We start from the raw sequence: 57,671 nt of genomic DNA, 5'->3' as shown, positions 1-57,671 counted from the left end.
AGCGCCTCGATGCGCTTGCCCGAATCGATCAAGTCTTCATTCCAGCTATTGGCGCCATCGACGATGGTCGGCTTGATCAGCACCACCAGCTCGCGTTTCTGGATCACTTGCCCCGTGTTGCGGAACAGCGCGCCCAGCAAGGGAATATCGCCCGCGCCCGGCACTTGCGAGCGGTCCGAGGTCGTCGATTGGCGCATCAGGCCACCGATGGCGACGATGCGGCCATCCTGGCTGCGCACCATGCTGTCCATTTCCGAAGTACTGGAGGCGGCCAGCGGCAATTTCAGCGAACCGGCGCTGCCCAGGTCGACTTCCTTGTTGACGGTGCTGACCTGGCTGACGGACGGGTGCACGTGCAGGATGATATTGCCATCGGCATCGATCTGCGGCGTCACGTCCAGCACCACGCCCGAAAAGAACGGCTGCAAGGTGACATTGGGGCTGGTGGTGGCGCCGCTGGCGGTGGTATTGGTGGTGGTCGACACGCCCGTCACATAAAACTCGTCCGTGCCGATCTTCAGTACGGCTTTCTGGTTGTTCATGGTGGCGATACGCGGGCTCGACAGCACGTGCACGGAGCCTTGCGATTCCAGGAAGGAAATCATGGCGGCGAAATTGGCCGTCTGGAACGCCAGGCCGAACATCGAGCCGGCCGAAGTCGCCGCCGAGCTCAGGCCAAAACCGCTGCTGGCCGTCAAGCCGCTGCCATTGGCCATATTCGGCGGCTGGCCGCCATTGAAGGGCAACGGCGCCAGATTGGCGCCCGGCTGGATGAAGCCGGTCGAAATGCGGTTGGTGTGGCCGCTCTTGATCGAGGCAAACGAAGCCCAGTTGATACCGGTCTGGGTATTGTCGTTCAGCTCCACTTCCAGGATCTTGGCTTCCAGGATCACCTGGCGGTCCACCGACAATTGCGTCGCCTTCAGGTATAAATCGACGTTGCGCAGCTCGTCGGGCATCGCGCGGATCACGATCACGCCCGATTGCGGGCTCAGCACCACCTGGCGGCCGCCTTCCGTGCTGCCGACGATGGCTTCCAGCGCCGTTTTCAGCTCGGGCCAGAAATCGGCCGTCGAAGAAGTCGTCAGGTTGCTGCTGTCCTGCCCCGGTCCCTGGCCTGGCGCACCGTTTTGCTGACCCTGCCCATTATTCGGCAACGGGTTCAGTCCATTGCCACCATTGCTGCCCGACACCGTGGCGCCCACCGACGCCACCGACGTGGACGACACGCGCAGGTTGGAACTGCCCTTGCGCGACCCGGTCAGGTAATTGACGTGGAACAAGCGCGTCTGCATGCTCAAGGGCTTGATGAAGATTTGCGTGCCCTCGACCTTGTAGTCGTAGCCATACAGTTCGCGCACGGCGTCGAGCGCCTGGAACAGGGTCACGTCCTTCAGGTTGGCGGAAATCGTGCCGCCGATATCGGGATGGACCAGCATGTTGTAGCGCGTGCCGGCCACGATGGAGGTAAAGAACTGGCGGGCCGGCACATTGTTGAAGGCCACGTTGAAGCGTTCATCGAGCGCCTCGCGCGCCTTCGGCAATTGCTGGGCCAGGGCAGCGGCGGGCGGCAGCAGCGCTGCGTCGACGGCGTCCGACTGGGCGGCAGGAGAGGTTGTCGCCGCCGCGCCTTTCACGGCGTCGGTGATGGCGTTATACGTATCGCGCTTGACGGGGGCCACGTTACAGGCCGCCAGGCCCATGCTGACGCTGATAAGTGCTGCCAGCTTGCTGATCTTGAACATGCTTGCCTTGTATGTAATATGCATCGCCACTTCTTCTACTCCTGCTTGCGGCCCATGCTTGCGCCGGGCTTGTTTTCAATCTTGGGGGCCGGATAGAGCTTGAAGGTTTCCAGCGATTTTCCACGCCGCAATACCACCGCCGTGTCCTGGATCTCCACCACCACGGCGCTGCCCACTTTCGATCCCTGGCGCACGACCTGGCCATCGATCACGGCCACCCGGCGACCGCCCGGTTTGTTCGATATCAACACCGATTGCAATTGCGGCCGGGCCGGCTTGGGCGGGGCGGCCTCGCTGGCGGCCGGCGTCCACAGGGCTGCCGGCGGACGCGTGGGATCGTCGATCGCCTGCGCGTGCGCAGCCGGCGCGCAGCACCAGGCCAGGCCCACGCACAATACGGAGCGCAACATCATAAAGCCATCCATTTCTCATCCATGCTCAGGGTGTACAGCGTCAGGCTCAAGGTGGCGGCCGGATAACTGCTGGCGTCCAGATGCGCCCGGCCCCAGAACACCTGGGTCGGCATGGTTTGCAGCGCCTGCATGTAGTTAACCATTTCGCCATAACTGCCCTGCACCACCACTTCCACGCCATGCCGATGCAAGACACCTGTCGGGGCCGTCGTCTTGTCAGCAGAAGCCTTGGCGTCAGGGGTTGGCGGCACCGCTCCCACCGTATCGCCAGGCAAGGTTGTCAGCGACACCAGGCGCAGCTGCGCATGCTGACGCAGCAGGCTTTCCAGCAGCGCCACCATGCGTTCAGGCGCCACCAGGCCATGCTGCATCTGCCGCAGGCCAGCGCTGAGGTTGGTATTTTCTTTCAGCAAGCTTTCCAGCCGAACCCGCGCCGCCTGGTCCGGGTCCACGCTGTGGGCTGTCACGGTGAGGGCAATTTCCTGGTCTACCGTGCCGAGCATGGTGTGCGTTTGCGCGATGCTGGCCCCCAGCCTGGCGTAGCTGGCCAGCAAGGGGGTCAGCAGCCAGAAATAAAACAGGAAGATCAGCACGGCCGCGGCGGCCATGAAGACCATGGAGCGCTCGCGCAGGCTGAGGGCGTCGAAGCTGGCCGCCCATTTTTTCAGTGTTGCCAGCATCAGCGCTGCCCTCCCGCTTGCGGCGCAGGCGCCGATGCAGCAGCCTCGGCGGCGGCCCGCGTCGATTGCAGGCTGAACACCACATACGGTGCTGCCTTGACGGCTTTGCCATCGGCAGCCGGCGCATTCACTGCTACCTCATCGGGCGGCCCGATATCGAGGCTGGCAAAGGTCTTGCCCTTGAATACGTCTTGCTGGCCCAGGCGGCTGATATAGGCGGGCAACAGCGAAGCATGCAGGGCGCGCCCTTCCAGGCCGATGTCATTGCCGGCGCCGGCGATATGCAGGCCAGTCAGCCACACGCCGTCCACCCTGGCCTGCGCCAGTGCGCGGAAGTAGCTGGCATAGCCCTGGATATTGCCCAGCTCGCCACGTCCCAGTATGCCCGTCGCATCCTGCAGCAATTTCTGCTGCGCCTCGGCGGCAGCCAGTTGCTGCGCCACCACCGGATCCTTATGGCGCGGCGGAAAGTCGCGCAACGCCTTGTCGCGGCGTGCTTCGCGCTGCGCCAGGTCGGCCTTGACGGCGCTTTCCTGCTGCTCCAGTCCGGCTACCTTGCGCTGTCCATACACGCTCAGCACCAGCAAGCCGACGAATAGCAAGCCCAGGCACTGGCTGGCTGCGCGCGCCGAGATCTGGTGTTTTTGCCGTTCGAATCTGGGGTTGAACAGATTGATTTGCTGGCTCATGCACCCTTCCCTTCGGCATGGCCGCCACTGCGGTTTTCCTCGCGCAGGGCCGTGCCCAGCGCCAGGAAGTAGCGTGCCTGTATCAGCGGATGACGCAGTTCGGCCACCTCGCTGAAATCAAAGATAGTGTCCAGGTCCAGCCGTTCCACCGGCATGTACAGATTGTCGGCCAGATAGCCGTGCAAGCCGTCGGCGCCGGCCGCCATCAGCATCAGGCGCGACAGGGAAATGAAATGGAACTGGCGGTCGAAGTGGTCGAACGAGCGCTGCAATTCCAGGGTGACGCGGTCGTAATACTGGCTGGCCTGGTCCGATTGCAGCTGCGCCAGTTTCACGTCGATGCGGCGCGCCTGGTACAGCTCGCCATTAAAACTCATCGTCAGCAAGCCGCCATCGCCGTCAAAGAACAGCATGGCCAGGCCGCGCCCCGGCGTTTCCAGCAAGGTGGCAATGTTACGCTGGGCCATTTCAGGGATATCGATCACGGACAAGGGGAGCTTGCATTCGCCATACAGCGCCTGGCGGCGCGATACGGCGGCGTTGCGCGCCGCTACGGCAAACACGCTGCTGCCGCGCTGGCTGGCGTTGGCATCGCCGGGAATATCGAACACATCGATGGTAGCGTCGGCCAGCGGAAAGTCCAGCATGTCCTTCAGCCGCCAGCCGACGGCCGTTTTCAGCTCTTCACGCGGCACGGCCGGCGCTTCCACCGACAGCAGCTGGTACTCGCCCGCCGCCAGCACGGTCGTGCAGCGGTAGGACGCAGCCTGTAATTCCTTGGCCAATTTATCGAGCACATCAACGGAGGCCGGATGCGCGGACGGCTGGAATCCCGCGCGCCTGACCAGCGGTTTGCCTTCAGCCTGGCGCACGACCACGGCGGCGCTCACGCCTTCGCTACCAAATGCCGTCGCCAGCCATCCTTCTTGTTTCTTTACTCTAGCGAATAAACCCATGCGACCTGTCCAGTGTAAGTGCTTGCGCAATCTTGCTGCGCAGATAATGCATCACGCCAATTTTAATTCATGAAACCAATTTTGTTGTATAAAAACAATAAATTAGCCTGCTTTTTCCTCTTTTTTTGAGCCAGCTCTTAATCTGACAGCACCGCCTGCACACGGCGCTGGATGTAATCCACGTTATTGCCCGGATTCGGACAGCCGCCCGCTCCCGGCTGGTTGCAAGCCGTCGCCATGATTTGCCAGCTACGCAAGGCGCCGGGACTGGTGGTCAGCCGGCATTGCACGCTGACAGTAAAGGTAGACAAGGAACTGCCAGCTGGCAAGGCAAACGCGGTATCCGGGAAACAGCTGCCATCCGTGCGCACGCGCAATTGCTGGTACAAGCCCCATTCCAGGCCAGTGCGGGCCGCCTGCGTCACGCGCGCGCCCTGCACATCCATGGCCGAGCCGGTTTGCTGGAAGGTGCTGAGATTGACCATGGCAACGGCCAGGCCGGCCAGCACCACCAGCAGGAAGATGGCCGTGACCAGGCTGAAACCGCGCTGGCGGATAGCGGAAAAATGCTTCATGGTGCTCATGGTGTATTGGCCACCTGGACTTGCTGCACCAGGCTCACCGTGCCCGTATTGCTGTTGGCCACGCCCAGCTTGAGCGTGACGCCGACCAGGCCGCGCTGCACATTGGCCAGCTGCGTATAGCTGAAGGTGCAATCGGCGCCCTGCCCCGCCAGCAAGGCGCGCACGGGCGCCGCCGCCAGCGGCGCCGCGCTGGCGTCAAGCGGTTGCGCAGCCTGGATGGCGTAGCCGGAATAACGTGTCAGGGTCCCCGTCACGGGATTGCAGACATACGTGACGGGCGTGGACACCACCTGGAACCGGTGCGATGGCGATGGCATCGGTGGTTGTTGCGTAACAAAGGGATTGCTGGCAAGCGTGATGCTGTTGCCAGACACGCCAGTCACCGTAGCGCGGTTGCAGCCCGCCGCGCAGTTGTACGCATTCGCCGGTTCATAGCCCGGTCCCAGGTTGTAGACGACGATCGCATCGCCCACCTGGATTTGCTGGCGCGCGCCCAGCGCATCGGCAGGCGCCGCGCCCACCAGGGTAAAGCGGTTCGGATTGGGGTAAGCGACGGTCGGGTCAAAGCCCAGCACATCGCCCTGGCCGGGCGCATCGTCATCGCTCAGGTAACGGCCACCGGAGCGCGTCAGCAGCAATTCCAGGTAGCGCCCGTCGGGCGACACGCGCACGCTGTTGGGCAAGGCCAGGCGCAGGTCGCGCGCAATGCGGCGCGTGGCAATGTCGGCCGTGTCGGCCAGGCTGGCGCGCGCCGTGGCGTCCACATACCCTTGCACGGGGACGCGGATAAACACGGCGACCATGCCGCCGATAATGCCGGCGATGACGATCACGATCACCAGTTCCACCAGAGTGAAGCCGCGCGCGCGGCGCAGGAAAATTGGCGTGCTCATGGGATGCTGTTCGGTGCGTAGCGCGTGCGGTAGCCATCGAGCACGACTTGCTGCTTGCCCTGGAAGGCGACGGCAACCTGTATCCACAAGGACTCGCTGGCAGCAACGCCATTCAAGGCGGCCTGCTGTATCGTGACGGTGACGCTATAGCCGGCAGGGAAAGCATTGCCGGCCGCATCCGTGGTGTAGGGATTGGCTTGCTGATAATCACTGACCTGCATATACGGCCGCGCGCCTGGCGCTGCCGGTCCCGTGGTGCAGTCGGCCGTGCTCTTGGCCGTCGCGGCGGCCGGATCATCCACGGCGCAAAAGGTAAACCGCGCGCCCTCGATTTCTTCGAGCATGCCTTCGGCCAGCGCCAGCGCCTGCTTGCGCAATTGCGGATCGGCGCTATTGCGCGTCGTCAAGCTCATCACGCCCAGGATGGCGGCGGCGGCCACGCCGACGATGACGATGAACACCACCAGTTCGATCAGGGTGACGCCGCGCTGGCGCCGAACAGAACATAACTCAGAGGTAGACATACCCGGTCTCCCCTTCGATCTGGATGGTGCGCGTGTTGCCGTCGCCCTGGATGGTCACGGCCAGGCGGGCGGGAAAGGTAGAAGCGGCAGGAAACACGTCGCCCAAGGCATACGGTTTGCCCAGCGCATCGAAATAAAAGCCACTGGTATTGGCAGGCGCAATGGCCATGCTGACGCTGGCAGGTTTTCCTTCACACAGCCAGTTGCTTTGCTGATTGCAGGCGGCCAGGGTTTCCTTGTTGCCGCTATTGCCGCCCGCTGGCGGCAGCACCCGGTTGGCAGCCGTACAGCCCGCATCGAAACACAGGGCCACGCTGGCGCCATCGAGGCGCACGAACACGGGCCGGTTTTGCGCCACGGCCAGCTTTTGTCCGTAACGCACGATATTCATGGCTTGATCGGTGAAACTGCGCGCGTCATACGCTTCGCGCTGGAAGAAACGCGCGCCGGCAAACGCGGCCAGTATGCCGGCCAGCACCAGTACCGCCACCAGTTCGATCAAGGTAAAGCCGCGCACCCTGGCATGCCGCTGGCCAGGGCGCCCGGAGTGCTTCGTCAGGATCAAAGGTGCTTGCAATGGCTGGCCCGTAAAAAAGCCCAACTGGCCGACGCCTGCGGTTGGGCTGGTGTGATGCGCTGCCGCCACGCCAGCGCCCGGCATGTTGCCAGGCGCGGCGCAGGCGGCGCCAGGATTAACGGCAGTTAGCCTGGGTAGCCGCGCTCAGGTCGATCACCGGCGGGGTTGGCGCCGTCGCCGGAGCCACCGCAGCGACAGCCTGCGTGTATTTCACGATACAGTTGGCATGGCCGGCGTCCGGGGTCACCGTCACCACGCCATTTGCCACCGCGACAGTATAGTCACTCAAACCACCGGCAGCGGCAACGATGCCAGCGTTGCTGCCCGCTGGATAACCGGCTACGCCGGTGACGGCAACGCCTTCCATCGGCACGGTGACCGTATCGGCCGGCGAACCGGCCACCAGCCACTGGGCATGGAACAGGGCCGAGCCTGCTTTCAGGGAGCCGCCAGCAGCCTGCATCTTGGCGGCGCGTGCGTCACCGGACACATCGATAAACTTGGGAATGGCTGTTGCTGCCAAAATACCCAGGATGACGATCACCACGACCAGTTCAATCAGGGTAAAACCTGCCTGGGCGCCACTTTTAAAACTGCGTACCGACTTGTTCATGCTTGGTCTCCAAAATCAAAAAATACAACAGAAAAACTTTAATTTCTTGCCGCATCGGTGGCTGGCAGCGCCACGGCATCCGGTCCACCCGCCGCTACAATGTCGGGCATGCTGGCCAGTTGGCCGGCGTCAGCGTCAATATTGGGCAAGAGTACCTTAAATTTCATTACATCAACTCTCGCTGGTGAAAAAATATTACCGGTTCTCAACAAAAAAACAAGTTTCTGATCACTTCTATCAAAAAACCAATTTCCACTCGGCAACTTCCCCACATCGGGCGCCACCAGTTCGCCCAGGTCATTCGGCGGCCTGTCTTCCAGCCAGTCCAGCGGATTTTGCCGCTGCAGCTCCGGCAACACCGCTTGCTTGCCGTGCAAATAAAGCTGCAGCGCCTGCACCCGCAAACTGGTGCGCAATACCCCCAGCATCTGCGCCACCGCCGCCCGCTGCGCCTGCTCCTGGTAGTAGGCAAGCCGGCTCAGCAAGACAGTCGCCAGCAAGCCCAGCACGATGACCGCCACGGCCAGCTCGAACAGGGTAAAACCACGCTGGCGGGCTCTGCTGATCATCAATGCAGGGCCGCGCGGCCCAGGTCCCAGATCGGCAGGAAAATACCCAGCGCCAACACCAGCACCATGACGCCCAGGAACACGATCAAGATCGGCTCGATCTGCGACGACAGGGTTTTCAATTCATAATCGACTTCGCGTTCATACATTTCCGCGATCTCATCCATCAAGTCGTCCAGCGAGCCGGATTCTTCGCCCACGGCAATCATTTGCAGCACCACCGGCGTAAACACATTGGCCGCCACCGAAGTGCGCAAAATGCTCTCGCCGCGCTCGACGCCGTCGCGCATTTGTTCCACCCGCGAACTGAGGTAGGTATTGTCAACGGTTTGCGCCACCACCGTCAACGCTTGCACAATTGGCACGCCACTGCTGCTTGACAAGGCAAAACTACGTGCAAAGCGGGCCATGGTGCCCTTCAGGATGATCTTGCCGGCAATCGGTAAACGCAGCTTGCTGCGGTCCCATTGATAGCGTCCGTCAGCCGTACCCAGCCATGCGCGCCAGCCAAAATAGCCGCCCACGCCCAGCAGCGCCAGCATCGGCCAGTAGTCGACGGTAAAGCGCGACGTGCCAATCAGAATGCGGGTCATCAACGGTAATTCCGTGTGGAAACTGGCAAACACTTTCTCGAACTGGGGAATCACGAACATATTGACGACGACCATGGCGCCGATCATGGCAAACACCACGAAGCTGGGATAACGCGTGGCCGATTTCACGCGCGCGCGCATGTCGCGGTCAAATTCCAGGTGGTCGAACAGGCGCAAGAAAACTTCGTCGAGGCGGCCCGTCATCTCGCCCACGCGCACCATGGACAGGTAAAACGGTGTAAAGATGGCCGGATGGCGCGCCATCGCCGCCGACAGTTCGCGGCCCGCGTCCAGCGATTCGCGGATATCCTTGATCACGCGGCCGAACGCGGGGCTGATGGCGGACTCCTGCAAGCCGGCCAGGCCGCGCATGATGGGCACGCCCGCTTTCAGCAAGGTGTACAGCTGGCGGCTGAATAGCTGCACGTCCATCGGCGTGACTTTTTTTTCAAGCAGCCTGGCCCACCAGCCCATCTGGCTGGCGCCCGCACCCGTGACGGTCTGCGTGGTGACGCTGATTTCCACCGGCGTGATGCCGCCGGCCATCAACTGGTCGGCCACGGCATTGCTGTCGGCCCCTTCCATCACGCCCGTCAGCAATTGCCCGCTGCTGTTGCGCGCCTTGTACGCGAAAAACGCCACGTCAATCCTCGGTCTGGTTGCTGATACGCATGGCTTCGCTGATCGTCGTGCGGCCGGCAACCACCAGTTGCACGGCATGGCGGCGCAAGGTAGCACCCGCCATCTGCGCCGACGCCACCTTCATGAAGTGGGATGGATCGGCATGGTTGGCCGCGTCCGCCACGGCGCGCGTGATTTCCAGCAATTCATACACGCCCGTGCGGCCCCGGTACCCCATGCCATTGCAATGCGAACAGCCTTTACCGTGGAAATACTGGTTGCGCTCGACCAGCTCGCCCAGCTCCATGCGCAGCCATTCATATTCATTGGCGGTGGGCGCATACGGCGTGCTGCAGCTTTCGCAAATCACGCGCACCAGGCGCTGCGCCAGCACCGCTTGCAGCGAACTGCCCACCATGTAGCGGGGCACGCCCATGTCCATCAGGCGCAGCGGCGTGCTGATGGCGTCGTTGGTATGCAGGGTCGACAGCACCAGGTGACCGGTCATGGCCGCGCGCAAACCGATTTGCGCCGTTTCCTGGTCGCGCATCTCGCCCACCAGCACGATGTCGGGGTCTTGCCGCAAGGCCGAGCGCAGCACGCGGGCGAAGTTCAGCTCGATCTTGTCATTGACTTGCACCTGGTTAATGCCCGGCAAGCGGTACTCGACCGGGTCTTCCACCGTGATCAGCTTTTTTTCCACCGAGTTCAGTTCGGACAAGGCGCAATACAGGGTGGTGGTCTTGCCGCTCCCGGTCGGCCCCGTCACCAGCACCAGGCCATTGGGCCGGTGCACGATGGCGCGAAATTGCTCGACCAGCGCGGGCGGCATGCCGATCGCGTCCAGGCGCAGGGAGGTGCCGCCCTGGTTCAGCAGCCGCATCACCACCGATTCGCCATATTGCGTGGGCATGGTGGAAATACGCACGTCGATGCGCTGGTTTTTCACGCGGATGGCGAAACGGCCATCCTGCGGCATGCGCTTTTCGGAAATATCGAGGTCCGACATCAGTTTCAAACGCAGCGCCAGCGAACTGGCAATCTTGCTGTCCGCTTCCGTCTGCAGATGCAGCACGCCGTCGATGCGGAAACGGATTTGCAGCCGGCCTTCCTGCGGTTCGATATGGATGTCGGACGCGCGCACCTGCGTGGCGTCTTCGAACACCGATTGCAGCAGCTTGACGATGGGCGCTTCTTCCAGCCCCGGATTGGCGGCCAGCGCGCCGAAATCGACCGAGACATCGCCCAGGTCCTGTTCCAGCTCGCGTGTCAGGGTGGAAATATCTTCCGTGCGGCGGTAGATGCGGTCGATCGCCTGCAGCACTTCCGTTTCATTGACCACCGCCAGCTCGATATGGCGCTTGACCAGGCGCGCGATCTCGTCGTAGGCGAACAGGTCGGTCGGATCGGACATACCGACCAGCAAGCCTTCGCGCCGGTCTTCCAGCACCAGCGCGCGAAAACGGCGGGCCTGGGTTTCCGGCAGCAAACGCACCAGCTCGGGATTGATGTTGAAGAATTTCAGATTGATGTAGGGAATGTCCAGCTGGCGCGCCAGGGCGCCCGAAATCTGTTCTTCCGTGACATAGCCATGCTCGACAAACACCCGCCCCAGCTTGCGTCCCGAACGCTTCTGCTCCGTCAACGCCAGGCCCAATTGTTCTTCCGTCAGCAATTTCTGCTGCACCAAAATCTCACCGAGACGGACTTTCTCAGGCCTTGCCATGCTTACTCCTCAACAGGTTCGACGGACATCGTGCGCCAGCGGCGCGCAGCGGTATTTTATTCCAGAACGTGTTGTTTCTTAAAGAAAATACATTCCAAAGCTTGATTTCCGCATATCCAGCTACAGTATCAGGAAACACTTGCCCGATGCCAGTGGCCGTGGCAATAATGGCATTCACTTAACACACTGCCCTTCCCCCCATGAGCGACTACGCCATCCGCTACCACCATGTGCACAAACAACTGGCAGGCATGGCGGTGCTGCGCGGCGTCGACCTGGCCATACGCCCCGGCGAACTGTTCGGCCTGGTGGGCGTGAATGGCGCCGGCAAGACCACCTTGCTCAAATGCCTGTTCGACTTTTGCACGCCGGATGCGGGCAGCATCGCCATCTTCGGGCAGCCCCATCACGTGAGCTCGGCGCGCCAGCCGCTGTCTTTCCTGCCCGAACGTTTCCAGACGCCCTATTACCTGACGGGCCGCGACTTCCTGCGCTACCTGCTGGGCCTGCACCGCGTGCCGTATGACGACACTGCCGTGCGCCATGGCATGGCGGCGCTGGACCTGGCGCCCGAAGCGCTGGGCCGGCCCGCGCGCGACTATTCAAAAGGCATGATGCAAAAGCTGGGCCTGCTTGCCTGTTTGCTGTCGGGCAAGCGGCAGCTGGTGCTCGATGAACCGATGAGCGACCTGGACCCGAAGGCGCGCGCGCTGTTCAAGCAGGCGCTGCTGAAGCTGCGCACGCAAGGCCGGGGCGCCTTGCTGACCTCGCATGCGCTGGCCGATGTGGATGAACTGTGCGACCGCATGGCCATCCTGCACGAGGGGCGCATCGTGTTTACGGGAACGCCGCTGGAATGCCGCCAGCGCCACGGCGATGGCCCGCAAACCAGCCTGGAACAAGCGTTCTTGAACTGCATTGCCACCGAAAATATTGCTGCGCAACATCCTGAATAGCCATAGGGAAATCAAGCTTAATGATGAGGCAAGCATCAGCCCAGGCACGACCGTGGCGAAGGGCAACTTTATTTCAGTTCCTGCCTGTTTTTGCCTGCACACACGATTGCTTTTAGGCCATCATGCTGTTTAAAATTGCAAAAGCACAACACGACATCAAGGGCGATATCTTCATGAGCAAACACCCTATTCCTGTGCTGGCCCCGGTCGCTCTTGCCTGTTGCGCCCTGCTCGCTGGCTGTGCGGCGCAGCAAACACCCTTGTCGCCGGGCCATATCAACGAAGCGCCCCGCCCTGCCGGCGCGATTCCCGAGACGGTACAGCAAAGCGCTGTGCTGGCCCCGCCCGTGGCCGCGCCCAAGGTCGAGACCTACAGCGTGACGGTGCACAGGGTGCCAGTGCAATCGCTGCTGTTTGCACTGGCGCGCGACGCCGGCATGAATATCGATATCCACCCGAACATCGAAGGACTGGTCACGCTCAATGCCCTGAACCAGACCTTGCCGCAATTGCTCACGCGCATCGCACGCCAGGTGGACATGCGTTATGAAATCGACGGCAAGAACCTGACCGTGCTGCCGGACGAACCGGTCTGGCGCAATTACAAGATCGATTACGTCAACATGGCGCGCAGCACTAACAGCAGCGTCAATATCGCCACGCAGATTTCCACCGCGGGCGGCGGCGCCAGCACCAGTACCAGCAACGCCAGCGGCGGCAATAACCCTGGCAATACCGGCAGCCCGGTGGTGGGCGGCAATGGCAACAATAACTCGACCACCCTGGTGGTGAACCGCTCGGAAAACAATTTCTGGTACAGCCTGGAGCGCAATATCCGCGACCTCCTGCGCGACAGCACGCTCAACGACCCGCTGGCCGACCCGCTGGCCCTGCTGAACCAGCAACTGGCCAGCGTGCCGGTCCAGCCGCAAAGCAACAATCCCAACGCCACGCCATCGGGCAGCAATCCGCCATCGGACAGCCTGAATCCGCCTGCCGGCCAGGCCACGCGAAGCCAGCCGGGCGGCGGCGTGCCGCTGGACGCGAATGGCTTGCCGCTGTTAAAACTGGCCAACAAGGGCAAGCCTTCTTCGGTGGTGGTCAATGTGGAAGGCGGCCTGATCGCCGTGCGGGCCACCGGGCGCCAGCATGAAAAAGTGGCGGAATTCATCGATATCGTGCAGCACAGCGTCAAGCGGCAAGTATTGATCGAGGCCACCATCATCGAAGTTCGCCTCAGCAACGAATACCAGCAAGGCATCAACTGGTCGCGTCTGACGGGCAGCCTGCGCATCAACCAGGGGCAAGTGGGCACGGCCAGCCTGCCATCCGGCGTGGTGCCCAACTCCACGCCCGGCATCTTTTTGCTCAATTACGCCAAGGACAGTTTTGCCACCACCATCCAGCTGCTCGAATCGTTCGGCAAGGTCAAAGTGCTGTCCAGCCCGAAAATCAGCGTGATGAACAACCAGACGGCGATGCTGAAAGTGGTCGACAACAACGTCTTCTTCACCATCAAGGTCACGCCGGCCGTGATCAGCTCCAGCGGCACCATCACCACGCCGGCCACCTATGAATCGAAACTGGAAACGGTGCCGGTCGGTTTTGTCATGAGCGTGACGCCGCAGATTTCCGACAGCGACGAAGTCACGCTCAATGTGCGCCCCACCATCACCCGCATCGTCGGCTACGTGCAAGACCCGAACCCGGCGCTGGCCACGGCCAGCGTGGTCAGCCGCGTGCCCGTGATCCAGGCGCGGGAGCTGGAATCGATCATGAAGGTGGCCAGCGGACAAATTGCCGTGATGGGCGGCCTGATGCAGGATTCCGTCGACAATGCCAAGGATGGCGTGCCCGGCCTGTCCAGCCTGCCGTTGGTGGGCAACCTGTTTACCTACCGCAATGAAGCGAGCAGCAAGACGGAGCTGGTGATCTTCATGCGCCCCGTGGTGGTCAAGGACGCCAGCATCGAAGGCGATTACCGCGACTACCGCTACCTGCTGCCTGGCCAGGTGCCGCTCAATAGCCAGCCTTACTCGGATGGACCGCCGCAGGCGCGCCTGCAGGGAGACCCGCCATGAGCTTGCTGATGCAGGCGCTCAAGAAAGCCGAGCGCGCCAAACAGAACAGCCTGCACGAAGACGAGCTGGAAAAGCCGTCCGAAGCCTACGACCAGGTGCTGGAACTGGCGCCAGCCGATGACACGCCGATCCCGAGCGCACGGCAGGCGCAGCCGCCGCCATCCTTCGACACGGCCGATACGCTGAGCCTGGAGCCGATGGCCTCCAGCGCGCCGCCGCAGCCACAGCAGCCACCACCGCAGGCGAGTACAGAAGCACGCGCAGAACCACGCATGGAGACGCCGCCGCCCGCCAAGCCGCGGGCCACTCCCTCCAGCCGCGCTACTGCGCCACCGCGCAGCGCCGTCAGCATCGATCCGGCTACCGCGCGCCTGGCCGTGCTGCTGGGCATCTTATTGCTGGTGGTGGCCGTGATGGGCTATTGGTACTGGCGCGCCAGCAGCAGCCCCGGCGCGGGCGCCAACCTGCCTGGCGTGCCCATGCCGCTCACCGATGCGCCCGGCGCCGGCAGTAGCGGCCCGGCCGCCCCCATCGTGGTGCTGGCGCCATCGGCGCCGGAACAGGAAGCGGCGCCAGCGCCGGTGATCCACCACGAGGAACGCCCCGTCCTGCACGCCGAGGCAGCGGCGTCTGCGCCTGCGCCTGCGCCGCCGCGCGTAGTCCCGCCCGACACCAGCAATATCAAGGTGGTGCGCACCGATACGGCCCCGCGCATCAATCCCGGCCTGCAGCAAGCCTACCAGTTACTCAACGATGGCCAGTTGGCCGGTGCCCGCCAGCAATATGAAGCCGTGCTGCGCCAGGAGACCAGCAACCGCGACGCGCTGCTGGGCCTGGCGTCGGTCGCCTTGCGCGAACAGCAAGGTGCGCAGGCGGCCGCGCTCTACGTGCGCTTGCTGGAACTCAATCCCGACGATGGCGTGGCCCTCGCTGGCCTGATCGGCTTGCGCCAGGGCGACGTGGTGCAAAGCGAGTCGAAGCTGAAAGCCATCCTGGCCCGCTCGCCCGACAGCGGCCCCGTGCTGTTTGCGCTGGGCAATGTCTACGCCAAGCAGCGCCGCTGGCCCGAAGCGCAGCAGCAATTTTTCCGCGCCTACAGCGCCGTGCCCGGCAATCCAGACTATGCCTTCAACCTGGCCGTGGGCCTGGACCAGCTGAACCAGCCGAAAATGGCCGCCAGCTATTACGCGCGCGCGCTGGCCCTGGCGCAAACAGCGCCAGCCGCATTCGACCAGGCAGTGGCGCAGGCGCGCCTGCGCGAACTCGGTGTGCCTGTCAACCCTGCAACAGACGGCATCGTCATTACCAGACAGGAATAAACGTTTCATGGCAGAACAGGCAAAACTTCCGCTGGGCAAGTTGCTGATCCAGAAAGGCGTGATCAGCGAAGACCAGTTGCGCATCGTGCTGATCGAGCAGAAGCGCAGCGGCGAGCCGCTGGGCAAGCTCCTGATCAGCCTGGGATTTGTCACGGAAGCCACCGTGCGCGAGGCGCTCAGCGAAAACCTCAGGCAGCAAAGCGCGGACTTGTCGAACCTGGTGGTCGATGCCATCGCCCTGAAACTGATCCCCAAGGACGTCGCCAAGCGCTACCGTGTGTTTCCCATCGTGTATGAGCGGCAAACGGATAATCTGATCCTGGCGATGGCCGATACCAGCAATATCGTGGCGCTCGACCAGATCAGCGCCATGCTGGTGAAAGGCATCACGATTTCCACCTTGCTGGTCAATGAATCCGATATCACGCGGGCGATCGACCAGTACTATGGTTTTGAATTGTCGATCGATGGCATCCTGCATGAAATCGAAACGGGCGAAGTCAATTACCAGAGCATGGCTTCGCCGTCGGACGAATACAGCCAGCCCATGGTGCGCCTGATCGATGCGCTGCTGGCTGACGCCGTGCAGAATGGCGCATCCGATATCCATTTCGAGCCGGAACAGTCGTTCCTGCGCATCCGCTACCGCATCGACGGCATCCTGCGGCAAATCCGCAGCCTGCACAAATCATACTGGCCCGCCATGGCGGTGCGCCTGAAAGTGATATCGAACATGAATATCGCCGAAGCGCGCGCGCCGCAGGATGGCCGCATCACGATCAAGTTTTCCGGGCGGCAAATCGATTTTCGTGCTTCCGCGCAACCGACCGTGCACGGCGAAAATTTTGTCCTGCGCGTGCTGGACCGGCAAACGGGCATCGTGCCGCTGGATGCCCTGGGCCTGGCCGAGACGGAACTCAATCTGCTGAAACTGATGATCGCGCGGCCCGATGGCGTGATCCTCGTCACGGGCCCGACCGGCAGCGGCAAGACCACCACCCTGTATTCCATCATCAACCATATCAATACGGAAAGCGTCAACATCATGACCCTGGAAGATCCGGTTGAGTATCCGATGAACATGATACGGCAGACTTCCGTCAACGAATCGGTCAAGCTGGGTTTTGCCGACGGCATCCGCTCGATGATGCGGCAAGACCCGGACGTGATACTGGTGGGCGAAATCCGCGACCGCGAAACGGCTGAAATGGCCTTTGCCGCCGCCATGACGGGCCACCAGGTGTATTCCACCCTGCATACGAATTCCGCCATCGGTTCGCTGTCGCGCCTGCTCGATATCGGCATCTTGCCCGACATCATGGCCGGCAACATCATCGGCATCGTGGCCCAGCGCCTGGTGCGCAAATTGTGTCCGCATTGCAAGGAAACCCAGCTGGCCGACAGCGTCGAACGGCGCTTGCTGGGACTGCATCCCGACGATGAAGCCGTGCAGATCTGCCGGGCGGTCGGCTGCGAGCGCTGCGCCCACCAGGGCTACAAGGGACGGCTGGCCATCATGGAACTGCTGAAAATGACGCCCGAACTCGATGAAATGACGGCCCGCCGGGCCAGCACCCGTGAACTGAAGAATGCGGCCCAGGCAGCCGGTTTCCACACACTGGTCGATGACGGCTTGCGCCGCGTGCGCGAAGGGGTAACCACCCTGGACGAAGTGGCGCGCGTGGTCGACCTGACGGACAGGCTGAGCTGATGCCGCAATATGTCTACCGCGCCATGGACGCTGGCGGCGCCCTGATTCCAGGCAGCATGGAAGCAGCCAATGTGCCCGACCTGGAGGCGCGGCTGCACCGCATGCAGCTGGACTTGATCGACTGCAAGATCACGGGCCAGTACCTGGCGGTGTTCGGCAAGCGTGTGATCCACCGCCGCGACCTGATCAATTTCTGTTTCCACATGGAACAGTTGACGGGCGCGGGCGTGCCGATCCTCGACGGCTTGAACGATTTGCGGGTCAGCACCGACCACCCGCGCCTGCGCGAAGTGGTCACCGACCTGATCGAAAGCATCGAAGGCGGCTTGCCCTTGTCCGGCGCGCTGGCCCAGCATGGCGACATTTTTGATGCCACGTTTACCAGTTTGATACTGGCGGGTGAACAAAGCGGCAAGATTGCCGAAGTATTCAAGAACCTGTCGGAAAGTTTGAAGTGGCAGGATGAACTGGCCTCGCAAACGCGCAAGATCGTGATGTACCCGATCATCGTGGCCATCGTGGTCTGTGCCGTGACGTTTTTCCTGATGATCTACCTGGTGCCGCAACTGACCTCGTTTATTCGCAACATGGGCGGCGAATTGCCGCTGCACACGCGCGTGCTGATTGCCGTCTCGAACGTCTTTATCGATTACTGGTATCTGCTGCTGGCCCTGCCCATCGTGCTGCTGCTGGGCGCGCGCGCCTGGATCAAGCGCAGCAGCGCGGCCCGCTACGCGTTCGACGGCCTCAAACTGCGGGTGTGGCTGATCGGTCCCGTGCTGCATAAAATCATCCTGGCCCGCTTCGCCACCTTTTTTGCGCTGATGTATGCGTCCGGCATCACCATCCTCGAATGCATCCGCCTGTCAGAAGGCATCGCCGGCAACCAGGTGGTGGCGGCAGGCCTGCGCCGCGCCGCCCAGCTGATCAGCGAAGGCCAGGGCGTGACTCTTGCCTTCCAGCATACGGGTATCTTTCCGCCGCTGGTGATCCGCATGCTGAAAGTGGGCGAAGCGACCGGCTCGCTGGACACGGCCTTGCGCAATGTCAGTTATTTCTACAACCGCGAAGTGAAGGAATTGATCGAGAAAGTGCAAGCGATGATAGAGCCGGCCATGACGGTGATCCTGGGCCTGCTGCTGGGCTGGATCATGCTGTCGGTGCTGGGGCCCATTTACGACACGATCAGCACGATCAAGACGTGAAGGCCGACACGATCATGTCCCGCAAACAACTCTTTTATCTCACCAGCGACACCCTGGTCGCCTACGACTGGCGCCACGGCGCACTGGGCCCTGGCCACGCCTTTCCGGCCAGTGCCGCCGGGCTGGAGGCTTTCGCGGCCTGGCTGGAAGTGCCGAACGAGCAAAGGTTGCGCGTGCCCGCCTACCTGCTGACGGACTTGATCGAGGAAGACTTCCAGCGCCAGCTGCTGCCCCACGTGCGCGGCAAGGCGGGCCGCGCACTGCTGGAGCGGCGCCTGGGCCAGCTGTATCGCGATACGCCCTACCGTGGCAGCACCCTGCTGGGCCGGGAAGAGACGGGCCGCCGCGATGACCAGCTGCTGTTCTTTGCGCTGACCAACCCTGCGCTGCTGCAGCCGTGGACGGAAGTGCTGGACCAGATGCGCGTCCCGGTGGCCGGCATCTATTCGACCAGCCTGCTGAGCATTGCGCTGGTGAAACAACTGGCGCTGCCGCATGAACACTTGCTGCTGGTAACGCAGCAATCGGGCGGCTTGCGGCAAAGTTACTACGAGCAGGGACAGCTGCGTTTTTCACGCCAGACGCCGGCGATTGCGCTCGACGGCGTGGCCGTCAATATCGCGCTGGAAACAGAAAAGACGCGGCAATTCCTCACCAGCACGCGCATGCTGGCGCGCGGCGATGTCCTGCATACCGTGATTTTGGCGCCGGCCGGGCAAATCAGCAAGCTCGAACAGCTGTGCGACAACGGCATCGAAGTGGCGTATCACTTTATCGACATACAGATCGCCAGCGCGCGCGCGGATTTGAAAACGGCGCCCGTGCTGGCAGATGCATTGCTGCTCAGCTTGCTGGGCAAGCGGCCGCCGGCCAGCCATTATCCGCCCGGATTGCTGGCCCGCCACCGCCATGTGCAGCGCAGCCGTACCGCGCTGTATGGCGCCAGCATCGCGCTGGGCACGCTGGCCGTCATATGGAGCGCAGGCTATCTGCTGGGCGGCCTGCAGGATGGCGCCGAGACCACGCGGCTGCGGCAGGAAGCGGCCTCGTACCAGGAACGCTACCGCCAGGTCATGTCCGACATGCCGCCCGCGCCGGCCAGGACCCAGACCATGAAAACGGCCGTCACCGTGGAACGCATGATCAGCAGCCAGGCGCCGGAGCCGGGCCGGCTGCTGGCGATGCTCAGCGCGGCGCTCGATGGCGCGCCGCAAGTGCGGCTGAACCAGCTGCACTGGAATGCGGGGCCGCCACCCGTGCGCGCAACATCGGGGGCACAAGCGGGGGCACAAGCGGCGCCGCAAGGACAGCCAGTGCCGGCCTTGGCGAGTACACTGGCCGGCATCCCGGCGCCGCCCCCGCAAGCCTTGCGGCTGGAAGCGGACGTCGAGATGCCGCGCAACGATTACCGCAGCGCCTTGGCCGCCATCACGGCCTTTGCACAAGACCTGGCGCGCCAGCCGCGCCTGCGCGTGGAAATCGAGGAAGCGCCGCTGGACTTGCGGCCCGGCGTGTCCCTCAGCGGCAAGAGCGCGGCGCCGGCGCCCGATGGCCATGCCCGTTTCACCGTCTTGCTGGTGTGGCAGCCATGAGCGGCCCCGTCAAATCGCCGCACTTGCCCGGCATGCAGAAAGCCGCAGCCGCGGCACGCCCCGCGCCGTGGTGGCTGGCCGAACTGCACCGGCTAAGGCCCGCCCTGCTGTGCGCCGCCCTGACGGTGGCGGCCAGCGTGCTGCTGCTCGGCTTGAGCTACCGCTACGCCGACGACCAGGGCGATGAACGGGAACTGGCACGCCAGGCCCGCGCCACGGCGGCCAACCGGTTTAATCAGGTGGAAACGGAAAAGCACGATATCCGCGCCTATGAACCGGCGTTCCTGGCCTTGCGCCAGCGGGGCCTGGTCGGCGAAGAAAACCGCCTGGCCTGGATCGACGCCATCCGCCACAGCCAGGAACAGCGCAAGCTGCTGCCGATCAGCTATGACATCAGCGCCCGGCAAGTGCTGAAAGTGCCGCCAGCGCTGGCCATGGGGGCGCTGCAGTTGCGGGGCACGCCGATGCGGCTGCAGATGGAGCTGCTGCATGAAATGGATGTGCTGAACCTGCTGGACGACTTGCACCAGTCCGGCTCTTTTGCCGTGCAGGATTGCAACATCAAGCGTAATACGTCAGCCGCCACCTTGAGCGCCGAGTGCGGCTTGCTGTGGCTGACTTTGGGCAATACCGGCACGGAGCGCCCATGAAGCATTTACTCTTCCTTTTGCTCGTCACCGTATCGGCGCAGGCCCAGCCTCCGCAGCTGGGACGGCTGTTTTCCTCGCCCGAGCAGCGGGCCCAGCTTGACGCCCAGCGCTATGGTGCGCCGCGCGCCGACAAGGCAACGCCATCGCCGCCGCCCGAACCGCCGCCACCGGTGGAACTCAATGGCGTGGTACAGCGCAGCAGCGGCCACTCCACCATCTGGCTGAACCAGACGCCGCACAACGACACCAAGGGGACGCTGCGCCTGTCGAACGGCCAGCCACTGCGGCTGAAACCGGGCCAGCGCTACGATCCGGCCAGCGGCGCCATCCGGGAAGTGACCGAGGCGCAGCCATGATGGCAAGCAAGCAAGCGGGCTTCAGCCTGATCGAAATCGCCATCGTGCTGGTGATCGTGGGCTTGATGATAGGCGGCCTGGTCACGCCATTGACGGTGCAGTTGGAACAGCGCAAGGTAGCGGAAACGCAAAAATCGCTGGAAGACGCGCGCGAAGCGTTGACGGGCTTTGCCGTGCGCTATGGCTACCTGCCCTGCCCGGCGATTTCCGCCATGAACGGCCTGGAAGACCGCAGCGGCGCCCGCTGCACGGAAGAAAAACGGGCCGGCTTCCTGCCATGGGCGACATTGGGACTGCGCAAGAGCGACAGCTGGAACAATCTGTTCCGCTACAGCGTCACGCCCGCCTTCAGCGACAGCGAACAGCAATTTGGCCTGGCGACGCCGCGCGACATCAGCATCGCCACGCGCGATGGCGGACCGTTGACGCAAGCGACCGCCTTGAACGACATTCCGGCCGTGATCATGTCCCATGGCAAGAATGGCTTTGGCGCCACCAGCGCGCAGGGCCAGCGCCAGCTGGCGCAAGCCGATGCGGGCAATCTCGACGAGCGCAACAATGCCAGCAGCGAGACCCTGTTTATCAGCCGCGCCGCCAGCACGGGCTTGCAGGCGGGCGGCAGCTTCGACGACATGATCGTCTGGCTGTCGCCGAATATCCTGTTCAACCGCATGGTCACCGCGCAAAGGCTGCCGCGCTGATGCTGTCACCATCCCTCATCATCGCCCGCTATACCCTGCTCGAAGCGCTGCGCAGCCGGCTGCTGTGGCTATTCATGCTGGCCGCCTGCGCCGCGCTGGGCCTGTCCGGCTTTTTGCAGCAACTGGCCTTAACCGAAAGCCGCGCCGTGCAGGCGGCACTGCTGGCCGCCGTGCTGCGCCTGGCTAGCATGTTCCTGCTGGCAACGTTTGTAATCACCAGCATGGCCCGCGAAGCGGCCGACAAGGGCACCGAATTGCTGCTGGCCCTGCCCATGCCGCGCGCCAGCTATCTGCTGGGCAAGCTGGGCGGCTATGCGGCGCTGGCGACCGTACCGGCGCTGCTGTTTGGTGGCCTGACAACCCTGTTTGCGCCACTGGCACAGAGTGCGTTGTGGGCCATTTCCCTGCTGGGCGAACTGTGGATCGTCGCCGCCTTCAGCCTGCTATGTGCAGCCAGCCTGCAGCATGCCTTGCCGGCGCTGGCGGCCAGCAGCGGTTTTTATGTGCTGGCGCGCAGCGTGGGCAGCTTGCAGCTACTGGCGCACAGTCCCGGCGCCGGGCCATCGTGGCCGCGTGAAGCCATGGCCAGCGCCATCGATGGCCTGGCTTTGCTGCTGCCCCGCCTGGACAACTTCACGCGCACGGACTGGCTGCTGTACGCCACCGGCGACTGGCATGCGCTGGGGACGGTGGCCGCGCAAACGGCCATTTACGTGACCTTGCTGGCTGCCTGCGCGCTATGCGACTTTTACCGCAGGAACATCTGATGGCCAACAGTCTGCGTCCTGTGTCGAGCGTGCCCCATTTTGCGTGGCTGCTATTGGCTTGCGCCCTGCTGCTGCAACTGGCCTGGCGCTGGAGCCAGAACAACGAGGCAGTCCGGGCGCAGCCGCTGCCGGCTCCGCCGCCCTTGGCCGCCGTACGCCTGGCCAGCCTGGGCGACCCGCTGGCCATGGCCAGGGGCTGGCTGCTGTATCTGCAAGCGTTTGAAGACCAGCCCGGTGTCAGCCTGCCCTGGCGCAGCCTCGATTACGATCACCTGGCCGGCTGGCTGGAAACGGGCTTGAACCTCGATCCGCGCAGCCAGTATGCGCTGGTGGCGGCCAGCGAAGTCTACGCGGGCGTGTCCGACCCGCTGCGCACGCGGCGCATGCTCGATTTTGTCGCCCGCAGTTTTGCCGAGGATCCCGCGCATCGCTGGCCCGCCATGGCGCAAGCCACATTGAGCGCCAAACACCAGCTGCACGACTTGCCGCTGGCCCTGGCCTATGCGCGCCAGTTGCGCCTGCAAACGGCCGGTGTGCACGTGCCGCCGTGGGTGCGCGAAATGGAAGCCTTTATCCTGGAAGACATGGATCAGCTCGATAGCGCGCAAATCGTGCTCGGCGGCCTGATCCAGGATGGCCAGATCACCGATCCGCATGAACTGGCCTTCTTGGCGCGCCGCCTCGATACGCTGGCAAGGAAGAAGGACCTGTTAAAAAATGTACAATAAACCATCACCGGCAGCCTGTTCGAAAGGAAATACCATGACTTACCGTCGCCAGCAAGGTTTCACTTTGGTTGAAATCGCCATCGTCCTGGTCATCATCGGCTTGCTGCTGGGCGGCGTGCTCAAAGGCCAGGGCTTGATCGACAGCGCCAAGGTCAAGAACATCATCCAGCAATCGAATTCGCTGACGGCTGCCGTGAACGCCTACCAGGACAAATTCCGCGCCCTGCCTGGCGATGACATCCAGGCCACCCTGCACGTGCCGAACGCAGCCGGCAATGGCAATGGCGATGGCCAGATCGGCGACGGCCAGCCGCGCGAATTCACGCTGGCGCCGCAGCACCTGGCGCTGGGCGGCTTCATTACCGGCTCGTTCAACGGCACCAGCCAGTTCATGACCAGCGCCCAGGGCGGCGCCGTCTACCTGTACAACGACGAAGTGGGCGGCCGCGCCGGCAACGGCATACGCTTCGACAACCTGCCCGAAGGCTACGCCGAGCAAATCGATAGCAAGCTCGACGACGGCATCGCCACCACCGGCTCCGTGCGCGCTACCCAGCCTTATGGCAATACGGGGGCGATTATTCCGCGGACGGCCGTGTTTTTCTGATGCGCGCCGCTGCATGGATATCCGGCATGGACGATTGTCCCTGTTAGATATCCATGAAAATTTCTGACTTCCATAAGCGGCGCGCTGCTGTGTTGGCTGCGGCTCGCAGTACCAGCACTGCGTCGCAACAGTCGCCTTGCATCGCATCCCCTTCTGCTCTTCATAAATTCACAATAATTTCCTGATGATTATTTAGCTCAAACTGACCCCGGCTTCGCGCCAGTGATAGGCGCATGCATAGGCATGCGCCTATCGATGTTCCTCTGTTTCGGCTGAAGGCAGGTTTGCCAGGCTGGTGCCAGTTTCAATGCACGTACTCGGCAATTTCCAGCGTTCGTACGTTTTTGTTATTCTTGACGACCAGGTAAAGTACCCCATCGAGGTTAAGGAACTCATCAGGTTCCAGTGCCTCCCGCTCTTCGGCCTTAAAATCCTCGGATGAGTAGCTTTTCAGTCGCGCATCGTCATAGCTGACGGTGACTGGCGTCGATGCGACGGGCGTTTCCGGCATGACCGGGATTTCCACGTTATCGTGCTCTGGCGCGGGCGTGCGCGTCATTTCGCCCCATAAGCCTGCTGCGGCAAGCATGGTGTGGCCTTTGACGTCATGATTTTCCTGGGCCCACTTAAAGAACAGTGCAAATACATGCGGCGCATCTGCGGCGGCGGCAAGTTCCTGGAAGGCCGGAATAAGTAATTCGGTCCAATTGCCGAGCGTTACTTCAGGCACAATCTCTTGCACCTCGGCTGTCAAGTTACTCTTGATCACAGCATTGCGATCATTCTGCATCCTCTGGATGGTCGATTGGATATCAGCGACGTGACGGATAAGGTTGAGCGAAAAGCGTTTGAGTGCTTCCGATTGCTGGACTGCCTCCGGATGTGCGGCCACGATATCGGCGGCCACCCGCATCATGAGCCCTTGACCACCCTCGGCGCCGCGCAGGGCATCGATGATAGACCAGGCGGTCGGGTCGGGAAAGGCTGCATACAGCGACTTCAGGGGGGCGCTGGACTCGACCATGCTGTCTACGGTCAATTTTGCATCGGCAGACGGTGTGACAAATAGGTTGTCGAGCTGCGTGATGAGCCCGGCAGACAGCGGCAGGGCCGCCCGATTGAAATTTTGCCGGGCCTGGTCCCCGCGCGACGTGAAGGTCACCGGGACGATGCCGCGCGCCTGCGCCCAGGCAAGCAACAATTCGCCCTCGTTGATTCCACTTGCCGCCGCCAATGCACGCAGTCGCGGGTCGTGGCGTGCCAGCAGGTATTGCGTCGGGATCCCCGTGCCCTCCCCGCCGACGCCCGCGCAGGCGCCTACTTGCGCGCTCCCCATCAAACCGTACGACATATATTGGATATTCTCTTCTTTGCAGTACTCCCGGACCTTGTCATCCCGAAAGTAGGGACTGAAACGATTTTGCACGTACCTGATCGGCGCCCCAGCCTCGACCGCAAGCGGGACCAGCATCTGGAGCTCGGGCAGTGACACGTTACTGACTCCTAATGCTTTAGCACGGCCTGCGACAATATGTGAGGCGAACAGCTTAATTGTTTCGTGCAGTGTCGCCTCGTCGGTATCGACGTCATGCAGCATCAACACATCCGGCAGCTCGCCACCCAATGCCGTTTTTGCTTTGGCGAGCTTGGTGCCAACTTTGCTCGCCTCCAATTCTTTGGCACGCCCCTGAAGATACATGGGCACCTCGCCCTGCGGCAATCCGCTGATTTCTATCGCAAGCTTGGCATCGTGGGCCGGTTGGGTCTTAAAAATGATGGTCAGCTCGCTGCGCGGAATCGCCAGTTCGTCGACGGCGGCCCACAGGCTTTCCAGCGTTCCATAGGTGGATGCAGTGTCAAATACCCGATATCCTGCTTCAAGCGCCTGCCTGAAGACAGCTTTCTGTTCGTCCGCATCGACAAAAGAGACGGCAATGTCTGTACCGAACGGCTGTATCGCGACCCGATGTATGGCTGCCTTTAAGGCGGCTCTGTCTGCATAGCGATGCGGCTCAAGATCTGTGAGCCAGCGCTGAAAAATACCCTTTTCGGCGGGGGAAAAATTCCAGTCGGACTCCACGATATCCATACCGGACTCGTACCGCGCGCCTTCATTTTCCGCATCCACCCGGATTTCGCGTTGCACCACCGGCGTTGAGGTCGCGAGCGGCGCCATGGCGGTGCTGCTGGTTGCAGCCATTCCACGCGGTTCGTTCGCCTCCGCCAGACCTAAAACAGTAATACGCTGGGTGACTGCGCCTGCTACGCGTTCCGCTGCCACTGGGTTCCCGGCAATATGACCGGCCTCATGGGGCAAAGGCCTTTCTTGCCCCGCCCCCAGATGAATCTCCTTGCCTTGGGTATAAGCATGCGCCTGCAACGGCGCCGGCTCATCCGAGTTATGGTGCACCTTTACATGATCCATGCTCATGCCAGAGAGCGAGTCCAGCCCTGATTTCAATGGATTGGGCAGGCCGGCAGGGTTTGTTTTTTCTTCGTGTTGCGCCACCATCCGCGGACTGTTATGAATGGCTTCGCTTAGCGCCCGCTGCTGCAACACACCCGGGCTGTTATTCATCATCTCGGCCAGTTGTCGTTGCGCCACCGCCTCGGGCCGATTATCCGCAAACCGCCAATCCTGCCTTGCCGTCCTGCCGGTTTTCGTTTGAACGGCATCAGGCGTATTTTTTGACTGGAGTGGTGCTTGCATGAGGTGGCATCCGTCGAAGAGTGTCGTTGTTGATACGGCCACATCATCATAACCACATTTTTCTGAGGTAGCCTGATTTTTTCTGATACCCCACCAAAGCGGCTTCTTTCGCCACCGCATCCGGCGCCGCATCTCATATACGATGCATCAGATTGACGCTGCGTCACTAGCTGAAAGTGCGAATGCCACGCTTTTTTTGCACGGCAGAAACTATGCTTGTCATGTCTATCCATTTCGACTAGCATCGTTTCATTCCTCGCATCTTTCTGGGAGCTCGCCGCTTGCACGATTTGCCCTCGATACGCGCAAGAATCTCGCGGCTGGTGCTGGCCTGGGCCGTACCGACGGCGGTGGTGTTCGTGCTGCTGGCCATCCAAAGCTACAAACGCGAACATGATCACGTCGTCAGTGAAACGGCGCAGGCGGCGCGCGCCGTCAGCGCCACGGTCGAACGCGACATCGACGGCGCCCGCATGGCGGCCTACATGCTGGCAAACTCGCCCGCCCTGCGCGATCACGATATCGCCGCCCTGCGCAGCCAGGCGGCCGGCCTGCTGCGCCCCGGCTTTGCCGTCAGCGCCTTCATTTTGTCCGACACGGCGGGCCATCAGTTATTTGACACCTCCCTGCCCCCGCAGGCCACGCCGCCCGACCTGGCGCCCAAGGCCGCCGCCAGCATGCAGCGCACGGTCGACCGGAACCAGCCTCGCCTGACCAACCTGCCTGCAGGGGCAGCGGAACCGCCGCAGATGGCCTGGAGCACGCCGCTGCCACGGGACAAGGGCGCGCCGCTGGTCCTCACGGCGCTCTATCCGGCCAATTATCTGCCGGGCGTGATGCGCGAACTGGGCATGCCGTCCTACCTGAGCGCGGCCATCCTCAATGCCGACGGCATCAACGTGGCGCGCACGCGCGATCCGCAACGCTATGTGGGGCAGCGCAGCATGCCGCAACTGCTGGAACAGCTGCTGCACGCGCGCGACGGCATGGTGCGCCACGCATCGATGGAGGGCCTGGATGTCTACACGGGCTTTCACCGTGCCCGCGATGACGCCTGGACGGCGGCCGTGACCATGCGCACGGCCACCGTCAGCGAGGCCCTGCTGCGCTCAGTGCTGACGGGTTCCGCGATCCTGGCGCTGCTGCTGGGCGCGGCCTTCGCGCTGGCCTGGAAGATGGGCGGCCGCCTGGCCTACACGCTGCAAACCCTGACAGGCCAGATACAGGCGCTGGCGCAAGGCCAGCCACTGGCGCCCGGCCGCCATACCAACCGCGAATCGGCCGACATGGCGCAGGCGCTGGCCACCCTGGAAAGCGATTTGCAGCGCCACCGCACGCAGCTCGAAAGCCTGGTGGCCGAGCGCACCCTGGCGCTGGAGCAGTCCACGCGCCTGCTGGCTACCGTGTATGCGACGGCGCCGATCGGTCTCATTTTCGTCGATCGCGACCTGCGCATCGTGATGATCAACGACTACCTGGCGGCCCTCAATGCCACGCCCGTGGCCAGCCATATCGGCCGCCCGCTGGCGGAAATGATCTTCAACGATGACGTGCGCACGGAAGTCGAACGGGGCTTGCGCCATGTTTTGGAGACCGGGAAAGCCATCGTCAATATCGAAATGAAAGGCTATACGGGGGAAAACCACGACGAAGCCCGGCACTGGATCGTGTCCTACCACCCGATTTTCGGGCCGGAACAGCAATTATTGGGCGTCTCCGGCCTGTTACTGGACATTACGGAGCGCCGCCGCACGGAAGCGGAATTTCGCCACTCGCGGCACCTGTTCGGCACTATCATAGAAAATATTCCAGCGATGGTGTTCGTCAAGCGCGCCGACAAGCTGAGCTTTGAGATGGTCAACCGCCATGCCGAGCTGACCTTGGGCCGTTCGCGTGAACAATTGCTGGGCAAGACCGACCATGACTTCTTTCCGCCGCAGCAGGCCGCCGCCTTCATCAATGCGGACCGCAAGCTGCTGGCCACGGGACAAATGGTGGAAATCGAACAGGAAGCGATCAATACCGCCGATGGCACGACACGCTACTTCACCACGCGCAAGGTGGTCTTGCGCGACGACGCCGGCCGCGCCAGCCATGTGCTGGGCGTGTCCATCGATATCAGCGAACGCAAGCGGGCCACGGAAGTGCTGCACGCCACCACCTTGCGGCTGGAGCAGAGCGAACGCTTCATCCGCACCGTCACCGACAACCTGCCGGGCATGGTGTCCTACTGGGGCAGCGACCTGCGCTGCCGCTTCGCCAACCAGTTCTACACCGAGTGCTTCGGCCGCAGCAGCGCCGAACTCGATGGCATCCACATCAGTGACCTGCTGGGGCCCGAACTGTTCAAGGTCTACACGCCCCAGGTGGAAGGCGTGCTGGCCGGCCGGCCGCAAAGCTTCGAGCGCGACCTGCTCGACCCACAAGGCCAGGTGCGCCATACCTGGACCAATTACATTCCCGATTTCGACAGCGATGGCAGCGGCAGCGTGCGCGGCTTCTTCGTGCTCGGCTCGGATGTCTCTGAACTCAAGCGCACGCAATTGCGCTTGCACGAACTGAACGAACAGATGGTGCGCGCACGCGACAAGGCCGAGGCGGCCAGCATCGCCAAAAGCGATTTCGTGGCCAATATGAGCCATGAAATCCGCACGCCGATGAACGCCATCATCGGCCTGGCGCGCCTGCTGGAAGAGTCGCCGCTGGAGCGGCGCGAGCGCAGCTACGTCAGCAAGATCCAGATGGCCACGCAGTCGCTGCTGGGCATCGTCAACGACGTGCTCGACTTCTCGAAGATCGAAGCGGGACAGCTGGTGCTGGAACAGCGCCGCTTCCAGCTCGAACGCATGCTGGCCAGCATCGGCGTGCTGCTGGCCAGCAGCGCCTGGGCGCGCGGCGTGGAGCCGGTGTTCGTGCTGGACCCGCATGTACCGGATGAACTGATCGGCGACGCGCTGCGCGTGGAACAGATTCTCATCAACCTGGTCGGCAATGCCGTCAAGTTCACCAGCGATGGCGAAGTGGTGCTGGCCATCCGCCCCCTGTTCGAGGACGCCGACAGCGTGACCCTGGAGTTTTCCGTGCGCGACACCGGCATCGGCATCGCAGCGGCCGAACAGGAGCATATCTTCGACGCCTTTTCGCAGGGCGACAGCAGCACCAGCCGCAAATATGGCGGCACCGGGCTGGGCCTGGCCATCTGCCGGCGCATGGTGGAACTGATGGGCGGCAGCCTCAGCGTCAAGAGCACCTTGGGGCAAGGCTCCGACTTCCGTTTCGTGTGCCGCTTCGGCCGGACCGGGCCAACGCCCGCACGCAGCACGGCGCCGCCGCTGTCCGTGCTGATCATCGACGACAACGCCAGCGTACGCAGCATGCTCGAACAGTTGTGCGCGGCGCAGGGCTGGCAGTACCGCAGCGCCGATGGGGCCCTGGCCGGGATGGCGCTGCTACGCAGCCATGCCAGCCTGGATGACGGCAAACCACCGGCCGAGCTGGTGCTGCTCGACGCGGCCATGCCGGACATGGATGGCATTTCCATGCTGACCGAAGTACGCGCCGACGCCATGCTCAAGGTGCCGCCGGTGATCATGCTGGTGGCCGACCAGGCCAGCGAAAACCTGGAACGCATCGCCAGCAGCCTGGCACTGGCCGGCATCGTGTCCAAACCGGCCACGCCGGCGCGCCTGCTGGCCGCCATCGATGCGGTGCGCCAGGGCCGCAACGCGCCACCCGTACTGCCCGTCTCCACACCGTTGTCCGGCCTGCTGGCGGGCATGCGCGTGCTGCTGGTGGAAGACAATGAAATCAACCAGGAAGTAGCGCAATACATCCTGCTCCATTCCGGCGCAAGGGTCGCCGTGGCCGCCAATGGCCAGCTGGCCGTCGACCTGCTGGCCGCTGCGCCGCACGACTTTGACGTGGTGCTGATGGATTTGCAAATGCCCGTGCTGAATGGCTATGAAGCCACGCAAGCCATCCGCGCCCTCGGCTTGACCGGCCTGCCCATCGTCGCCATGACCGCCAACGCCATGGATGACGACCGCCTGCGCGCCATCTCCAGCGGCATGAATGCCCACGTGGCCAAGCCGATTGACGTCGATGAACTGATCCAGACCCTGACGCGGCTGGTGCCCATGCTGGACGCCGCCGCTAGCCCGCCCCCGGCGTCCAGTGAACACGCCGCGGTGGAAGTGCCGGCCGGCGTGCCCGGCATCGACCTGGATGCGGCCCTGCACCGCTTCGGCGGCGATTATGGCGCCTTCCTGGCGCTGCTCAAGCGTTTTGAAAACTCCCAGGGTGACGCCGTCGAAGAAACGCGCCAGCTGCTGGCGCAAGGCCAGGTGGAACAGGCAGGGCAACTGCTGCACCGCCTGTGCGGGGTGGCCGCCAACCTTGGCGCCAGCACCGTGGCGGACCTGAGCGCCCGGGCCGGCAAAACGCTGAAGGCGGGCCAGCGCCAGGCGGCGGACGCGCTGCTGGAACAGCTGGAGCGCGCGATGGGCGTGGTGATCGAAGGGACGCGCACCCTGCCGCTACCGCTCAGCCAGGTGGCGCCCGCCAGCAGCCCGGTCGACCTGCAGGCGGGCCTGGCCGAACTGCTGGACCTGATCCTGAACAACAACCTGAAAGCGTTGGCGCAATTCCATCTGCTACGTCCGGCACTGGAGCAGGCGGACCGGGAAACGGCGCTGGCATTGGACTATGCGATCGGCACATTGCATTTTTCGGAAGCAGAAAAACTCGTGCGCGACCAGATGAAACGAGAGGAAAACACGTGAGCTGGACCAATCTTGCCATGAACGGGCGCATTCTGATCGTCGATGACGCCATGGAAAACATCCAGATCCTGCACCAGCTGCTGCGCGAAGAGCATGAAGTGCTGTTTGCCCTGAGCGGGGAGAAGGCGCTGGAAATCGCCAGCAAGCAGTTGCCGGACCTGATATTGCTGGACGCCGTCATGCCCGGCATGGATGGCTACGCCGTCTGCAAGGCCCTGCGCGAATCGGATGCGCTGCAGGCCATCCCCATCATCTTTGTGACGGCCCTGAACCTGCCCGAAGATGAAACGCGGGCGCTCGAAGCGGGCGCCGTGGACTTCATCACCAAGCCCTTCAATGCGGCCGTGGTGCGCGCCCGCGTGCGTACCCAGCTGACCATCAAGCGCCAGGCCGACGCCATGCGCGAACTGTCGCTGACCGATACGCTCACGGGCCTGGCCAACCGGCGCAGCTTCAACGACGCCATGGAAAGCGAATGGCGCCGCTGCTCCCGCGACAGCGTGGCGATGGCCATCATCATGGCCGACATCGACCATTTCAAGGACTACAACGATACCTACGGCCACCAGGCCGGCGACCTGTGCCTGCAGCAGGTGAGCGCCGCCATGCGCCGCTGCGCCACGCGCCCGCCCGACCTGCTGGCCCGCTACGGCGGCGAGGAATTCATCGTGCTGCTGCCGCAGGAAACGCGCGAAGGCGCCGAAGTGGTGGCCCAGCGCATCCTCGAAGAAGTGCGCGCCCTGCATATTCCGCACGCCAAATCCAGCGTGGGGCCGCACGTCACCGTCAGCCTGGGCATGGCCAGCATCCTGCCCGCCGAAGGCATGGACGCCAGCCTGCTGATACGCGCCGCCGACGCGCTGCTGTACCGCGCCAAGCACTCGGGACGCGACCGCTATTGCGCCTCGGAAGTCGATTAGAAATCCGTCGAGCGCGACAACGCTTCCCAGCGCGCCATTTCCTCTTCCACGAACGCATGCTTGGCCCGCACGCGCTGCAAGGCGTCACTGCCCAGCTGCAGCCGCAGCGGCGGTTGCGGCAAGTTCGCCAGGCGCAGCACGGCGCCCGCCAGCTTGCGCGGATCGCCCGGCTGCGACGGTGCGCGCACGGCCTCCCTCACCACCTCGCGCACCACACCGGCAGTGCCTGCATAATCGGCTATTTCGCTGGCCGCCTGTTGCAGTGAAGCGCCAAACGTCGTGCGGAAGTAGCCAGGCTCGATCACCGTGACCTGGATGCCCAGCGGCGCCAGTTCCGCATGCAGCGACTCGCTCAGGCCTTCGACGGCGAACTTGGTGGCGCCATACACGCCAAAACCCATGCCCACCGAATAGCCGCCCAGCGACGATACATTGATCAGATGGCCGCTGCGCTGGCGGCGCAGTTGCGGCAACACGGCGCGGCTCACATTGAGCAGCCCCAGCACATTGGTGTCGAACACGGCCCGCGCCTCGGCGCCGCTGACTTCCTCGACCGCGCCGGCGATGCCGTAGCCGGCATTATTGACCAGCACATCGATACGCCCGAAATGGGCCACGGCGTGCGCTGCCGCCGCCTGCGCCGCCGCTTCATCGGTGACGTCGAGCGCCAGCGCCAGCAAACCGGGCTGCTCGCCAAAACGCTGCCTCACATCGCCCGCCACGCGCGCCGTCGCCACCACCCTGTCACCCGCTGCCAGCGCGGCCGCCACGATCTCGGCACCCAGGCCGCGCGAAGCGCCCGTCACCATCCATACCTTGCTGTCACTGCCCTTGTCCTGTGCCTGCATCTTGTTCTCCAGTCTGGCCAAGCCGTGACACGGCCTGCAACCTGATGCCACGATACGCGTGTGATTACGAAAGAAAAATGCGGATAAGGTATATTCGGTATGAACCAGCAGTTCATAAAGGAGTATCGTGGATAAAGACAAGCTGGACGGCGTCGCCGTCTTCCTGGCCGTGGCGGAACTGGCCAGTTTTACGGCTGCCGGCGCGCGGCTGGACATTTCCGCCAGCGCCGTCAGCAAGGCTATCCGCCTGCTGGAACAGCGCCATGGCGTACCCCTGTTTCGCCGCAGCACGCGCAAGGTGGCGCTGACAGAGGCCGGTGCGGCCCTGTTTGCCCGGCTGGCGCCAGCCGTGGGCGAGATCGACCTGGCCTTCGAGGAATTGAATGGTTTTCGCAACACGGTCTCCGGCACCTTGCGCCTGAGCATGACCCGCTCCGCCTGCCGGCTGCTGATCGAGCCGATACTGTTTCAATTCTGCCGCGAGCATCCGCAATTGCAGCTCGACATCACCTTCGATGAAGGCACGGTGGACCTGATCGCCGGGCGCTACGACGCCGGCATACGCCTTGGTGAAGCGCTGGCGCAAGACATGGTGGCAGTACGGCTGACGCCGCCGCTGGAATGGACCCTGGTCGCCAGTCCCGCCTATTTTCAACGCATGGGCAAACCGGCCACCCCGCGCGAACTGATGACGCATACCGCCATCACCTACCGTTTCGTGCGTTCAGGCATGCTGCACCACTGGGAATTTACCGAAGACGGGCGCAACTACACTGTCGACATGCCCGGCCAGCTGATCGTCAACGACCGCTCCAAGCTGCTTGACTTCACCCGCATGGGCCTGGGAATGGCTTATGTGGGCGTTTTTGAGGCGCAGGAGGATGTGCAAACGGGCCGGCTGGAACAGGTTTTACAAAACTACGTACCGCCCAGCGATGGCCTGTATCTGTATTTTCCCGCACGCACGCAGGGGCAAGCCAAGCTGCGGGCCTTGATTGATGCGTTAAGAAAGCAGCATCTGCTTCAGGGATAACAGCGCATCAAAAATTCCGCCACGCACACCGGTTTGCTGTCGCCTTCGCGCTCCATGGTCACGGCCCAGTTCACTTGTGCGCCTTCCGGCAGGTCGTCCACGGAAAGGATATCGAGGCGCACGCGCAAACGGCTGTTGACGGGCACGGGCGCCGGGAAGCGCACCTTGTTCAAACCGTAGTTGATCGCCATGCGGATGCCGGACATGGCCAGCGCCCCTTGCAGCAGGGCCGGCAGCAAGGACAGGGTCAAAAACCCGTGCGCCACCGTGGCCCCATACGGCGATTCGCGCGCGCAGCGCTCGGCGTCCACGTGTATCCATTGATGGTCGTCGGTGGCGTCGGCAAAGGTGTCGATGCGCTGCTGGGTGATGGTCAGCCAGTCGGAAACAGCCACGTGCTGGCCGGCCAGTTGCTGGAAGCCGGCAATTCCCTCGATATTGACGGCATCACGCATGGACTGCCTCCCCGCTTGGCCGGCGGCCGAACATGCCCATGCCTTCCACCGTGGTGACCAGTTCACCATGCTGGTTGCTCACCTTCCAGACGGAAACAACGATGCCCCGGTCCGGCTTGGAGTTCGATGGCCGCACTTCCTTGACGTAGTAGCTGAGGCTGAGCGTGTCGCCGGCGCGCACCGGCAGCAGCCAGCGTATGCTGTCCAGGCCTGGCGAACCCATGCTGGACGAGTGCTTGAGCAGATTGTCCACCACCAGGCGCATCATCAAGCTGCACGTATGCCAGCCGCTGGCGATCACACCCTTGAAGATGGTTTTCTCGGCTGCCGCATGGTCGACGTGAAACGGTTGCGGATCGAAATCGGTGGCGAAGGCAATGATTTCCGCTTCCGTCACGTGACGCTGGCCCAGCGCGATTTCCATGCCTTGCGTAAAGTCTTCGAAATACCAGTGCTTGGGCGTGGTCTGAGTCAATGCAGTCATACAGTCTCCGTCGGCAAAAAGCCCGGCTGGGCGATAAAACGCTCGATATGATGATCGTGATCGCCCAGGGTCAGGGCAATCATGGTCAAGCGTTTGAAATGGTGGGCGGCAGGCAATTCGTCCGTCACGCCCATGCCGCCATGCAATTGCACGGCTTGCTGGCCGACAAACGTCGCTGCCTGGTTCACGCGGGCCTTGGCGGCGGACACAATCCGGCGGCGCTCAGCCACATCCTCACTATCGACCTTGGCGGCGGCCAGCATGGCCATCGAGCGCGCCTGCTCCAGGTGAATGAACATATCGGCCATGCGGTGCTGCAAGGCCTGGAACTTGCCGATCGGCGCACCGAACTGCTGGCGCGTCTTCAGGTAGTCCAGGGTAGCGGCAAAGATCGCCTCCATGGCGCCCACGGCTTCCGCGCACAGCAGGGTAGCGCCATAATCGCACGCCGCATCGAGGATCTCCCAGCCCTGCCCCGCCTGGCCGATCAAGGCGTCCGCGCCCAGCACCACTTGCACGAAGTTGACAGTGGCGGCGCGCTGGCCATCGATGGTGCGGCAGTCGCTCATGCTGACGCCTGGCGCATCTACCGGCACCAGGAACAAGGAGATGCCGTCCGTTGCGCGCTGATCGCCGCCGTTGCGGGCTGAAACAATCAGGAAATCGGCTTGCGCGCCATGGATCACCACGGTTTTCGTGCCATCGAGCACAAAACCATTGCCGCTGCTTATAGCCGTGGTGGCGATATCGAACATGTCATGGCGCGCCTGGCGCTCGCCCAGCGCGCACGCCAGTTTCAGACTACCGCTTGCCACCTGTTCCAGCACAGCATGGTGACCACCCGCCAAGGTCAGAAATTTCGCACCGAAAACGGTGGCAAAATACGGTTCGACCAGCAAGCCGCGTCCCAGCTCCTGCATTACCAGCAGCATGTCCACGGCCGTGCCATCGAAGCCGCCCGCGCTGGCCGGCAGCGGCAAGGCTGTCATGCCCAGTTCGGCCAGACCGGTCCAGGCCGCGTCCGACACGCCGGCCTCGGAATGGATGATGCTGCGGCGCTTTTCAAACGCATAATCCTTGTCGACCCAGCGCCTTAGCGCATCGGCGAACTGCTGCTGTTCCTGATTAACATTGAAGTCCATTGCGTCTCCCTATCGCCTTACAGGCCCAGGATCATCTGCGTGATGATATTTTTTTGAATTTCGTTGGAACCGCCATAGATCGAGGTCTTGCGGTAATTGAAGTAATAGGCGGCCAGCGGCGCGGCCAGGTCGTCGCCAAAGCTGCTGTGCCCGGTAGCGCCTTCCAGGAAAGCCGTATCGAACGGCAATGCTTGCGGCCCCAGCGCTTCCACCATCAATTCCGTCAGTTGCTGCTGGATTTCCGAACCGCGCACCTTCAGCATCGACGCCTGCGGTCCCGGCCCCTTGCCCTCTTCGCTGATCACGCGCAAGACCGTCATTTCCAGCGCCATCAATTCAATTTCCAGCTGCGCCACCTTGGCCGCAAACGCAGGGTCGCGCAGCAGCAGCTGGCCCCGCTTGAATTGCTGCATGGCCAGTTGCTTGAGAAAATTCAACTCGCGCTTGGAACGGCCCACGGCGGCGATGCCCGTGCGCTCATGGCCCAGCAAGTACTTGGCGTAAGTCCAGCCCTTGTTTTCCTGGCCTACCAGGTTAGCCACCGGCACGCGCACGTTGTCAAAGAACACTTCATTTACTTCATGTTCTTCATCGAGCATGATGATGGGCCGCACGGTAATGCCCGGCGTTTTCATGTCGATCAGCAAGAAGCTGATGCCTTCCTGCTTGCGCACCGTGCTATCGGTGCGCACCAGGCAAAAGATCATGTCGGCATGCTGGCCCAGGGTGGTCCAGGTTTTCTGGCCATTGACGATGTAATGGTCGCCATCGCGCTCGGCCGTGGTTTTCAGCGACGCCAGGTCGGAGCCGGCGCCCGGTTCCGAATAGCCCTGGCACCACCAGTCGTCGCAATTCAGGATGCGTGGCAAATACCAGGCTTTCTGTTCGGCATTGGCAAACGCCATGATGACGGGCGCCACCATATTGATGCCGAACGGCAGGATAGGCGGCGCACCGGCGCGCGCGCATTCATCTTCCCAGAGATGGCGCTGTACCGAGGTCCAGCCCGTGCCGCCATACTCGACCGGCCAGGCGGGCGCGGCCCAGCCCTGTCTGGCGACGATCTTGTGCCAGCGCACATAATCATCCTTGCCCAGCCGCAAATGCTGGCGCACCTTGCGCTGCAGCTCGGGCGGCAAATGCGTGTCCAGAAAAGCGCGCGCCGCTTCGCGAAACGCGATCTCCTCGGCCGTGAAGTGCAGATCCATACTCGTCTCCTTGTTTTTATGCGTCGTTGCCCTAGTTTGCGCAAGCAGAGTAAGCGCACAAAAAAGCACGATCGTTCTCAATGATTGTACAACAGAATACAGGCGGCGCCAGTGATCCAGACATTAAAAGACTGCTGCAGAACTGGAGCAATGTGACAAAGTGAGAGTTTTTTAACTGGGCAATTCGTTATGCTCTGGAGCGGCTCTAGCCCGATGAGCCGGCTCCAGCCAATAGACACCTGACTGAAACGAAATAGAGAACACCAGAATGACCTTGCGCCCACACTCTCTGCTCCTCGCCGCTCTCGCCTGCATGACAGCCCCCAGCCACGCCGATGATGGGCGGACCCAGGTCACGCTTTCGGTCTACCACGGCGGCCAACCTGTTGCCGGGCTGATATTTCCCATCGGTGCCAAGGTCAACTTGTCGGCCACGGCCAATCACATCGACAGCAGCGAGAATGCAATCCGCTTCGCAGGCAATGTACAAGGCAGATTCACGCCACCGGCCGGGCAAGCCATCGTTCTGTTTGGAGAAGAAGTCGTGCTGAGCCGGGAGGCCATCGGTGCTGAGCGTGCCAAGGCCGTAAGCGATATCGAAGCCATGGCCGGTCCCGATCAACTCTACCGTGGACGTTCGGAAACCGGCGACCTCAGCAAGGAGGAATGGATACAGCAGACCGCCATCGACGTTGCCAACATGAAGCGGCTGGCGGAAATCATCGATATCTACGGCTGGCCCGGCCTGCGCTTTGCCGGCGCCGCTTCCCAGACCGCCTTCCTGGTCTTGCAACACGCGGATTCGGCCAGTCAGCGCAAATATGTGGCGCAATTGCATGAGGCAGTCCAGCGCCATGATGCGCTGGGCAGCGATCTTGCATTGCTCGAAGACCGCCTGCTTGTCGCCGACGGCAAACCCCAGCGCTATGGCAGCCAACTGAGCACGAATCCGCTGCGGTTTGATCCTATCGAGGATGAAGCCCATGTAGACGAGCGCAGGCGCAGCATCGGCCTGGAGCCATTGGCCGATTATGCCAAGCGCTTCGGCTTGACTTATACGCCCAAGGAAGTCAGCGATAGCGGCGCTGCACGCTAAGCGCTGCCTGCCGGTCAAGGCGCCAGCTTTAGCCATGCAAATGCAGCAGTGGCCAGTCATGAAAAAATTTCAAGGGATATGATGAAAGTTGCTTTACTGTTGCCGCTCGCGGCCTTGCTGGTGGCAGGCGCAGCCCACTCAGCGACACCGAACAATGCCACTTTGTTCTTCTGCGCAAGGGCCGCGTTGTTCGCCGAGATTTTTACCGAAGGGAGAGATGCGAATAAATCCCTACAGGACAGTGTTACCGCTGCAGTCGCTGTTCTGGATTCGGGCCTCAAGGAGAAAGTGGATGATGCAACGTTCAAATTGTTGCTCCCATGGGCTGCCCTCGCCGATAATCTTCCTGGCTATAAACCCTACACCAAAGGTATTTACGTTGCCATGTCCTGCAATGCAGCCCTTGACGATGCCGTACATGTTCCGTTTAAAAAACCCGAGGTCGCGTCCCAAGTCCGGGATTTTCTCGATACCTGTGAAGCGAAAGGCTCTCGCGAGGCCGTTGGCCAGTGTATCAAGAGCGGATTTATGTCTCTACCGCTGAAAAAACTGAGTAAGTAAAAATAGGAAATTGGGACCCTGGAGCGAAATTTCTCGCTTGGGAAAACGCAAGATGCAAAGGTATCGAATGAAATTACTGAAGTTGTCCATGGCCATGATTTGCGCCAGCGCTTTTTCTGCTTGCACAATAACGCAAACTGGGCCGGCAGCCGCAACAGCAACAGACCATTCATGTTCAGCACGTCCTGACGGCGCTTGCTATGCCGGGCCTGGCGGTGCCATGTACGCGGGACCAGGTGGTCCCATGTATGCCGGTCCTGGTGGCGCCATGTACGCGGGGCCAGGCGGCCCACTGTATGCAGGTCCGGGTGGCCCAAGAGATGCCGGACCCGGTGGCGCCTGTTATGCCGGACCCGGCGGGGCTTGTAATTCTACCGACGGGGCAGGCAAACAATGCCCGGTCATTTGCATGAAATAGTGCCGGCAGCACCAGGACGAACCGCAGACCTCAGAAACAAATGAGTCAATAACCGTGGGGCGCGTCGGAATCATTTTCAAGGAAAAGCATCAGCTCAATACATTAGCTGCAGACTGGGCTACAGAACCGCTGGGGGCGCTTGTGACTGTCGAGGAGAGCTATCGCCTGCCAACGGACCATAGCTCCCTCGCTGATTTGACGCAGCATGTAGCTACAAAAGCATGCGGCGGCGACTTTCTGCCTGTGCCAAATATCAGGAACACGTGGCGAAAGACAATTGATGTAGGTGGCAGTAAGTGTGTCGTGATTGCAGTTCAAACCCAGCTATAACTACAGCTGCTTGGGAGTGTCCGCTACCAGCCAACACTATTACCCATACAAATGCAACAACACCTGCACCGCAATAATCTTGACGATGGTCATGCTGGGGAAGATCATGGCGTAGCCGAGGTTGGGCCGGTCGGACTTGGCCAGGCGATTGGCGAACACCAGTACGGCGGGGTTGCCGGTGGCGCCGGCGGCGATGCCCAGCAATTCCGGGAATGGCAGGCGCAGGAAGATTTTGCCCAGCAGGACCACCAGCGCCACCACCACCAGCACGGTGATGGCGCCCAGCACCAGCATCGGCAAGCCATCGGCACCGACTTGTCGCACGAATGGCAGGCCGGAAGCCATGCCGACGGAGGCCAGGAAGATGGTCAAGCCATAGTTGCGCATCACCAGATTGGCCGACAGCGGCAAGCGCCAGCTGACCTTGCCGATGCGGCCCAGCCGGCCCAGAATCAGCGCCATCACCAGCGGTCCGCCGGCCAGGCCCAGGCTGAACGAGCCTATCCATGGCAAAGGGATCGGAATCAGGCCCAGCAAGACACCCAGCACCATGCCCATGCCCAAGGAAACATAGCTGAACTCGGCCGTGGCCGTGATGGAGTTGCCGAACAGCTTGCGCACGTCGGCCGCGTGTTGCGATGGCGCAATCGCCATCACGCGGTCGCCAAATTCCAGGGTCAGGTAGGGCTGCGGCAGGATCATGGCGTCACCGCGGCGGATGAAGGCGATGTGCAGGGGGAAATCTTTGGACAGGTTCAGCTCGCCCAGCGGCACGCCGATGATTTCTGCATCGGACACAAATACTTCCAGGCCATCGAAATCGCTGCGGTCCTTCATCAGGCGGCCAGGGTCCGAATGGCCCAGCGCCGTCCGCGCCGCGTCCACATCGGCTACCGTGCCCGTGACCATCAGCGCGTCGCCCAGCGCCAGCACCACGCCAGGCGCGGGCAAGCGGTTTTGATGTCCCTGGCGCACGGCAATCACTTGCACGCCCGCCAACGGACCTTCGGCCAGGGCCGATAAATCGGCGCCGGCCAGCGCGGCCGTATCGATGGTGATTTCCGAGACGACGATCGGCGCCGGCGGCGGCGTCAGCACGGGTTTTAATATGCGCCCCGCCAGATACAGGCCCAGCATGGGGCCGACTACGCCAAACGGATAGGCCACCGCATAACCGACGGCCGCGTCGCCATTGCCGTGCGAGGCTTCCAGCGCGGCCTGCAAGGCGGCCGTGCTGGTCATGGCGCCGGCAAACACGCCGCTGGCCATGCGCAGCGAGATATCGATCCATTGCCCGCCCCAGATCGACACGGCCAGACCGCCCATCACGGCAAGCAACGCGATCAGGTTATGCTTCTGCCCTGCCCCGCGCAAGCCGGCAAAAAATTGCGTGCCGTACTGTACGCCTATGCCATATAGAAACAGCAACAAGCCGATCGAGCCAACCAGCGGCGGCGGCACGGAACCGGGAGCGAAGGCGCCCAGCGCCAGCCCGGCGAACAACACGCCGCCCACACCCAGCGAAAAACCGAAGACGCTGACTCTTCCCAGCGCATACCCGGCGCCGATCACAAGAAACAGAGCCAGGATCGGGGTCGATTCCAGCGTATGGCGCAGCAGGTCTATCATCGCAAAATCTTTATAAAAAGAGAGATGGCAGTCTAGCATGTGACCAGGCAAGGACATGCCAGATGCACAAGCAAGCGTGCGCTACTCCATGGTGCAAAAAAAGATAAAAAAAAGCCCGCTACGGGAGCGGGCTGAATCTATTTCCTGTGAGGAAGTAGAGGAGACAGGAGAATGATGCCGCTTTGCAGCATATAAATCCAATTGCATGTTGTTATGATAGAAATATGATTTGATAATATCTTGCGTCTGCAGCAATATTGCCATCCATCTCTTTTATGCTGCCCTCGACTTTCCTCGACACAGCAGGCAAAAAAAAGCCCGCTGCGGGAGCGGGCTGAATCTATTCCTTGGAGGAGATAGAGGAGACAGTTCAATAATGACGCATTGCAGCATGAGCATCCAATGATATGTTGTGATGATAGAAATGCGCTTCATTGATATCGCTGATATCTGGCGGGGCGGCCCATGCGCGTCCATAACCAGGCCAGCAGCATGACCAGCAGGCAGGCCAGCATCAAAGGCCCGCACATCAGGCCGGGCAACTGCCCGCTTTGGCTTCCCCGGTAATCGATACCGCTGAGCAGCTGCCCCAGCACCAGGCAGTTGACGCCGAGCGCAATCTTGACGGCGCCCGTCATCAGGCCATACGCCAGGCCCGCATCGGCCTTGACGCTATCGGCGACCAGGTCGCCAAAGGCAGCCCACAATACCGTGCCGCAGCCGCCACTGAAGACGCCAAAACCCAGGGCGCAAGCCATGATCACCAGCCAATCGTGTGTTCCCAGCCAGAATCCCGTTATCGAAACCAGCAAGCCCACGGTGGCCAGCAGCAAACAATCGACCCGGCTCCTGCCCGGCTGCAGCAGCAGATAACGCCATAGAAACTGCGACAGGATCGCTCCCAGCGAGGCCATCATGGCGATCGAGGTTCCCCACCCTGGCGACTTGAGCACGTAGGCGATGTAATACGGTTCCAATTTGAGAAACATGGCGCAGCCGCCCGCAATCAGCACCAGCATGGCCACCACTATCCATACGCATGGCGGCAAGCCGCGCAGCGATTGCCGCAAGCCTGGCCGCAGTGCCGGCGTGGATGGCAGTTCCGGCAAGGGGCCGGCCTTGCGCATCGCCCGCAGCAAGGCAAGCGCCGAGAGGATGGCGGCCAGCGACAAGCCCAGCACCAGCAGCAGAAAACGTGCCGGCTGGCCCGTGGCGATGCGGGACGTCAGCAGTGGCGCGATGGCGCTGGCGATCAGGAGCGAGGCCGTGCCACTGAAGAAGATGCGCAGGGAACTGACCCTGGAACGGCTGTCGGCATCCTTTGTAGCCAGGCTGAGCAAGGCATTCTGCGGCAAATCATAGAGTGCGTAGGCGACGCGGAAGGCGATGCCCATCAGCAAGGCGTAGGGAGCGCGCCAGGCCGGCGGCACGTAGGTGCAGAGAAACAACAGCACCAGCGTCAAGGCGCCGAGCACGGCGCCCAGGCATTGCAGGCGGCAAGCCTGCAGCACGTGGGACAGGCGCTGGCGCAGCAACAGGCCTAGCCCCAGATCGGCGGCCGTACCCGAAAAATAGCCAACCGCCAGGATCAGCCCCATGTAGCGTACGGGAATCTGGCCCACTTCCGTGAGAAAGTAGGCAAACAGGATTTCACTGGCGTACCAGAATAAACTTTTGCCGAAATGCGCGCCCGCATAGGCATAGGTCAGGCTCCGCGATTGCGGCGTTCCCAGCAAGTGGAGAGATGGCGTGTGCAAGGCGGCCGCCCTTATCGCTTGTAAAAAAGGGAGCGGCCCGGTTACAGGCCACTCCCCTTGCGTTTCACCAATATCTCATCGGCGTAGCAGTTTATGGATCGAGCGGATCTTTAGGATCCATGCGCGCCGAGGCCGCAGCAGGCCGGAACACCAGTTCCGTCGGCGAGATGCGCGCGCCGATGGTGGCCGGCTGATAACCGAGCTCCTGCAGATTGCGCCGGTCGAACTCCGGGCTGCCGATGTAGCGGCTTTGATCCACGTCAGTAATCACCAGGCCGTCACGCCCCAAAGGTGCGCCCAGCGCGATCAGCCTGCGCGTGGCGTTGCGCAGATTGGTCGTCGTGTGGCGCGCGTAAGGCTCGATGATGATGCGGTCGGCAGGCACGCCGTAACGCTCCATCAGGGCCTTGCGCATTTCCACGGCTTCCACGAAACGGCTGCCCTTCGGATGCACGGATGCGCCGCTCATCATCACAAACGCCACGTCGCCTTGCGCAAAACGCTGGGCCGCCAGGCGCACGCGCAGCTTGCCGCGGGCACTCAAGGGCGTGGCCAGGTTTTCCGGCCCCATGCCCGGCACCACGATGGCCGTGTAGCGGTATTGGCGCCAATCCAGCGTCCTGGCGCGGGCAAGTGCGTCGGCATTGAACGTCGCTTCCAGTGGCTCGAACGCCACCGCTTCGCTACGGTCATTGACGTCGAGCAAAGCCAGGGCGATCGCCAGGCTATGGTCCAGCGCCAATGCAGGCTCTTCCTCGCTAGCCTCGCCCAGCAGCACGGCATCGGCCACGCTATCGTTGAACAGCTTGCTGCCCACGGCTTCCAGCGGACCGTCGATCTTCGGATAACGGGGTGCGGCGCCCTGCCCATACACGGCGATGATGCTGTTCACGCCACGCAGCTCGCGCGTCAGCTGGGCCGCCACGCCATCGTCGGCCAGCGACACCTGGCGCCAGGCGGTCGCCGGACGCTGAGCCGCCAGGCTCGCCACAGCCGTGATCTCGGCATCGCTCCAGCTGGCGGCGCGCAAAACACACGCCGTTTCATGCTGGCAAGCATCGAAGCGCGCCCGGCGCTGGCCCAGCACCTCTTTCAGGGCTGGCGCAGCCTGGGCGGTGTTGGCGCCCAGGTCCAGCATGGCGGGAAACAGCTGATTGCCCAGCAGCGCCCAATGCGCATCGCGCACCGGGGCTGCCTGTACAGCTTGCGCCATCGCCAGCAAGGATGTTGCCAGTGAAACGGCCAATACGATTGCACGCTTCATCCCATCACCACGCTTTGCTCAGGACGATGCGGCCGCTGCGGCCAAATACGGGACGGCCGTAAATCGCTTGCTGTGTGCCCTGGCCCGACAGGGTGTCGGTACGGGTATTGCCTTCGGTCAAACCTTTGGCATTCGTCAGATTGTCGCCGACAATTTGCAATGTCCAGTCTCCTTGTGTCACCGTCACGCCAGCGCCAAACGAATGGTAGGCGGGCAATTCGGTTGCGTTGAAAAAGTCGACATAACGCTTACCGGTGTAAGCGTAGCTGCCATAGACGTCAACTTGCTTGTCGCCTACATTGAAATTATAGCTGGGGCGGATATTGCCGAACACCTTCGGTTCGCGAATGATCTGGTTACCGACCACTTGCGATGGATCGGCGCCCACGCTGCTGACGAAGTTCTTGTATTGCGGATCCTGCACCGTCAGCGAGCCGTTCAGGTAAAAACGGTCCGTCATGAACAGCGCGCCATCGAACTCGGCGCCCTTGACGATGGCCTGGCCAAAGAATGGCACGGTCTGGTCATTACGGCCCGTGACGGGGTTAAACGCCGTGAACGAGGCGTTGAGCGGATTGAACTTGGTGTAGAAGCCCGTCACGTACAGGTAGGAGCGGCCCGACTTGGCTTTCACGCCCACTTCATACTGGTCGGCCTTGGTGGTCAGCACCAGCGGATCGACGCTGGCGGCCACTTGCAGCGAGGGCGGCACTTCCAGGTGGGAAATACGCGCATAACCGCCGAACTGCTCCGAGAAATCGTAGTTGGCGCCGGCGGTCCAGTTCTTGGTGGTGGTGTTGTAGGTGTGATCCTGGCGTGCCCCCGTAAAGGCGCGGGTGGTGTCGTCGGCCAGGGTGGTCGGGTCGCCCAGGTTGACCTGATTGGTCAGCAGCGCATAGCCATTGTAGTGGTAGCGTTCGGCGCGCAGGCCGGCGTCGAGGCGCAAGCGGCTGTTCACTTCCCAGGTATCGTTGACATAAAACGCGCCCATCTTGGCGTCCGTGTCGCCCTGGTTCAGGGTCGACGTGTAATGCAGCACGCCATTGTCCGTCACGGAACCAAGGATGGAACCATTGGCCGCATAAGCGATCAAATCAAGGGTACGGGGCTTGCCCGCCACTTCGGTCAGCATGTCGTTGTAGACCGATTTGCTGGTCTGGCCGTAGGCACTGGTATAGACACCAAACTTGACGTCATGGTTGCCGTTATCGGTCTGGAAGTTGCGCGTCAGGTTGATGTCGCTCTGGGCCGAGTAAAAGCTGGAACTGGCGGCGCGGTACTGCCCTTGCATCACCAGCCCCGAAGCGTTGCTCGGATTGTAGACTTGCGCGCCATTCGTGCCGGCAATCGCGTAACCGAAGTGATCGACCGGGCCGAAAGCCGCCGTGGCCGCCTTCTTGAAACCGTTGGCAAACGCGGTCGCATCGGCCGGATTCGAGGTCGAGTAATAGGCATCGAAGTCCAGGCGGCCCTGGGTGTAGCCACCCTTGGCCGACAGGCGCCATTCGCCGATGTCGCCGTCGAATTGCACGCCGACATTGCCAAACTGCAGATGGCGGCCATTGTCCAGGTCGCGGTGATCTGTTTGCAGATTGCCATTGCCATCGCGGTATTTCTGCGTGACGTTCTGCAGCGAGGGCGAGTTCATGGTGCCATCGAAATAATTGATGTATTTATCGAGCGAGACGGACGGATTGCGCGGGTCGGCAATCGGTATCGGCAGATAAAACTGGTTGTGGTCGTTCAGGTAATTGACGCTCAATTTCAGAACGCCCGCATCGGTCACGCGCTTGATATTGGCGCGGATCTGGCCGCCACGGTCATTCGGGAAACCGTTGTCGCGGTGGCCCTGGTCTTCGCGCAGGAAACCGCCGATGGCGTAATACGTGCGGTCATCGATCTTGCCCGACTGCATCAGATCGACACGGGTCAGGCCGGTCGTGCCCAGGGTCACTTGCGCCTTGCCCTTGGTTTGTTCGCCACCGGTCACGGTGGTGCTGTTGACGATGGCCGCCGCCTGGCTGGCATAGATGGGCGCCGGACCGCCGCGCACCACTTCCAGGCGGTTGGTCATCAGGTCATAGCGGTTCAGGCTATCGCCACGGAAGAAAAAGCCATTGATTTCGGTGAACAGCGGCAAGCCATCCTGCTGGAACAGCGCCAGGCCATCGTCGGTCGGGATGCCGCGCACGCGCGTGATGTTTTGTACTTCACCGCCGGTCGCCTCGACCTGGATGCCGGGCAGCTTGCCCAGCAAGTCCGCCATGTTTTGCGGCGCCAGCTTTTGCACTTCTTTTTGCGACAGCGCATTGACGGCATACGACACGTCAAAACGGCGCTGCGGACGCGCCGAACCCGTCACCACCACGACCGATGCATCGGACTGGTCCGACGCTGGTGCCGCAGCAGCTGATTCCTGCGACACCACACCTTGCTGCTGTGCTGGCACGGCAGCATCTTGCGTTGCCGTCTGGGCAAGAACGGGAGCAGCAATCGCGCATAACGCGACCAGGGCGCAGCCTTGGGTACGCGTCGACTTTCTTTTAGACATGGTTTCCTCTGTGATAGTTGGTGGTGACAAGCAGTCAACGGCGATACTACTGACGGTATATGACAGCTTTATTTATTACTTGCGAAATAAATAAAAAATCAACTATTATGTCGCTTATACCCAACAACAGCGATAGCGCCAGCCAGGATCCCGCATGAATATCGGACGTTTGAACTTGAGTTCAGAGGCAAAACACTTGCTCTGGCATTTGCGCACCAAAGGGCCGACGGCCCGCACCGAGCTGTCGCTGGCGATGGACGTCAGCAACTCGACGGTGACCAAGCTGTCGCATGAATTATTGAACCTGGGGCTGGTCGAGGAACTGGTGTCGCCCGAGGCGCCGCGCAGGGGACGCCCGACGATCCCCCTGACGATTTCACCGGAAGGCGGCTACACGGTGGGCGCGACCATCCATAAAGGCGTGCTGGAAATTGCCTTCGTCGATTTTGCCGGCGGCCTGATTTCAATGACCACCGAAACCATCGCCACGCCAGGCCCGGTGGAGTTTGCCCAGCTGCTCGACAAACGCATCATCGACCTGTCGGTCAGGCACCGCTTGCTGGGCAAGCGTTTTCTTGGCGTCGGCATCGGCATCCCCGGCCCGGCCCTGGCGCGCGATGGCAAGCGCTGGCATGTGGTGACGGACTTGCCCGGATGGCGCGACGTGCCGCTGCGGCAAATCCTCGACGATACGCTGGGCCTGCGCGTGATGCTGGAAAACGACGCCAACGCGGCGGCGCTGGCCGAATATTACCGGGGCGGCCCCGTACGGCAATCGTCGACCGTGATCGTCATCCTGCTCGGTTATGGCGTGGGCGCGGGCGTGATCGAGGATGGACGCCTGCTGCGCGGCGGCCTGGGCAGCGCCGGCGAAATCGGCATCCTGTATCCCAGCGACCATCCCCGCCCTACCACGCTGGACTTGCTGGCCCTGTTGCGCGAGGCTGGCTGCGAAATCGATTCCGTGGCGGACTTCGATCAACAGACGCGCGCCCATGAAGACGTGATCGAACGCTGGCTGGACCGGGCGGCCGAACAGCTGGAAGCCGCCTTGAACAGCGCGATCGCCTGGTTCGATCCGGCCGAAATCATGCTGTCGGGCTCGCTACCGTTTTCCCTGCTGACGCGACTATCAAGCAGGCTGAACAACGGCCGCCTGATCCGCGGCGACCACCGCTCGTCCTGCGTGGTGCGCGTGTCCGAGCTGGGCCGCAGCTCGATTGCGCTGGGTGCGGCGCTGCTGCCGATCCATGCCCTGACGCACACTCTGGCGGGCAACCAATTCTAAGAAACAAATTCAACAGGCAAAAAAAAGCCCGCTACGGGAGCGGGCTGAATCTATTTCCTTGGAGGAGATAGAGGAGACGAGTTCAGTATGTCGCGTTGCAGCATATCGAACCACTTTATATTGGTGATGATAGAAATACAGGCCAATGATAATAAGGGCGTGGCAGGCTGAATCGGCCTTGCTGCGTGGCAAAGAAAAGCGGCGAAGCTGCCGTGCGCCAGTGTCGGAACCATACAACACTGCCCGTGGCGCGATTGACGCACGTGCAGCATTTTTGCGATAATGAGAATTATTCTCAATAAAGACTTCTCTGGACAGCAAGGCATGCCTGTCCGTGGACGCCACCGCGAACGATCGTGACGATTGCCCTGACTGCCTCCTCCCCGGAATCGATGACCGCCATCTACCAGCAGCACCATGGCTGGCTGCTGCGCTGGCTGCGTAGTAAATTGCAATGCGCGGATCACGCAGCCGACCTGGCGCACGACACGTTTGTGCGGCTGCTGACAAACACGCCAGCCAATCAGCCTGGCCATCAACTCCCCTTGCGCGAACCACGCGCCTACCTGACGACGGTGGCGCAGCGCCTGGTGATCGACCATTACCGCCGCCTGTCGCTGGAACAGGCCTGGCTGGAAACCCTGGCCCACGTGCCGGAACTGACGGCCATGTCGCCCGAGGAACGGCTCGATATCCTGCAAACCCTGCACCGCATCGACGCCATGCTCGACGGCTTGCCTGCTGCCGTGCGCAGCGCCTTTTTGCTATCGCATCTGGAAGGATTGAGCCATGCCGAGATCGCCGCGCGCCTGGCCGTGTCCGAGCGCACCGTGCACCGCTACCTGGTGCAGGCGATCGCACGCTGCATCCTGCTGATGGCATGACTGCCGCCGTCCATATCGACCCGCGCGCCGCGCATGAAGCCGCCTCATGGCTGCTACGGCTGCGTTCGGAAGACTGCGGCATCGCAGACCAGCAGGCCTGGCAAGCGTGGCGCAGCAGCGACCCGGCCCATGAGGCGGCATGGCAGCGCGCCGAGCTGCTGTGCCACAGCCTGGGTTTGCTGCCGCCGGCCGCCGGCATGCGCGTGCTGGACCGGCCGGTGCGTAAAACACGGCGTGCCACCGTCAAGACGCTGGCCGCCCTGATCGCGGCCGGCCCGCTGCTGTGGGGCGCAGATCACCTGGCGGGCGGCCCCGCCTGGCGCGCCGATGTGCGCACGGCCAGGGGCGAAATCCGCCCGTTGACGCTGGACGACGGCACCCGCCTCGTGCTCAATACGGACACCGCCATCGATATTGCGTATGGCCGGCAAGAGCGGCTGATCCGCCTGCGCAGCGGCGAAATCCATGTCGAGACGGCGCCGGACACCGCCACCCCGCCGCGCCCTTTCCTGGTCCAGACGGCGCAAGGCCGCATCCGCGCCATCGGCACGCGTTTTAGCGTCAGGCACGATGACGAACTGTTCCAGGCTCGCACGCAGGTGGCCGTGATGCAGGGCGCGGTGGACATCCGCCCTGCCCGCGCTGACACGGCTGCGCACATCCTCAAGGCTGGCGAACAAACCAGCTTTACTGAAGACGCCATCCCGGCACCGATGCCCTTGGCAGCCCAGTTTGATGCCTGGTCGCGCGGCGTGCTGGTGGCCGACAATATGCCGCTGGGCAACTTATTGACCGAGCTGGCCCGCTATCGCCATGGCCTGTTGCGCTGCGATCCCGCCCTGGCAAGCCTGCCCGTCTCCGGCACCTTTCAATTGAAAGATACCGACAAACTGCTGCACCTGCTGCAACGCAGCCTGCCGATCCGCCTGCGCCAGCGCACGCGCTGGTGGATCACCATCGAGCCAGCATAAAAAAGTTCGAAAAGTTTGTCCGGTTTTCAGATCTGCTCCGTCATACCAGATAGAAGCAGAAAAATCTGAACCATCGAAAGGGACTCCATGGCATTGCCGCATTCTCCACCACGACATCCAACCACCATCGCCGTGCGCGCCGCACTGGCCTTGCTGATCACCGCCAGCTGCGCCACGGCCCTCGTGACGCCCACCGCGCAAGCCGCCGAGAGCGCCGCCGCCAGCCAGCGCACTTACCAGATCGCAGCCGGCCCACTGAATGCCGCGCTGTCCGCCTTCGCCATCGAAGCGGGCGTCAGCGTCGCCACCGCCTCCGCGCAAGTCAACGGTTTAACCAGCAAAGGCTTGCAAGGCCGCTACACGGTGTATGAAGGTTTCCAGAAACTGCTCGATGGCAGCGGCCTGGAAATCGTCGAAGAAGGCAATGGCAACTACAGCCTGCGCAAGGCTGGTGCAGAGGCCGCCATGGCCACCATGCCCGGCGTCACCGTCAGCGCCCAGGCCGACAACAACAGCACCGAAGGCACCAGTTCCTACACCACGCGCGCCATGAGCACGGCTACGGGCCTGTCGCTGTCGCAGCGGCAAACGCCGCAAACGGTCAGCATCATTTCGCGCCAGCAGATGGATGATTTCGAACTGACCAGCCTGCAAGACGTGGCCCAGGCCACGCCCGGCATCTATAGCAAGGGACAAGCCGTATCGGACCAGGAAGCGACGTATTTTGCGCGCGGCTTTGCCTTGAGCCATGTCAATGTGGACGGCTTGCCGCTCGATGTGACGGGTTTCAACGAACGCAATGTCTCGGCCGACATGATCATGTACGACCGGGTGGAAGTGGTGCGCGGCGCCACCGGCCTGCTGGAAGGCGCGGGCGCGCCATCGGGCAGCATCAACCTGGTGCGCAAGCGCCCTACCGCCACGCCGCTGCTGAACCTGTCGGCCGGCGCCGGCAGCTGGAATAACCAGCAATTGACCGTGGACGCCAGCAACGCCCTGAACGAGGCTGGCACGGTGCGGGGACGGGTGGCCGGCAGCTGGCGCGACAGCGATAGCTACATCGATATCGTCAAGCACAAGGATGCGACCCTGTATGGCATCGTGGAAGCGGACCTGGCGCCCCAGACCACGCTGGGCATCGGCTTTTCCGTGCAGCGCAGCCGTACCAATGGCCTGTTTGTCGGTTTGCCCACCTTCGCCGATGGCCGCCACATGGACTTGCCCCGTTCCAGCTTTTTCAACAATGCCGACTCGTTCCAGAACCGCGACAATAACGTGCTGTTCGCCGACCTGGAACAGCGCATGGAAGGCGGCTGGCGCGCCCGTTTCGCCGTCACGCATATCGACGCCACCTCGAACACGCGCAACACCACCAACAGCCGCATCGACGGCGAGGATTATCTGTTCAGCCAGTCGGAAACGGGCTGGCATTACGGCACCAGGCAGCTGGTGGCCGACCTGCGCGCCAGCGGCCCCGTCAACTGGTTCGGACGCCAGCATGACCTTATCATCGGCACCAGCTACCGCCATGACGACTCGCTGGCCTCGCAGGCGTGGGAAAACGATAGCGACCGCGTGATCGATATCCGCCATTGGAATCCACGCGCGTTTGCCATGAATGGCCACACCGCCCCCCTGTATGCCTGGGGCCGCAAGACCAGTGAAAAAGGCGTGTATGCCGCCGGCAATTTCAGCCTGGCCGATTCCGTGCACCTGGTGCTGGGCGGGCGCTTCGGCTGGTATGCGCAAGACGTGACGGGCTGGTATGAAACGCCGCCCACCTGGAAGCGCAGCCTGGAAGAAAGCGCCAAATTCACGCCATACGCAGGCCTGGTCTACGACCTGGACCAGCAGCATTCGCTGTACGCCAGCGGCACGCAGATTTTCGAACCGCAAAGCGCCATCGACGTGAAGGGCAATACCCTGCCGCCGCTGACGGGCACCAATTATGAAGTGGGCGTGAAAGGCGAATACTTTGGCGGCGCGCTCAATACCAGCGCGGCCCTGTTCCGCATCGAGCAAAACAACCGCGCCATGGCCGATGAACAGAACTGCCCGACAGGCGGAAAAATCAGCTGTTCGCGCGCGGCCGGCCAGGTGCGCAGCGACGGGGTGGACCTGCAAGTATCGGGCTCGCCCCTGCCCGGCTGGCAAATATCGGCCGGCTACACCTATGTGATGGCGAAATACATCAAGGACAGCATTGCCAGCAATATCGGCCAGCGCATCGCCACCGATGAGCCGAAACACTTGTTCAAGCTGTACACCAACTACCAGCTGAGCGGCGACTTTGCCAAATGGAACGTAGGCGCTTCCGCCTACGCCCAGGACAAGATCTACCGCAGCGACACGGGCTTTTATACCAGCCAGGGCACTTACGCCGTGCTCGGCCTGACGGCCGGCTACCGGGTCAATGACAAGCTGCAGTTGCGGCTCAATGTCGACAACCTGCTGGACCGCCGCTACTACCAGGCGCTCGGCTATTCCTGGTCCGGCGGCCTGGAGCGTTACGGCGCCCCGCGCAGCATCTTGTTGAGCCTGAACTACAAGATGTGATCAGCTAGCGGCAGGTTCCCGCAGCATGTTCTTGATGCCCCGCAAAGCCTGCCGCACCCGCGACTCGTTTTCAATCAGGGCGAAGCGCACATATTCATCGCCGTATTCACCGAAACCGATGCCGGGCGAGACGCTCACTCTCGCCTTTTCCAGCAGCAGCTTGGCAAATTCCAGCGAGCCCAGGTGGCGGTACGCTTCCGGGATATGCGCCCAGATATACATGGACGCCTTCGGTTTTTCCACCATCCAGCCCGCTTCATGCAAGCCTTTCACCAGCACGTCGCGGCGGCGCTGGTACTGGGCACAGATTTCGGTCACGCAGCTTTGATCGCCTTCCAGCGCCGCGATCGCCGCCACCTGCACGGGCGTAAAACTGCCGTAATCGTGATAGCTCTTGATGCGCGCCAAAGCGGCCACCAGTTCCGCATTGCCGACCATGAAACCGATGCGCCAGCCCGCCATGTTATAACTTTTGGACATGGTGAAAAACTCCACCGCCACGTCGCGCGCGCCAGGCACCTGCATGATGGACGGCGCCTTCCAGCCATCGTAGGTGATGTCGGCATACGCCAGGTCGTGCACCACCAAAATATTATGCTGCTTGGCCAGCGCCACCACGCGCTCGAAGAATTCCAGTTCCACGCATTGCGCGGTCGGATTCGAGGGGAAACCCAGCACCATCATCTTCGGCTTCGGATAGCTTTCGCGGATCGCCCGTTCCAGCTCCGCAAAAAAATCCACGCCAGGGCCCATGCGCACGGAGCGGATATCGGCGCCCGCGATCACCGCGCCCCAGATATGGATCGGATAGCTGGGATTCGGCACCAGCACCGTGTCGCCCCGGTCCAGCGTGGCCAGCATCAGGTGCGCCAGCCCCTCTTTCGAACCGATGGTGACGATGGCTTCGCTGTCCGGGTCGATCTCGACCTCGTAGCGCTTCTTGTACCAATGTGAAATGGCGCGGCGCAAGCGGGGGATGCCCTTGGAGGCGGAGTAGCCGTGCGTGTCGGGCCGCTTCACGGTCTCGATCAGCTTGTCGACGATGTGGGACGGCGTGGCGCCATCGGGGTTCCCCATCGACATGTCGATGATGTCCTCGCCACGGCGGCGCGCGGCCATCTTGAGTTCGGCGGTGATATTGAAAACGTAAGGGGGAAGACGATTGATGCGCGAAAAGCTGCGCGGAGTTTGGCTGTCGGTCATGGTATCTCGCTACGTAAGCGCCCGGATCCGTCCGAGCGACGTTGGCACAATGGGTGCGCCTGCAACGATACTACCGTGTCATTGCAGGCGCTGGCAAGTCCTGTTCAGTAACTATCGACCTCGATCACCGCTTTGGCAAATTCATGCGGCGCTTCCTGCGGCAAGTTGTGGCCCACGCCTTTGAAAATGCGGTGCGTGCGCTTGCCCGAGAACTTGCTGGCGTAAGCCTGGCCATCCGACGCCGGGGCCACGCCATCCGCATCGCCATCGATGGTGATGGTCGGCACGCCGATCACGGGACCGGCAGCCAGCCGCTGTTCCAGCGCGTCATATTTCGGGTCGCCCTTGGCCAGGCTCAGGCGCCAGCGGTAGTTATGGATCACGATGCTGACGTAATCGGGATTGTCGAACGAGGCCGCGCTGCGCTCGAAAATGGCGTCGTCGAACTGCCAGGTCGGCGAATTGATTCTCCAGATCAGCTTGGCAAATTCGCGCCGGTATTTTTCATAGCCAGCCTGGCCGCGGTCGGTGGCGAAATAAAACTGGTACCACCAGCCATGCTCCACTGTCGGCGGCAAGGGAATCTTGTTGCGCTCCAGATTGTTGATCAGGTAGCCGTTGACCGAGACCATGGCCTTGCAGCGCTGCGGCCACAGGGCAGCGATAATATTGGCCGTGCGCGCGCCCCAGTCGTAACCGGCCAGGATGGCTTGCTCGATCTGCAGCGCATCCATCAGGGCGATGATATCGAGCGCCACCACCGACTGCTGGGCGTTACGGAAGCTGCGCTCGGACAGGAAACGCGTCGTGCCATGGCCGCGCAGATGGGGCACGATCACCCGGTAACCGACCGCCGCCAGCATGGGCGCCACTTCCGCATAACTATGGATATCGTAGGGCCAGCCATGCAGCAGGATCACCGGTTTGCCGTTGGCGGGCCCCGCCTCGAAATAACCGATATCGAGTTCGCCGGCGCGTATCTGTTTGACGGGCGCCAGCGCTGGCGCAGAGACCGCTTCAGCGCCAGCAGCCTGCGCCACCTGCATGAAAGGCAGTTGCACCATCGACAGGCCGGCGGTGGCGACGGCGCCCGTCAACAGATGGCGGCGCTGGCCGTTCACTTGATTGTCCGTTTCAGGCTGTTTCTTGAACATGGTTTTCTCCCGGCAGAAAATCAGGCCAATAACTGCAGTGTCACGTTGATATTACCGCGTGTCAGCTTGGAATACGGGCAAGTCTGGTGCGCGGCATCGACCAGCGCCTGCGCCACATCAAGCGCCAGGCCAGGCAGGCGAATACCGAGCCGCGCCTGCAGCAGATAAGCGTCGCCCGTCATGCCCAGGTCCACTTCGGCATCGACCGACAAACCAGCCGGCAGCGCGACTTTCAACTTGCCGGCCGCCTTGCCCAGCGCGCCGATAAAGCAGGCCGACCAGCCAGCGGCGAACAATTGTTCCGGGTTCGTGCCCTGTCCTGCGCTGCCCGGCGACGACAGTTTGATATCGAGACGGCCATCGTCGCTGCGCGACACTCCATCGCGCCCGCCCGTGGTGTGGGTTTTACCGGTGTACAGCACTTGATCGACTTGATGCATGAGAGACTCCTGTTCAGATAGAGGCCCGGCACGGATTGCCTGGCGCTGAGTCTTATTAGACGCCGCCCGTGTATCGGGGCTATGTTTTTATATACGCCAGAGGAGCAGAAATGTATCTGGAGCGGAGCCAGATACATTCAGGTACAAAAGTCAGTTCTACAACAGGATCAGCCGCACTTCCAGTCCGCCTTCGGGACGGTTGGCAAGACTGAGGCGTGCATCGATGGCCTGCGCCAGCTGGCGCGCAATCGCCAGTCCCAGGCCGGTGCCGCCGCTGTCGCGGTTGCGCGACGTCTCCAGCCGGTAGAACGGCTGAAACACGGTTTCCAGCTTGTCCGGCGCGATACCGGGGCCGCGATCGAGCACGCGTATCGTCACCACGCCGTCCGACGCTTCCACGACCAGCTCGGCGCTGCCCGCGTATTTCAGGGCGTTGTCGATCAGGTTGACAAGGATGCGCCGCAAGGCGACGGGGCGCAGCAGCATGGGCGCGCCGACACGCCCGCTCAGGGTAACGTCCGCCGCCGCGTCGAGATAGTCGCACAGCAGGCTGTCGAGCAGCGCATCGGGGTCGATGCGGCGCGGCTGCTCGGTGGCGCCATGCAGGGTGCGCGCATACGTCACGCCTTCGCGCACCAGTTGTTCCATCTCCTGCAAATTGCGGATCAGGGTGTCGCGCTGATCGCCATCGTCCATCAGGTCGGCGCGCAAACGCATGCGGGTGATGGGGGTCTGCAAATCGTGCGAAATCGCCGCCAGGATATGCATGCGCTCGTGCATATAGGTAGCGATGCGCTCCTGCATGGCATTGAAGGCGGTGGCCGCGCGCGCCACTTCCACCGGACCATCTTCGGGTAGGCGCACGGCTTTCAAGTCCGGTCCCAGCGCATCGGCCGCCTGCGCCAGCTGGGCCAGCGGGCGCGTAGCCAGGCGCACGCACCACCATGAAAACAGCGCCAGCAGCAGCAACTGCAGCAGCAGCAGCGGCATCAGCCAGGGCGAGACGGGCAAGCCGCGGGGACGCAAATCGATGGTCAAGGGTGCGCCATCGCTGAGGCGCAGATGCACCTGCAAGTGTTCGCGCAAGCCGGGAATGGCGCTGGCCGTCAGTGGGTAATGCTGGCCGATGGAGCGCTCGATCGACGCCGCCAGCAATTCGGACAGATGCGCATCGGGCGCCGCCCCAGGCAAGCCTGGCCCCAGCATGAAACTGTAGGTGCGCCGCTCCAGGCGCGGCAGCCACTGCGCGCGCTCATGGGCCGGCAGCCGGTCCAGCAAGGCCACCGAACTGGCCACGTCCTGCTCCATATCGCCCAGCATCAAGGACCTGGTAGCCAGCCCGCGTTCATAAAAAGTGACGGTAAAGGACAAGGCATACGCCACCGCCAGGCCGCTCAAAGAAATCAGCATCAGGCGCGCAAACAGGCTGCGCGGCCACCAGGACCACCAATGCCCGCGCGGCATCGTCATGCCGCGCCCTCGCACACTTCCACGGTGCAGGTAAAGATATAGCCTTCGCTGCGCAGGGTCTTGATGTAGCGCTGGCCGCGCGCATCGTCGCGCAGGCGCTGGCGCAAGCGGCTGACCAGCAAATCGATCGAGCGGTCGAATTGATCCGTATCGCGCCCCTGCGTCAGGTTCAGCAGCTGGTCGCGCGTCAGCACGCGCTGGGGATGGTCGAGAAATACCCGCAGCAGCCGGTATTCGGCGCCACTGAGCGCCACCATGGTGCCGTCGGCGTCGAGCAGGTGGCGGGCCGTGGTGTCGAGCTGCCAGTCGCCAAAGCGCAGCAGCTGGGTCACTTCCAGCGGCTTCATGCTGGGTGGCAGCATGCGCGTGCGCCGCAGCACGGCACGGATGCGCGCCACCAGCTCGCGCGAGGAAAACGGCTTGGCCACGTAATCGTCGGCGCCCATTTCCAGGCCGATGATGCGCTCCGTTTCTTCATCGAGGGCCGTCAGCATCAGCACGGGCACGGCCCGCCATTTACCGGCGCGCAGCTCGCGGCACAGCACCAGGCCATCTTCGCCCGGCAGCATCAGGTCGAGAATCACCAGATCGACCGGCTCCTCTTCCAGCACGCTGCGCATCTGGCGGCCATTCGCGGCAGCCGAGACCTGGAAACCGATCTT

Annotated in this window: 49 protein-coding genes (2 of these 49 cut by a window edge); 21 read left to right on the top strand and 28 right to left on the bottom strand. The window is 62.4% G+C overall.

Annotated features, from left to right (window positions below; genetic code table 11):
• From mshL (ACL9RI_RS04335) to ACL9RI_RS04275, 13 genes are all read right to left on the bottom strand, one after another.
• Positions 1-1,769, bottom strand: the 5' portion of a protein-coding gene (gene mshL, locus ACL9RI_RS04335) for a pilus (MSHA type) biogenesis protein MshL (RefSeq protein WP_422725352.1). Its footprint begins 31 nt before the window's first position; the window shows 1,769 of its 1,800 coding nt (coding positions 1-1,769); it begins with the start codon at positions 1,767-1,769; the stop codon falls past the left edge of the window.
• An 11-nt stretch (positions 1,770-1,780) separates the two neighbouring features.
• Positions 1,781-2,158 (bottom strand): MSHA biogenesis protein MshK, encoded by a 378-nt coding sequence (locus tag ACL9RI_RS04330; protein ID WP_422725351.1) that lies wholly within the window; start codon positions 2,156-2,158, stop codon positions 1,781-1,783.
• Positions 2,155-2,838 carry a type II secretion system protein GspM gene (gene gspM / locus ACL9RI_RS04325; RefSeq protein WP_422725350.1) on the bottom strand — a complete coding sequence of 228 codons (684 nt, stop codon included), beginning with the start codon at positions 2,836-2,838 and terminating at the stop codon, positions 2,155-2,157. Before gspM ends, ACL9RI_RS04330 begins: the two co-directional genes overlap by 4 nt.
• Positions 2,838-3,527, bottom strand: coding sequence for a PilN domain-containing protein (locus ACL9RI_RS04320; protein ID WP_422725349.1), 690 nt, complete (start codon positions 3,525-3,527; stop codon positions 2,838-2,840). The genes gspM and ACL9RI_RS04320 overlap by 1 nt, the downstream gene beginning before the upstream one ends.
• A complete protein-coding gene (locus ACL9RI_RS04315; protein WP_422725348.1) occupies positions 3,524-4,483 on the bottom strand; it encodes an agglutinin biogenesis protein MshI in 960 nt (319 codons plus the stop codon). Before ACL9RI_RS04315 ends, ACL9RI_RS04320 begins: the two co-directional genes overlap by 4 nt.
• Before the next feature lie 137 nt (positions 4,484-4,620).
• The gene (locus tag ACL9RI_RS04310) at positions 4,621-5,058 is read right to left on the bottom strand and encodes a pilus assembly PilX family protein (RefSeq protein ID WP_422725347.1); all 438 of its coding nucleotides are present in this window, start codon (positions 5,056-5,058) and stop codon (positions 4,621-4,623) included.
• Positions 5,059-5,063: 5 nt separating this feature from the next.
• Positions 5,064-5,960 carry a prepilin-type N-terminal cleavage/methylation domain-containing protein gene (locus ACL9RI_RS04305; protein ID WP_422725346.1) on the bottom strand — a complete coding sequence of 299 codons (897 nt, stop codon included), beginning with the start codon at positions 5,958-5,960 and terminating at the stop codon, positions 5,064-5,066.
• A complete protein-coding gene (locus tag ACL9RI_RS04300) occupies positions 5,957-6,484 on the bottom strand; it encodes a type IV pilus modification PilV family protein (protein ID WP_422725345.1) in 528 nt (175 codons plus the stop codon). The genes ACL9RI_RS04305 and ACL9RI_RS04300 overlap by 4 nt, the downstream gene beginning before the upstream one ends.
• Positions 6,471-7,145, bottom strand: a complete 675-nt coding sequence (locus tag ACL9RI_RS04295; RefSeq protein ID WP_422725344.1) for a pilus assembly FimT family protein — start codon at positions 7,143-7,145, stop codon at positions 6,471-6,473. Before ACL9RI_RS04295 ends, ACL9RI_RS04300 begins: the two co-directional genes overlap by 14 nt.
• A gap of 31 nt (positions 7,146-7,176) precedes the next feature.
• Positions 7,177-7,674 (bottom strand): pilin, encoded by a 498-nt coding sequence (locus tag ACL9RI_RS04290; RefSeq protein WP_422725343.1) that lies wholly within the window; start codon positions 7,672-7,674, stop codon positions 7,177-7,179.
• A 38-nt stretch (positions 7,675-7,712) separates the two neighbouring features.
• The gene (locus ACL9RI_RS04285) at positions 7,713-8,243 is read right to left on the bottom strand and encodes a type II secretion system protein (protein ID WP_422725342.1); all 531 of its coding nucleotides are present in this window, start codon (positions 8,241-8,243) and stop codon (positions 7,713-7,715) included.
• On the bottom strand, positions 8,243-9,478 hold the full coding sequence (locus tag ACL9RI_RS04280; protein ID WP_422725341.1) for a type II secretion system F family protein: 1,236 nt from the start codon (positions 9,476-9,478) through the stop codon (positions 8,243-8,245). The genes ACL9RI_RS04285 and ACL9RI_RS04280 overlap by 1 nt, the downstream gene beginning before the upstream one ends.
• Position 9,479: 1 nt before the next feature.
• Positions 9,480-11,183, bottom strand: a complete 1,704-nt coding sequence (locus ACL9RI_RS04275; protein ID WP_422725340.1) for a GspE/PulE family protein — start codon at positions 11,181-11,183, stop codon at positions 9,480-9,482.
• A 200-nt stretch (positions 11,184-11,383) separates the two neighbouring features.
• Between ACL9RI_RS04275 and ACL9RI_RS04270 the strand changes: the two genes are divergently transcribed.
• The 12 genes from ACL9RI_RS04270 to ACL9RI_RS04215 all read left to right on the top strand — a co-directional run bounded on the left by ACL9RI_RS04270 (position 11,384) and on the right by ACL9RI_RS04215 (position 23,856).
• Positions 11,384-12,139 (top strand): ABC transporter ATP-binding protein, encoded by a 756-nt coding sequence (locus tag ACL9RI_RS04270; RefSeq protein WP_422725339.1) that lies wholly within the window; start codon positions 11,384-11,386, stop codon positions 12,137-12,139.
• A gap of 173 nt (positions 12,140-12,312) precedes the next feature.
• Positions 12,313-14,220 (top strand): pilus (MSHA type) biogenesis protein MshL, encoded by a 1,908-nt coding sequence (gene mshL, locus ACL9RI_RS04265; RefSeq protein WP_422725338.1) that lies wholly within the window; start codon positions 12,313-12,315, stop codon positions 14,218-14,220.
• Positions 14,217-15,539: a tetratricopeptide repeat protein gene (locus ACL9RI_RS04260; RefSeq protein ID WP_422725337.1), complete on the top strand. Its 1,323-nt coding sequence runs from the start codon at positions 14,217-14,219 to the stop codon at positions 15,537-15,539. Before mshL (ACL9RI_RS04265) ends, ACL9RI_RS04260 begins: the two co-directional genes overlap by 4 nt.
• Positions 15,540-15,546: 7 nt before the next feature.
• Entirely contained in the window at positions 15,547-17,250 is a 1,704-nt protein-coding gene (locus ACL9RI_RS04255) for a GspE/PulE family protein (protein ID WP_422725336.1), read from the top strand.
• Positions 17,250-18,455, top strand: a complete 1,206-nt coding sequence (locus ACL9RI_RS04250) for a type II secretion system F family protein (protein WP_422725335.1) — start codon at positions 17,250-17,252, stop codon at positions 18,453-18,455. Before ACL9RI_RS04255 ends, ACL9RI_RS04250 begins: the two co-directional genes overlap by 1 nt.
• A gap of 14 nt (positions 18,456-18,469) precedes the next feature.
• Positions 18,470-20,047 (top strand): hypothetical protein, encoded by a 1,578-nt coding sequence (locus ACL9RI_RS04245; protein ID WP_422725334.1) that lies wholly within the window; start codon positions 18,470-18,472, stop codon positions 20,045-20,047.
• Positions 20,044-20,697 (top strand): hypothetical protein, encoded by a 654-nt coding sequence (locus ACL9RI_RS04240; RefSeq protein WP_422725333.1) that lies wholly within the window; start codon positions 20,044-20,046, stop codon positions 20,695-20,697. Before ACL9RI_RS04245 ends, ACL9RI_RS04240 begins: the two co-directional genes overlap by 4 nt.
• A complete protein-coding gene (locus tag ACL9RI_RS04235) occupies positions 20,694-21,053 on the top strand; it encodes a hypothetical protein (RefSeq protein ID WP_422725332.1) in 360 nt (119 codons plus the stop codon). Before ACL9RI_RS04240 ends, ACL9RI_RS04235 begins: the two co-directional genes overlap by 4 nt.
• A complete protein-coding gene (locus ACL9RI_RS04230) occupies positions 21,050-21,754 on the top strand; it encodes a type II secretion system protein (protein WP_422725331.1) in 705 nt (234 codons plus the stop codon). Before ACL9RI_RS04235 ends, ACL9RI_RS04230 begins: the two co-directional genes overlap by 4 nt.
• The gene (locus tag ACL9RI_RS04225; protein ID WP_422725330.1) at positions 21,754-22,521 is read left to right on the top strand and encodes an ABC transporter permease subunit; all 768 of its coding nucleotides are present in this window, start codon (positions 21,754-21,756) and stop codon (positions 22,519-22,521) included. The genes ACL9RI_RS04230 and ACL9RI_RS04225 overlap by 1 nt, the downstream gene beginning before the upstream one ends.
• Positions 22,521-23,249 carry a hypothetical protein gene (locus ACL9RI_RS04220; protein WP_422725329.1) on the top strand — a complete coding sequence of 243 codons (729 nt, stop codon included), beginning with the start codon at positions 22,521-22,523 and terminating at the stop codon, positions 23,247-23,249. The genes ACL9RI_RS04225 and ACL9RI_RS04220 overlap by 1 nt, the downstream gene beginning before the upstream one ends.
• Before the next feature lie 34 nt (positions 23,250-23,283).
• Positions 23,284-23,856: a prepilin-type N-terminal cleavage/methylation domain-containing protein gene (locus ACL9RI_RS04215; RefSeq protein WP_422725328.1), complete on the top strand. Its 573-nt coding sequence runs from the start codon at positions 23,284-23,286 to the stop codon at positions 23,854-23,856.
• A gap of 304 nt (positions 23,857-24,160) precedes the next feature.
• Here the strand turns inward: ACL9RI_RS04215 and ACL9RI_RS04210 are convergent, their stop codons facing one another.
• On the bottom strand, positions 24,161-26,566 hold the full coding sequence (locus tag ACL9RI_RS04210) for an aldo/keto reductase (RefSeq protein WP_422725327.1): 2,406 nt from the start codon (positions 26,564-26,566) through the stop codon (positions 24,161-24,163).
• Positions 26,567-26,847: 281 nt separating this feature from the next.
• Here ACL9RI_RS04210 and ACL9RI_RS04205 point away from each other — a divergent pair, with 281 nt between their 5' ends.
• Both ACL9RI_RS04205 and ACL9RI_RS04200 read left to right on the top strand, forming a co-directional pair.
• Positions 26,848-31,347 carry a PAS domain-containing protein gene (locus ACL9RI_RS04205; RefSeq protein ID WP_422725326.1) on the top strand — a complete coding sequence of 1,500 codons (4,500 nt, stop codon included), beginning with the start codon at positions 26,848-26,850 and terminating at the stop codon, positions 31,345-31,347.
• Positions 31,344-32,267: a diguanylate cyclase domain-containing protein gene (locus tag ACL9RI_RS04200; protein ID WP_422725325.1), complete on the top strand. Its 924-nt coding sequence runs from the start codon at positions 31,344-31,346 to the stop codon at positions 32,265-32,267. The genes ACL9RI_RS04205 and ACL9RI_RS04200 overlap by 4 nt, the downstream gene beginning before the upstream one ends.
• Here ACL9RI_RS04200 and ACL9RI_RS04195 read toward each other — a convergent pair.
• A complete protein-coding gene (locus tag ACL9RI_RS04195) occupies positions 32,264-33,115 on the bottom strand; it encodes an oxidoreductase (protein WP_422725324.1) in 852 nt (283 codons plus the stop codon). The two genes, ACL9RI_RS04200 and ACL9RI_RS04195, sit on opposite strands and share 4 nt — an antisense overlap.
• A 127-nt stretch (positions 33,116-33,242) precedes the next feature.
• Between ACL9RI_RS04195 and ACL9RI_RS04190 the strand changes: the two genes are divergently transcribed.
• Entirely contained in the window at positions 33,243-34,148 is a 906-nt protein-coding gene (locus ACL9RI_RS04190) for a LysR family transcriptional regulator (protein WP_422725323.1), read from the top strand.
• Here ACL9RI_RS04190 and ACL9RI_RS04185 read toward each other — a convergent pair.
• Genes ACL9RI_RS04185 through ACL9RI_RS04170 form a run of 4 tightly spaced genes read right to left on the bottom strand, consistent with a single transcriptional unit; the run spans position 34,139 to position 37,437 of the window.
• Positions 34,139-34,603, bottom strand: a complete 465-nt coding sequence (locus tag ACL9RI_RS04185; protein WP_422725322.1) for a MaoC family dehydratase — start codon at positions 34,601-34,603, stop codon at positions 34,139-34,141. The two genes, ACL9RI_RS04190 and ACL9RI_RS04185, sit on opposite strands and share 10 nt — an antisense overlap.
• Positions 34,596-35,087 carry a MaoC family dehydratase gene (locus ACL9RI_RS04180; RefSeq protein WP_422725321.1) on the bottom strand — a complete coding sequence of 164 codons (492 nt, stop codon included), beginning with the start codon at positions 35,085-35,087 and terminating at the stop codon, positions 34,596-34,598. The genes ACL9RI_RS04185 and ACL9RI_RS04180 overlap by 8 nt, the downstream gene beginning before the upstream one ends.
• Positions 35,084-36,229 carry an acyl-CoA dehydrogenase family protein gene (locus ACL9RI_RS04175; protein WP_422725320.1) on the bottom strand — a complete coding sequence of 382 codons (1,146 nt, stop codon included), beginning with the start codon at positions 36,227-36,229 and terminating at the stop codon, positions 35,084-35,086. Before ACL9RI_RS04175 ends, ACL9RI_RS04180 begins: the two co-directional genes overlap by 4 nt.
• Before the next feature lie 17 nt (positions 36,230-36,246).
• Positions 36,247-37,437, bottom strand: coding sequence for an acyl-CoA dehydrogenase family protein (locus tag ACL9RI_RS04170; RefSeq protein WP_422725319.1), 1,191 nt, complete (start codon positions 37,435-37,437; stop codon positions 36,247-36,249).
• A 268-nt stretch (positions 37,438-37,705) separates the two neighbouring features.
• Between ACL9RI_RS04170 and ACL9RI_RS04165 the strand changes: the two genes are divergently transcribed.
• Both ACL9RI_RS04165 and ACL9RI_RS04160 read left to right on the top strand, forming a co-directional pair.
• Positions 37,706-38,533 carry a DUF6624 domain-containing protein gene (locus tag ACL9RI_RS04165; RefSeq protein WP_422725318.1) on the top strand — a complete coding sequence of 276 codons (828 nt, stop codon included), beginning with the start codon at positions 37,706-37,708 and terminating at the stop codon, positions 38,531-38,533.
• 48 nt (positions 38,534-38,581) lie between these two features.
• Positions 38,582-39,094: a hypothetical protein gene (locus ACL9RI_RS04160; RefSeq protein ID WP_422725317.1), complete on the top strand. Its 513-nt coding sequence runs from the start codon at positions 38,582-38,584 to the stop codon at positions 39,092-39,094.
• A 787-nt stretch (positions 39,095-39,881) separates the two neighbouring features.
• On the opposite strand, the gene ACL9RI_RS04155 is transcribed toward ACL9RI_RS04160, so the two are convergent.
• The 4 genes from ACL9RI_RS04155 to ACL9RI_RS04140 form a co-directional block, all read right to left on the bottom strand.
• The gene (locus ACL9RI_RS04155; RefSeq protein WP_422725316.1) at positions 39,882-41,471 is read right to left on the bottom strand and encodes an aspartate:alanine exchanger family transporter; all 1,590 of its coding nucleotides are present in this window, start codon (positions 41,469-41,471) and stop codon (positions 39,882-39,884) included.
• Positions 41,472-41,902: 431 nt separating this feature from the next.
• Positions 41,903-43,228: an MFS transporter gene (locus ACL9RI_RS04150; RefSeq protein ID WP_422725315.1), complete on the bottom strand. Its 1,326-nt coding sequence runs from the start codon at positions 43,226-43,228 to the stop codon at positions 41,903-41,905.
• A 91-nt stretch (positions 43,229-43,319) separates the two neighbouring features.
• Positions 43,320-44,492 carry a YdcF family protein gene (locus tag ACL9RI_RS04145; protein WP_422725314.1) on the bottom strand — a complete coding sequence of 391 codons (1,173 nt, stop codon included), beginning with the start codon at positions 44,490-44,492 and terminating at the stop codon, positions 43,320-43,322.
• A gap of 4 nt (positions 44,493-44,496) precedes the next feature.
• Complete coding sequence (locus tag ACL9RI_RS04140; RefSeq protein WP_422725313.1) at positions 44,497-47,043, bottom strand: TonB-dependent receptor; 2,547 nt, start codon at positions 47,041-47,043, stop codon at positions 44,497-44,499.
• A gap of 154 nt (positions 47,044-47,197) precedes the next feature.
• Between ACL9RI_RS04140 and ACL9RI_RS04135 the strand changes: the two genes are divergently transcribed.
• The 4 genes from ACL9RI_RS04135 to ACL9RI_RS04120 all read left to right on the top strand — a co-directional run bounded on the left by ACL9RI_RS04135 (position 47,198) and on the right by ACL9RI_RS04120 (position 52,742).
• Positions 47,198-48,331 (top strand): ROK family transcriptional regulator, encoded by a 1,134-nt coding sequence (locus ACL9RI_RS04135; protein WP_422725312.1) that lies wholly within the window; start codon positions 47,198-47,200, stop codon positions 48,329-48,331.
• Between the two features lie 392 nt (positions 48,332-48,723).
• A complete protein-coding gene (locus ACL9RI_RS04130) occupies positions 48,724-49,215 on the top strand; it encodes a sigma-70 family RNA polymerase sigma factor (RefSeq protein ID WP_422725727.1) in 492 nt (163 codons plus the stop codon).
• On the top strand, positions 49,212-50,186 hold the full coding sequence (locus ACL9RI_RS04125; RefSeq protein ID WP_422725311.1) for a FecR domain-containing protein: 975 nt from the start codon (positions 49,212-49,214) through the stop codon (positions 50,184-50,186). The genes ACL9RI_RS04130 and ACL9RI_RS04125 overlap by 4 nt, the downstream gene beginning before the upstream one ends.
• Positions 50,187-50,273: 87 nt before the next feature.
• Positions 50,274-52,742, top strand: a complete 2,469-nt coding sequence (locus ACL9RI_RS04120) for a TonB-dependent siderophore receptor (RefSeq protein WP_422725310.1) — start codon at positions 50,274-50,276, stop codon at positions 52,740-52,742.
• Here ACL9RI_RS04120 and alaC read toward each other — a convergent pair whose 3' ends face one another.
• The 5 genes from alaC to ACL9RI_RS04095 all read right to left on the bottom strand — a co-directional run.
• On the bottom strand, positions 52,743-53,945 hold the full coding sequence (gene alaC / locus ACL9RI_RS04115; protein ID WP_422725309.1) for an alanine transaminase: 1,203 nt from the start codon (positions 53,943-53,945) through the stop codon (positions 52,743-52,745).
• A 104-nt stretch (positions 53,946-54,049) separates the two neighbouring features.
• Positions 54,050-55,099: an alpha/beta fold hydrolase gene (locus ACL9RI_RS04110; protein ID WP_422725308.1), complete on the bottom strand. Its 1,050-nt coding sequence runs from the start codon at positions 55,097-55,099 to the stop codon at positions 54,050-54,052.
• 20 nt (positions 55,100-55,119) lie between these two features.
• A complete protein-coding gene (locus tag ACL9RI_RS04105) occupies positions 55,120-55,539 on the bottom strand; it encodes an organic hydroperoxide resistance protein (RefSeq protein WP_422725307.1) in 420 nt (139 codons plus the stop codon).
• A gap of 156 nt (positions 55,540-55,695) precedes the next feature.
• Positions 55,696-57,009, bottom strand: a complete 1,314-nt coding sequence (locus tag ACL9RI_RS04100) for a sensor histidine kinase (RefSeq protein ID WP_422725306.1) — start codon at positions 57,007-57,009, stop codon at positions 55,696-55,698.
• Positions 57,006-57,671, bottom strand: the 3' portion of a protein-coding gene (locus ACL9RI_RS04095) for a response regulator (RefSeq protein ID WP_422725305.1). 75 nt of this gene lie beyond the right edge of the window; only the last 666 of its 741 coding nucleotides appear in the window; its start codon lies beyond the right edge, outside the window; the stop codon is at positions 57,006-57,008. The genes ACL9RI_RS04100 and ACL9RI_RS04095 overlap by 4 nt, the downstream gene beginning before the upstream one ends.

Origin of the sequence: Janthinobacterium sp. Mn2066 (assembly GCF_049319705.1) — a bacterium.
In the GTDB taxonomy this organism is placed as follows: Bacteria; Pseudomonadota; Gammaproteobacteria; order Burkholderiales; family Burkholderiaceae_D; genus Janthinobacterium.
This window is presented reverse-complemented; position numbering and strand designations above follow the sequence as displayed.

Bases quoted from the DNA above. Each gene is read 5' to 3' on its own strand.
- ACL9RI_RS04140 (WP_422725313.1), bottom strand. From the start codon at position 47,043: ATGTCTAAAAGAAAGTCGACGCGTACCCAAGGCTGCGCCCTGGTCGCG.
- ACL9RI_RS04110 (WP_422725308.1), bottom strand. From the start codon at position 55,099: ATGTTCAAGAAACAGCCTGAAACGGACAATCAAGTGAACGGCCAGCGC.
- ACL9RI_RS04220 (WP_422725329.1), top strand. From the start codon at position 22,521: ATGGCCAACAGTCTGCGTCCTGTGTCGAGCGTGCCCCATTTTGCGTGG.
- ACL9RI_RS04275 (WP_422725340.1), bottom strand. From the start codon at position 11,183: ATGGCAAGGCCTGAGAAAGTCCGTCTCGGTGAGATTTTGGTGCAGCAG.
- ACL9RI_RS04135 (WP_422725312.1), top strand. From the start codon at position 47,198: ATGAATATCGGACGTTTGAACTTGAGTTCAGAGGCAAAACACTTGCTC.
- ACL9RI_RS04130 (WP_422725727.1), top strand. From the start codon at position 48,724: ATGACCGCCATCTACCAGCAGCACCATGGCTGGCTGCTGCGCTGGCTG.
- mshL (WP_422725338.1), top strand. From the start codon at position 12,313: ATGAGCAAACACCCTATTCCTGTGCTGGCCCCGGTCGCTCTTGCCTGT.
- ACL9RI_RS04320 (WP_422725349.1), bottom strand. From the start codon at position 3,527: ATGAGCCAGCAAATCAATCTGTTCAACCCCAGATTCGAACGGCAAAAA.
- ACL9RI_RS04245 (WP_422725334.1), top strand. From the start codon at position 18,470: ATGTCCCGCAAACAACTCTTTTATCTCACCAGCGACACCCTGGTCGCC.
- ACL9RI_RS04105 (WP_422725307.1), bottom strand. From the start codon at position 55,539: ATGCATCAAGTCGATCAAGTGCTGTACACCGGTAAAACCCACACCACG.
- ACL9RI_RS04270 (WP_422725339.1), top strand. From the start codon at position 11,384: ATGAGCGACTACGCCATCCGCTACCACCATGTGCACAAACAACTGGCA.
- ACL9RI_RS04155 (WP_422725316.1), bottom strand. From the start codon at position 41,471: ATGATAGACCTGCTGCGCCATACGCTGGAATCGACCCCGATCCTGGCT.
- ACL9RI_RS04310 (WP_422725347.1), bottom strand. From the start codon at position 5,058: ATGAAGCATTTTTCCGCTATCCGCCAGCGCGGTTTCAGCCTGGTCACG.
- ACL9RI_RS04185 (WP_422725322.1), bottom strand. From the start codon at position 34,603: ATGCGTGATGCCGTCAATATCGAGGGAATTGCCGGCTTCCAGCAACTG.
- ACL9RI_RS04255 (WP_422725336.1), top strand. From the start codon at position 15,547: ATGGCAGAACAGGCAAAACTTCCGCTGGGCAAGTTGCTGATCCAGAAA.
- ACL9RI_RS04315 (WP_422725348.1), bottom strand. From the start codon at position 4,483: ATGGGTTTATTCGCTAGAGTAAAGAAACAAGAAGGATGGCTGGCGACG.
- gspM (WP_422725350.1), bottom strand. From the start codon at position 2,838: ATGCTGGCAACACTGAAAAAATGGGCGGCCAGCTTCGACGCCCTCAGC.
- ACL9RI_RS04180 (WP_422725321.1), bottom strand. From the start codon at position 35,087: ATGACTGCATTGACTCAGACCACGCCCAAGCACTGGTATTTCGAAGAC.
- ACL9RI_RS04125 (WP_422725311.1), top strand. From the start codon at position 49,212: ATGACTGCCGCCGTCCATATCGACCCGCGCGCCGCGCATGAAGCCGCC.
- ACL9RI_RS04305 (WP_422725346.1), bottom strand. From the start codon at position 5,960: ATGAGCACGCCAATTTTCCTGCGCCGCGCGCGCGGCTTCACTCTGGTG.
- alaC (WP_422725309.1), bottom strand. From the start codon at position 53,945: ATGACCGACAGCCAAACTCCGCGCAGCTTTTCGCGCATCAATCGTCTT.
- ACL9RI_RS04250 (WP_422725335.1), top strand. From the start codon at position 17,250: ATGCCGCAATATGTCTACCGCGCCATGGACGCTGGCGGCGCCCTGATT.
- ACL9RI_RS04195 (WP_422725324.1), bottom strand. From the start codon at position 33,115: ATGCAGGCACAGGACAAGGGCAGTGACAGCAAGGTATGGATGGTGACG.
- ACL9RI_RS04230 (WP_422725331.1), top strand. From the start codon at position 21,050: ATGATGGCAAGCAAGCAAGCGGGCTTCAGCCTGATCGAAATCGCCATC.
- ACL9RI_RS04210 (WP_422725327.1), bottom strand. From the start codon at position 26,566: ATGCAAGCACCACTCCAGTCAAAAAATACGCCTGATGCCGTTCAAACG.
- ACL9RI_RS04260 (WP_422725337.1), top strand. From the start codon at position 14,217: ATGAGCTTGCTGATGCAGGCGCTCAAGAAAGCCGAGCGCGCCAAACAG.
- ACL9RI_RS04170 (WP_422725319.1), bottom strand. From the start codon at position 37,437: ATGGATCTGCACTTCACGGCCGAGGAGATCGCGTTTCGCGAAGCGGCG.
- ACL9RI_RS04145 (WP_422725314.1), bottom strand. From the start codon at position 44,492: ATGAAGCGTGCAATCGTATTGGCCGTTTCACTGGCAACATCCTTGCTG.
- ACL9RI_RS04175 (WP_422725320.1), bottom strand. From the start codon at position 36,229: ATGGACTTCAATGTTAATCAGGAACAGCAGCAGTTCGCCGATGCGCTA.
- ACL9RI_RS04225 (WP_422725330.1), top strand. From the start codon at position 21,754: ATGCTGTCACCATCCCTCATCATCGCCCGCTATACCCTGCTCGAAGCG.
- ACL9RI_RS04240 (WP_422725333.1), top strand. From the start codon at position 20,044: ATGAGCGGCCCCGTCAAATCGCCGCACTTGCCCGGCATGCAGAAAGCC.
- ACL9RI_RS04300 (WP_422725345.1), bottom strand. From the start codon at position 6,484: ATGTCTACCTCTGAGTTATGTTCTGTTCGGCGCCAGCGCGGCGTCACC.
- ACL9RI_RS04285 (WP_422725342.1), bottom strand. From the start codon at position 8,243: ATGATCAGCAGAGCCCGCCAGCGTGGTTTTACCCTGTTCGAGCTGGCC.
- ACL9RI_RS04100 (WP_422725306.1), bottom strand. From the start codon at position 57,009: ATGACGATGCCGCGCGGGCATTGGTGGTCCTGGTGGCCGCGCAGCCTG.
- ACL9RI_RS04120 (WP_422725310.1), top strand. From the start codon at position 50,274: ATGGCATTGCCGCATTCTCCACCACGACATCCAACCACCATCGCCGTG.
- ACL9RI_RS04330 (WP_422725351.1), bottom strand. From the start codon at position 2,158: ATGATGTTGCGCTCCGTATTGTGCGTGGGCCTGGCCTGGTGCTGCGCG.
- ACL9RI_RS04295 (WP_422725344.1), bottom strand. From the start codon at position 7,145: ATGCCGGGCGCTGGCGTGGCGGCAGCGCATCACACCAGCCCAACCGCA.
- ACL9RI_RS04165 (WP_422725318.1), top strand. From the start codon at position 37,706: ATGACCTTGCGCCCACACTCTCTGCTCCTCGCCGCTCTCGCCTGCATG.
- ACL9RI_RS04215 (WP_422725328.1), top strand. From the start codon at position 23,284: ATGACTTACCGTCGCCAGCAAGGTTTCACTTTGGTTGAAATCGCCATC.
- ACL9RI_RS04235 (WP_422725332.1), top strand. From the start codon at position 20,694: ATGAAGCATTTACTCTTCCTTTTGCTCGTCACCGTATCGGCGCAGGCC.
- ACL9RI_RS04290 (WP_422725343.1), bottom strand. From the start codon at position 7,674: ATGAACAAGTCGGTACGCAGTTTTAAAAGTGGCGCCCAGGCAGGTTTT.